49 protein-coding genes, 4 pseudogenes and 1 other annotated feature are annotated in these 57,671 nt (G+C 69.5%); of the genes and pseudogenes, 36 read left to right on the plus strand and 17 right to left on the minus strand.

The window, feature by feature from the left end:
• Positions 1 to 99: 99 nt before the first annotated feature.
• Positions 100 to 828: a GntR family transcriptional regulator gene (locus tag IL992_RS32960; protein WP_193207241.1), complete on the minus strand. Its 729-nt coding sequence runs from the start codon at positions 826 to 828 to the stop codon at positions 100 to 102.
• 441 nt (positions 829 to 1,269) lie between these two features.
• Here IL992_RS32960 and IL992_RS32965 point away from each other — a divergent pair, with 441 nt between their 5' ends.
• The 9 genes from IL992_RS32965 (at position 1,270) to IL992_RS33005 (ending at position 10,094) form a co-directional block, all read left to right on the plus strand.
• On the plus strand, positions 1,270 to 2,640 hold the full coding sequence (locus tag IL992_RS32965) for an extracellular solute-binding protein (protein ID WP_319018978.1): 1,371 nt from the start codon (positions 1,270 to 1,272) through the stop codon (positions 2,638 to 2,640).
• A gap of 80 nt (positions 2,641 to 2,720) precedes the next feature.
• Positions 2,721 to 3,587 (plus strand): carbohydrate ABC transporter permease, encoded by an 867-nt coding sequence (locus tag IL992_RS32970; RefSeq protein ID WP_226874198.1) that lies wholly within the window; start codon positions 2,721 to 2,723, stop codon positions 3,585 to 3,587.
• Complete coding sequence (locus IL992_RS32975) at positions 3,587 to 4,495, plus strand: carbohydrate ABC transporter permease (RefSeq protein ID WP_193207244.1); 909 nt, start codon at positions 3,587 to 3,589, stop codon at positions 4,493 to 4,495. The genes IL992_RS32970 and IL992_RS32975 overlap by 1 nt, the downstream gene beginning before the upstream one ends.
• Positions 4,495 to 5,562 (plus strand): ABC transporter ATP-binding protein, encoded by a 1,068-nt coding sequence (locus IL992_RS32980; RefSeq protein ID WP_193207245.1) that lies wholly within the window; start codon positions 4,495 to 4,497, stop codon positions 5,560 to 5,562. The genes IL992_RS32975 and IL992_RS32980 overlap by 1 nt, the downstream gene beginning before the upstream one ends.
• Positions 5,562 to 6,635: an ABC transporter ATP-binding protein gene (locus tag IL992_RS32985; RefSeq protein ID WP_193207246.1), complete on the plus strand. Its 1,074-nt coding sequence runs from the start codon at positions 5,562 to 5,564 to the stop codon at positions 6,633 to 6,635. Before IL992_RS32980 ends, IL992_RS32985 begins: the two co-directional genes overlap by 1 nt.
• A 35-nt stretch (positions 6,636 to 6,670) precedes the next feature.
• Positions 6,671 to 6,835, plus strand: coding sequence for an FAD-linked oxidase C-terminal domain-containing protein (locus IL992_RS32990; RefSeq protein ID WP_193207247.1), 165 nt, complete (start codon positions 6,671 to 6,673; stop codon positions 6,833 to 6,835).
• Between the two features lie 76 nt (positions 6,836 to 6,911).
• Positions 6,912 to 8,372 (plus strand): NAD-dependent succinate-semialdehyde dehydrogenase, encoded by a 1,461-nt coding sequence (locus IL992_RS32995; RefSeq protein WP_193207343.1) that lies wholly within the window; start codon positions 6,912 to 6,914, stop codon positions 8,370 to 8,372.
• A complete protein-coding gene (locus IL992_RS33000; RefSeq protein WP_319018979.1) occupies positions 8,369 to 8,857 on the plus strand; it encodes an Ldh family oxidoreductase in 489 nt (162 codons plus the stop codon). Before IL992_RS32995 ends, IL992_RS33000 begins: the two co-directional genes overlap by 4 nt.
• 1 nt (position 8,858) lies before the next feature.
• Positions 8,859 to 10,094: an iron-containing alcohol dehydrogenase gene (locus IL992_RS33005; protein ID WP_193207248.1), complete on the plus strand. Its 1,236-nt coding sequence runs from the start codon at positions 8,859 to 8,861 to the stop codon at positions 10,092 to 10,094.
• A gap of 63 nt (positions 10,095 to 10,157) precedes the next feature.
• Here the strand turns inward: IL992_RS33005 and IL992_RS47925 are convergent, their stop codons facing one another.
• Both IL992_RS47925 and IL992_RS33010 read right to left on the minus strand, forming a co-directional pair.
• Entirely contained in the window at positions 10,158 to 10,283 is a 126-nt protein-coding gene (locus IL992_RS47925) for a hypothetical protein (protein WP_264295149.1), read from the minus strand.
• Positions 10,209 to 10,322 (minus strand) — a sequence feature (AL1L pseudoknot). It overlaps the preceding gene by 75 nt.
• Before the next feature lie 54 nt (positions 10,323 to 10,376).
• Positions 10,377 to 10,943: a TetR/AcrR family transcriptional regulator gene (locus IL992_RS33010; protein WP_226874200.1), complete on the minus strand. Its 567-nt coding sequence runs from the start codon at positions 10,941 to 10,943 to the stop codon at positions 10,377 to 10,379.
• A 109-nt stretch (positions 10,944 to 11,052) separates the two neighbouring features.
• Here IL992_RS33010 and IL992_RS33015 point away from each other — a divergent pair, with 109 nt between their 5' ends.
• Positions 11,053 to 12,009 (plus strand): NADP-dependent oxidoreductase, encoded by a 957-nt coding sequence (locus tag IL992_RS33015; protein ID WP_193207250.1) that lies wholly within the window; start codon positions 11,053 to 11,055, stop codon positions 12,007 to 12,009.
• Here the strand turns inward: IL992_RS33015 and IL992_RS48595 are convergent.
• The 3 genes and pseudogenes from IL992_RS48595 to IL992_RS33030 all read right to left on the minus strand — a co-directional run bounded on the left by IL992_RS48595 (position 12,006) and on the right by IL992_RS33030 (position 14,740).
• Positions 12,006 to 12,245: a helix-turn-helix domain-containing protein gene (locus IL992_RS48595; protein ID WP_319018990.1), complete on the minus strand. Its 240-nt coding sequence runs from the start codon at positions 12,243 to 12,245 to the stop codon at positions 12,006 to 12,008. The two genes, IL992_RS33015 and IL992_RS48595, sit on opposite strands and share 4 nt — an antisense overlap.
• Before the next feature lie 774 nt (positions 12,246 to 13,019).
• A pseudogene (locus IL992_RS33025) lies at positions 13,020 to 13,910 on the minus strand (recombinase family protein).
• Between the two features lie 176 nt (positions 13,911 to 14,086).
• Positions 14,087 to 14,740 carry a TetR/AcrR family transcriptional regulator gene (locus IL992_RS33030; protein ID WP_193207251.1) on the minus strand — a complete coding sequence of 218 codons (654 nt, stop codon included), beginning with the start codon at positions 14,738 to 14,740 and terminating at the stop codon, positions 14,087 to 14,089.
• Positions 14,741 to 14,874: 134 nt separating this feature from the next.
• Here IL992_RS33030 and IL992_RS33035 point away from each other — a divergent pair, with 134 nt between their 5' ends.
• From IL992_RS33035 to IL992_RS33055, 6 genes are all read left to right on the plus strand, one after another.
• Positions 14,875 to 15,258, plus strand: coding sequence for a carboxymuconolactone decarboxylase family protein (locus IL992_RS33035; RefSeq protein ID WP_226874201.1), 384 nt, complete (start codon positions 14,875 to 14,877; stop codon positions 15,256 to 15,258).
• Between the two features lie 3 nt (positions 15,259 to 15,261).
• Positions 15,262 to 15,414: a hypothetical protein gene (locus IL992_RS46785; RefSeq protein WP_226874202.1), complete on the plus strand. Its 153-nt coding sequence runs from the start codon at positions 15,262 to 15,264 to the stop codon at positions 15,412 to 15,414.
• A gap of 111 nt (positions 15,415 to 15,525) precedes the next feature.
• On the plus strand, positions 15,526 to 16,251 hold the full coding sequence (locus tag IL992_RS33040; protein WP_226874203.1) for an isocitrate lyase/PEP mutase family protein: 726 nt from the start codon (positions 15,526 to 15,528) through the stop codon (positions 16,249 to 16,251).
• Between the two features lie 130 nt (positions 16,252 to 16,381).
• A complete protein-coding gene (locus tag IL992_RS33045; RefSeq protein WP_193207252.1) occupies positions 16,382 to 17,029 on the plus strand; it encodes a nitroreductase family protein in 648 nt (215 codons plus the stop codon).
• Positions 17,030 to 17,082: 53 nt separating this feature from the next.
• Positions 17,083 to 18,000, plus strand: coding sequence for an NADP-dependent oxidoreductase (locus tag IL992_RS33050; protein ID WP_193207253.1), 918 nt, complete (start codon positions 17,083 to 17,085; stop codon positions 17,998 to 18,000).
• A 126-nt stretch (positions 18,001 to 18,126) separates the two neighbouring features.
• A complete protein-coding gene (locus IL992_RS33055) occupies positions 18,127 to 18,510 on the plus strand; it encodes an MmcQ/YjbR family DNA-binding protein (protein ID WP_193207254.1) in 384 nt (127 codons plus the stop codon).
• Here IL992_RS33055 and IL992_RS33060 read toward each other — a convergent pair.
• Both IL992_RS33060 and IL992_RS33065 read right to left on the minus strand, forming a co-directional pair.
• The gene (locus IL992_RS33060) at positions 18,492 to 18,707 is read right to left on the minus strand and encodes a hypothetical protein (protein WP_193207255.1); all 216 of its coding nucleotides are present in this window, start codon (positions 18,705 to 18,707) and stop codon (positions 18,492 to 18,494) included. The two genes, IL992_RS33055 and IL992_RS33060, sit on opposite strands and share 19 nt — an antisense overlap.
• A gap of 172 nt (positions 18,708 to 18,879) precedes the next feature.
• Positions 18,880 to 21,696: an immunoglobulin-like domain-containing protein gene (locus tag IL992_RS33065; RefSeq protein WP_193207256.1), complete on the minus strand. Its 2,817-nt coding sequence runs from the start codon at positions 21,694 to 21,696 to the stop codon at positions 18,880 to 18,882.
• A gap of 909 nt (positions 21,697 to 22,605) precedes the next feature.
• Here IL992_RS33065 and IL992_RS33075 point away from each other — a divergent pair.
• The 10 genes and pseudogenes from IL992_RS33075 to IL992_RS49080 all read left to right on the plus strand — a co-directional run bounded on the left by IL992_RS33075 (position 22,606) and on the right by IL992_RS49080 (position 31,752).
• A pseudogene (locus IL992_RS33075) lies at positions 22,606 to 23,848 on the plus strand (IS256 family transposase).
• 376 nt (positions 23,849 to 24,224) lie between these two features.
• Complete coding sequence (locus tag IL992_RS33080; RefSeq protein ID WP_193207257.1) at positions 24,225 to 24,578, plus strand: hypothetical protein; 354 nt, start codon at positions 24,225 to 24,227, stop codon at positions 24,576 to 24,578.
• A 66-nt stretch (positions 24,579 to 24,644) separates the two neighbouring features.
• Positions 24,645 to 24,869, plus strand: a complete 225-nt coding sequence (locus IL992_RS48600; protein WP_319018980.1) for a DNA-3-methyladenine glycosylase I — start codon at positions 24,645 to 24,647, stop codon at positions 24,867 to 24,869.
• Positions 24,870 to 24,969: 100 nt separating this feature from the next.
• Entirely contained in the window at positions 24,970 to 25,296 is a 327-nt protein-coding gene (locus IL992_RS33090; protein ID WP_193207259.1) for a GH36 C-terminal domain-containing protein, read from the plus strand.
• Positions 25,297 to 25,695: 399 nt separating this feature from the next.
• Complete coding sequence (locus IL992_RS33095; RefSeq protein WP_226874204.1) at positions 25,696 to 26,820, plus strand: lytic polysaccharide monooxygenase auxiliary activity family 9 protein; 1,125 nt, start codon at positions 25,696 to 25,698, stop codon at positions 26,818 to 26,820.
• Between the two features lie 465 nt (positions 26,821 to 27,285).
• The gene (locus IL992_RS33100) at positions 27,286 to 27,735 is read left to right on the plus strand and encodes a hypothetical protein (protein ID WP_193207260.1); all 450 of its coding nucleotides are present in this window, start codon (positions 27,286 to 27,288) and stop codon (positions 27,733 to 27,735) included.
• Between the two features lie 433 nt (positions 27,736 to 28,168).
• Positions 28,169 to 29,227: a sensor histidine kinase gene (locus IL992_RS33105; protein ID WP_193207261.1), complete on the plus strand. Its 1,059-nt coding sequence runs from the start codon at positions 28,169 to 28,171 to the stop codon at positions 29,225 to 29,227.
• Positions 29,224 to 30,378 (plus strand): sensor histidine kinase, encoded by a 1,155-nt coding sequence (locus IL992_RS48605; protein WP_193207262.1) that lies wholly within the window; start codon positions 29,224 to 29,226, stop codon positions 30,376 to 30,378. Before IL992_RS33105 ends, IL992_RS48605 begins: the two co-directional genes overlap by 4 nt.
• Entirely contained in the window at positions 30,375 to 30,980 is a 606-nt protein-coding gene (locus tag IL992_RS33115; protein ID WP_193207263.1) for a response regulator transcription factor, read from the plus strand. Before IL992_RS48605 ends, IL992_RS33115 begins: the two co-directional genes overlap by 4 nt.
• A 259-nt stretch (positions 30,981 to 31,239) precedes the next feature.
• A complete protein-coding gene (locus IL992_RS49080; RefSeq protein WP_404804805.1) occupies positions 31,240 to 31,752 on the plus strand; it encodes an ATP-binding protein in 513 nt (170 codons plus the stop codon).
• A 257-nt stretch (positions 31,753 to 32,009) separates the two neighbouring features.
• On the opposite strand, the pseudogene IL992_RS33125 reads toward IL992_RS49080, so the two are convergent.
• Positions 32,010 to 32,144, minus strand: a pseudogene (locus tag IL992_RS33125) (cytochrome P450); the annotation flags it as partial.
• A 122-nt stretch (positions 32,145 to 32,266) separates the two neighbouring features.
• Here IL992_RS33125 and IL992_RS33130 point away from each other — a divergent pair.
• Together IL992_RS33130 and IL992_RS33135 are read left to right on the plus strand one after the other, a co-directional pair.
• On the plus strand, positions 32,267 to 32,674 hold the full coding sequence (locus IL992_RS33130; RefSeq protein WP_193207264.1) for a hypothetical protein: 408 nt from the start codon (positions 32,267 to 32,269) through the stop codon (positions 32,672 to 32,674).
• A 12-nt stretch (positions 32,675 to 32,686) separates the two neighbouring features.
• Positions 32,687 to 32,905 carry a helix-turn-helix transcriptional regulator gene (locus tag IL992_RS33135; protein WP_193207265.1) on the plus strand — a complete coding sequence of 73 codons (219 nt, stop codon included), beginning with the start codon at positions 32,687 to 32,689 and terminating at the stop codon, positions 32,903 to 32,905.
• Positions 32,906 to 32,907: 2 nt separating this feature from the next.
• Here the strand turns inward: IL992_RS33135 and IL992_RS46800 are convergent.
• Together IL992_RS46800 and IL992_RS33145 are read right to left on the minus strand one after the other, a co-directional pair.
• A pseudogene (locus tag IL992_RS46800) lies at positions 32,908 to 33,171 on the minus strand (transposase); the annotation flags it as partial.
• A gap of 540 nt (positions 33,172 to 33,711) precedes the next feature.
• The gene (locus IL992_RS33145) at positions 33,712 to 33,882 is read right to left on the minus strand and encodes a hypothetical protein (RefSeq protein ID WP_193207266.1); all 171 of its coding nucleotides are present in this window, start codon (positions 33,880 to 33,882) and stop codon (positions 33,712 to 33,714) included.
• A gap of 411 nt (positions 33,883 to 34,293) precedes the next feature.
• Between IL992_RS33145 and IL992_RS33150 the strand changes: the two genes are divergently transcribed.
• A complete protein-coding gene (locus IL992_RS33150) occupies positions 34,294 to 34,773 on the plus strand; it encodes a zinc-binding dehydrogenase (RefSeq protein WP_226874223.1) in 480 nt (159 codons plus the stop codon).
• A 269-nt stretch (positions 34,774 to 35,042) separates the two neighbouring features.
• Here the strand turns inward: IL992_RS33150 and IL992_RS33155 are convergent, their stop codons facing one another.
• The 6 genes from IL992_RS33155 to IL992_RS33180 all read right to left on the minus strand — a co-directional run bounded on the left by IL992_RS33155 (position 35,043) and on the right by IL992_RS33180 (position 40,085).
• Positions 35,043 to 35,783 (minus strand): TIGR03943 family putative permease subunit, encoded by a 741-nt coding sequence (locus IL992_RS33155; RefSeq protein WP_193207267.1) that lies wholly within the window; start codon positions 35,781 to 35,783, stop codon positions 35,043 to 35,045.
• Between the two features lie 5 nt (positions 35,784 to 35,788).
• Positions 35,789 to 36,811, minus strand: a complete 1,023-nt coding sequence (locus tag IL992_RS33160; RefSeq protein ID WP_193207268.1) for a permease — start codon at positions 36,809 to 36,811, stop codon at positions 35,789 to 35,791.
• An 87-nt stretch (positions 36,812 to 36,898) separates the two neighbouring features.
• A complete protein-coding gene (locus IL992_RS33165; RefSeq protein ID WP_193207269.1) occupies positions 36,899 to 37,777 on the minus strand; it encodes a metal ABC transporter permease in 879 nt (292 codons plus the stop codon).
• Positions 37,774 to 38,628 carry a metal ABC transporter ATP-binding protein gene (locus tag IL992_RS33170; protein WP_193207270.1) on the minus strand — a complete coding sequence of 285 codons (855 nt, stop codon included), beginning with the start codon at positions 38,626 to 38,628 and terminating at the stop codon, positions 37,774 to 37,776. Before IL992_RS33170 ends, IL992_RS33165 begins: the two co-directional genes overlap by 4 nt.
• The gene (locus tag IL992_RS33175; RefSeq protein ID WP_193207271.1) at positions 38,625 to 39,572 is read right to left on the minus strand and encodes a metal ABC transporter solute-binding protein, Zn/Mn family; all 948 of its coding nucleotides are present in this window, start codon (positions 39,570 to 39,572) and stop codon (positions 38,625 to 38,627) included. Before IL992_RS33175 ends, IL992_RS33170 begins: the two co-directional genes overlap by 4 nt.
• Before the next feature lie 90 nt (positions 39,573 to 39,662).
• Positions 39,663 to 40,085: a Fur family transcriptional regulator gene (locus tag IL992_RS33180; protein WP_193207272.1), complete on the minus strand. Its 423-nt coding sequence runs from the start codon at positions 40,083 to 40,085 to the stop codon at positions 39,663 to 39,665.
• Positions 40,086 to 40,346: 261 nt separating this feature from the next.
• Here IL992_RS33180 and IL992_RS33185 point away from each other — a divergent pair, with 261 nt between their 5' ends.
• The 7 genes from IL992_RS33185 to IL992_RS33215 all read left to right on the plus strand — a co-directional run bounded on the left by IL992_RS33185 (position 40,347) and on the right by IL992_RS33215 (position 57,424).
• Positions 40,347 to 44,297: a non-ribosomal peptide synthetase gene (locus IL992_RS33185; RefSeq protein ID WP_193207273.1), complete on the plus strand. Its 3,951-nt coding sequence runs from the start codon at positions 40,347 to 40,349 to the stop codon at positions 44,295 to 44,297.
• Positions 44,294 to 51,133: a type I polyketide synthase gene (locus IL992_RS33190; protein WP_193207274.1), complete on the plus strand. Its 6,840-nt coding sequence runs from the start codon at positions 44,294 to 44,296 to the stop codon at positions 51,131 to 51,133. The genes IL992_RS33185 and IL992_RS33190 overlap by 4 nt, the downstream gene beginning before the upstream one ends.
• Positions 51,134 to 51,173: 40 nt before the next feature.
• Entirely contained in the window at positions 51,174 to 52,754 is a 1,581-nt protein-coding gene (locus tag IL992_RS33195; RefSeq protein ID WP_193207275.1) for an ABC transporter substrate-binding protein, read from the plus strand.
• A gap of 3 nt (positions 52,755 to 52,757) precedes the next feature.
• Positions 52,758 to 53,720: an ABC transporter permease gene (locus IL992_RS33200; protein ID WP_193207276.1), complete on the plus strand. Its 963-nt coding sequence runs from the start codon at positions 52,758 to 52,760 to the stop codon at positions 53,718 to 53,720.
• A complete protein-coding gene (locus IL992_RS33205) occupies positions 53,717 to 54,529 on the plus strand; it encodes an ABC transporter permease subunit (RefSeq protein ID WP_193207277.1) in 813 nt (270 codons plus the stop codon). Before IL992_RS33200 ends, IL992_RS33205 begins: the two co-directional genes overlap by 4 nt.
• 65 nt (positions 54,530 to 54,594) lie before the next feature.
• Complete coding sequence (locus tag IL992_RS33210) at positions 54,595 to 56,025, plus strand: ABC transporter ATP-binding protein (protein WP_319018981.1); 1,431 nt, start codon at positions 54,595 to 54,597, stop codon at positions 56,023 to 56,025.
• Between the two features lie 22 nt (positions 56,026 to 56,047).
• Positions 56,048 to 57,424 carry a class I SAM-dependent methyltransferase gene (locus tag IL992_RS33215; RefSeq protein ID WP_319018982.1) on the plus strand — a complete coding sequence of 459 codons (1,377 nt, stop codon included), beginning with the start codon at positions 56,048 to 56,050 and terminating at the stop codon, positions 57,422 to 57,424.
• Positions 57,425 to 57,671: the final 247 nt, after the last annotated feature.

Consider the following 57,671-nt stretch of genomic DNA (forward strand, 5'->3'; position numbering starts at 1 on the left):
GCTTCTCCTCGCAACTGGGGCGGGTGAGGTGGATCCAATCGGATCCGATCCGATTGAGTCAGCATTCCTCGGCCCGGCCCGCCCGTCAAGCCTTTACCGCTATTCGTCCGCGTCCTTGACTTCGTCGAACAATCGCCGGAACCGCTCGCCGGACAGCAGGATGTGCCGGCGCATGGCGTAGGCGGCGGCGTCGGGGTCACGCGCGGCGATCGCGGCCACGACTTCTTCGTGCTCGGCCATGGCCAGGTGAGTGACCTGGGTGTCGTGGAGAAGCCGGAACAGGTGCACGTGCGTGTGCAGGCGAGCGAGCGCTTCGCGGATGACCTGGTTCTCCGCGCTCAGGGCGACGAGATCGTGAAAAGCGGCGTCGCGCAGCCCGAAGGCGCCATAGGCCATGATCCCGTTGCCCCCCTCCAGCTCCGCCATCTCCTCCAGCATTCGCCGCAGACCGGCCACCTGCTGCGGGGATGCGCGTTCGGCGGATCTGCGCGCCGCTGCCGGCTCGAGGAGCAGGCGGAGCTCAAGCATGTCCTCGAATCGTTGACGGGTGATTTGGGGGGGAATGCGATAGCCGGCATGGGGCACACGCACGACCAGGCCCTCGGCCTCCATGCGGTTGAGAGCGTCTCGGATCGGCGTCTGCGAGACCCCCAGCTCTCGCGCCAGGGCGTCGATCGTGACGCGGGAGCCAGGCTCGATCCGTAGCGACATCAGCTGTCCGAGCAGCGTGTCGTACACCTCGTCGGCAAGCCGGCCGCGAGATCTTCCCGGCGGCGTTCCGCCCGTCATGGCCCCACGGCGCCGCGCGATCACCGCTTCGTCGTCCATCGTTGACATGAGGTCCTTTCTTACGTCTTCGGGAACCTGTTGACATCGGTCGCAACGCTGCGGGATGTTGACGCCCCCACTCGGATCGTATAGGAAAGGTGGCGGATGCCAGCCATCCTCCATCCATCGCGGAACCGTCCGCCATCGCTCCGCTTCGATCAGTTGGGGCTCCCATGAGCATGCTCGACGTCCTACTCGGTTCGCCGCCGGGCCGCGCAAGGACCGAAGGACTTCTCGACTGCTTGAAGCCCCATTACGTCGCGGCGTACTCGTGACGCCGGTCTGCGGGTCAGCCCCTGCGACAGCCGGCAACACGCCTGAACAACCCCCCAACCGCTCGGCGAAGCACGCAGCAAGGCTCCAGAAGTCCCCACCCAGAAAGCAGGCAAGAGGATGCGGTATCCAACGCGAATAGGACGACTGTCCGTTCCCGGTCGAAAGGTGCGGCTGGCGACGGCGGCCATGTTGGCGGCCACGACCATGGCGGCTTGCGGCGGCGGCACGGAGGCGAGCGCCCCCAAGGCGCCGGCGACCATCCCGGAGCTCACCAAGGACCCGCTGACCCTCCGCTTCATCTGGTTCGACTGGCCCCCCGCCCACGCGCTGGAAGACTTCGCGAACGCGGAGTACACCAAGGAGCGGCCGAACGTGACCATCAAGGTCAACACCGTGCCGAACGCGAACTGGCACGACGCGATGTTCACCCAGTTCGCAGCGCACAAGACCGACTTCGACATCCCGATCCTGGACTCGCAACACATCGGCGAGGCCGTGACGAACGGCAACATCCTCGATATCACCGACTTCGTCAAGAAGAACATCGACGTCAAGGCCTACAACCCGTACCTCCTGGCGGCCTACGGCCAGTACCCCCAGGCGGAGACCGGCAAGCGCGACGAAAACGCCAGCATGTACGGACTGCCGCTGCTCGGCGACACCTGGACGATGATCTACCGCAAGGACCTGATCGGCGACAAGCCACCGCAGACGTGGGACGAGATGATCTCTGTCGCCGAGAAGTGCCAGGCGGACCACCCCGGCGTCAGCGGGCTGGCTTTCCATCAGGCCAACGGCTCCGACGCCGCGGCCGTAACCTACAACACGGTCAACGGCGTCTACGGCGGCAACCTCTGGGACCCCAAGACGCGCAAGATCGACGGCGTCCTCAACGACGCTGCGGGCCAGGAGGCGATGGACGTCCTGGTCAACAAGATGAAGCCGCTGACCGCCAAGGGCTCCGGCAACTGGTTCATCGACGAGGTGAACGCGGCGGTCGCCCAGGGCAAGGCATGCATCGCGTTCAACTGGATCGCCGCGAGCGGCGGCCTGCTCGACCCGAAGCAGTCGACGCTCGGCACCACGCGGGAGCAGATTCTCGAGAAGCTGGGTTTCGCCCCCCTGCCGAGCCAGAAGACGAACCTGGTGCCTCTCGGCGGCATGGGGATGCACGTGTCGGCCTACTCCCCGAAGACCAACCAGGCGGAGGCCCTGAACTTCATGAAGTGGTTCGAGCGGGCTGACATCCAGAAGAAGTGGGCCGCGGCCGGTGGCGTGCCATCGCGTACGGACGCCCTGGAGTCGCCCGAGTTCCTCAATGCCGGGCCGTTCAACAAGGTGTACGCCGACTCGGTCTCGCGGATGCGGGACATGTGGAACGTACCCGAGTATGCGCGCCTCGTCGACATTGAGAACACCAACGTGAACGCGGCTCTCAACGGCGCGAAAAAGCCGAAGGATGCGCTCGACGACATCGCCAAGCAGCAGCAGGGCGTGCTCGACTCCGGCAACCGCAAGGGCGGCGGCGGACTGTGAGTGACCCCGTCCCTCTGACGACCGACCACCCCGGGCAGGTGGCGTCCGCGACGCCGCCTGCACCGGGTCGGTCCCGCCGCTTGAGCGACCGCGGGCTCGCCACAGCCTTCATCTCCCCCGCGCTGCTGCTGTTGCTCGCAATGTCGGTGTTCCCGTTGCTGTGGGCGTTGTACCTGTCTTTCACCGACTACTCGGCCACCCGCGGGGGGCCGGCCCATTTCGTCTGGTTCGAGAACTACACGGCCATCCTGGCTTCGGCGCAGGTCCACCTGAGGGCCTTGACGACGTTGATCTACGTGGTCGGCGCGGTCGCCCTGCAGACCGTGCTCGGTTTCGCCATCGCCTACCTGATCTCACGGCGCACGCACGGGCGAGGACTGCTGACCACTCTGTTCCTGGTTCCGATGATGCTGTCGCCGGTCGTGGTCGGGCTGTTCTGGCGATTCATGCTCGACGCGCAATTCGGCGTGATCAACAGCATGCTCGGCTCGCTCGGCCTGGGGCAGGTGGAGTGGCTCACCCGGCAGCGAACGGCACTGATTTCCCTGATCGTGGTCGACACCTGGCAATGGACGCCGTTCATCATGCTCATCGCACTTGCGGGCCTTACCGCGGTTCCCAAGTACTTGTACGAGGCCGCCTCGATCGATCGGGCGTCCGAGTGGTTCCGGTTCCGCACCATCACTCTTCCGCTGGTGTGGCCGCTGCTCCTCATTGCCGTGTTGTTCAGGGCCATCGAGGCCTTCCGGCTGTTCGACCTCGTCTACATCCTCACCAACGGAGGTCCGGGGGTCTCCACCGAGACGTTGTCGTTCCACGTCTACAAGGTCGGGTTCCTGGGCTTCAACACCGGAACCGCCTCGGCGTACGGGATCCTCATGGTCCTCGTCGTCATCGTCCTTACGCAGCTCTACCTGCGCTACTTGAACAAGCTCAAGGAGGACTGATGGCCGTCTCCGTCGACGAGGCCGTGTCCACGGGTCCTGCCCGGGATCACACGCCCCCCGCGCGTCGTTTCGGCGGCCGGGGCCGCTCCGTGCTGGAGGTCGCGCTGCTGGCCGTGCTGGCCGTCGTGATGCTCTTCCCGGCGCTGTGGATGATCGAGACATCCATCAAGGAGAACCGGGACGTCTACGCGATCCCGGCCAAGTTCTTCGACTTCAAGGTCACTTTGGACCATTACAAGGACGTGTTCGTCGCCTCCGGCGGTCGCTCGGCCTTGTCCGTCTCGTTCCTCAACTCCGTCGTGGTCGCCGGGGTCTCCACGGCGCTGGCCACCGTGCTGGGGGTCCCGGCGGCCTGGGCCTACTCACGCTTCTCCGTGAAGGCCAAGAAGGACCAACTGTTCTTCATCCTGTCCACCCGCTTCATGCCGCCCGTGGTGGTCGTGATCCCGATCTTCCTCATGTACCGCCAGGTCGGACTCATCGACAGCAAGCTCGGCCTGATCCTCATCTACGCCGCGTTCAACGTCCCGTTCACGATCTGGATGATGAAGGGGTTCGTCGACGAGGTGCCCGCGGAGTACGAGGATGCCGCCATGCTCGACGGCTACACCCGCTTGCAGGCGTTCTGGAAATTCACCCTTCCCCTGCTCCTGCCCGGCATCGCCGCGACGGCGGTCTTCGCACTCATCTTCTCGTGGAACGAGTTCGTGTTCGCCATCTTCCTTACCTCCAGTGACAGCGTGCGGACGGCCCCGCCCGCCATCGCCGGCCTCATCGGTGGAACCACTGTGGACTGGGGTCTCGTGGCCGCCGCCTCCGTAGTGTTCGCCCTACCGGTGCTCGTCTTCGCCTACCTGGTGCGCAAGCACCTCGTCGCCGGTGTGACGCTCGGGGCGGTGCGACGCTGATGGCGGGCATCGAGGTGACCGCCCTGCACAAGCGCTACCCGGACGGGACGGTCGCAGTTGAGCACGTGGACCTGTCCATCGGCGACGGCGAGCTGTTCGTGATGCTCGGCCCTTCGGGTTGCGGCAAGACGACCACGCTGCGGGCCATAGCCGGCCTGGAGAGGCAGACGACGGGCGACATCCGCATCGGCGACACGCTGGTCAACGACCTGCCGCCCGCCGAGCGCGACATCGCCATGGTGTTCCAGTTCTACGCTCTCTACCCGCATCTGAGAACCCGCGACAACCTGGCGTTCCCACTGCGGGCCGAGGGACTGCCCAAGGCGGAGGTGCGGGAGCGGGTCGACGAGGCCGCTCGGCTGATGCGGCTCGGTCCGCTCCTGGACCGGCGACCGCACCGGCTGTCCGGCGGGGAGCAGCAGCGCGTCGCGCTTGCTCGCGCCCTGGTGCGACGACCGCGCGCATTCCTCATGGACGAACCTCTCACCAATCTGGACGCGGAGCTGAGGGCGGACATGCGCACGGAGATCAAGCACCTGCAGGGGGAGCTGGGGACGACGATGGTCTACGTCACCCACGACCAAGTCGAGGCGATGTCGCTCGGTCACAGAATCGCCATCCTCAACAAGGGCCGCGTCGAGCAGATCGGCACGCCGCTGGAAGTCTACGACCGTCCGGCGAGTCTTTTCTGCGCCGCGTTCATCGGCTCCCCGCCGATGAACCTGATCGAGGTGGAGGTGGCCGACGGGAAGCTGCGCAGTCAGGGCGGGCTGGTCCTCACGCCACCGCCAGGCCTACCGCGTGACCGTCGCCTGGTCGCAGGCGTCCGGCCGGAGGCGCTGGAGGTCACAGAACCAGGGGCGGAACGTTCGGTCCCGGCCCGCGTGGTCTCGGCGGAGTGGCTGGGCGACGAGATCATCTACGTGGTTGACCACGGCGGCCAGCGCGACGTACGGGTTCGGATGCCACCGACTGTCCGTTTCGCCGCTGACGCACCGGTCGGGCTGCGGCACACCGGCGGGCCCCCGCCGGTCTACGACGTGAGCACGGAAGAGCTGGTGGCCTGATGGGAACCGTGGCAGTGCACGGGCTGTGCAAGTCCTTCGGTAAGGTCCAGGCCCTGGACGGGGTGACGCTGGACGTGCCGGACGGCTCGTTCTTCGTCGTGCTCGGGCCCTCCGGGGCAGGCAAGACGACGACCCTGCGAGCGATCGCCGGCCTTGAGAAGCTTGACGCCGGGTCGGTGCATCTGGACGGGAGGGACGCGACCGGTGACGCCCCGGCCGCACGCGACCTGGCCATGGTCTTCCAGAGCTACGCCCTCTACCCGCGACTCACGGCGTACGAGAACATCGCTTCGCCGCTGCGGGCACGCCGCTGTTCTTCGAGCGAGATCGCCGCTGCCGTCGAGCGGATGTCGAGCCTGCTGCACATCGAACGTCTGCTGCAGCGTCGTCCGGCGCAGATGTCGGGCGGTGAGATGCAGCGTGTCGCCCTGGCCCGGGCGCTGGTCCGTCGCCCGCGCGCGTTTCTCATGGACGAGCCGCTGACGAACCTCGACCTCAAGCTCCGCGTCGAGATGCGCACCGAGCTCACCCGCATCCACCGGAGCCTCGGAGCAACCTTCGTCTACGTGACCAACGACCAGGTCGAGGCCCTGTCCATGGCCGACCAGGTCGCGGTCCTCAAGGAGGGGAAGGTGCAACAGGTCGGAACGCCGACCGAGGTGTACGAGCGTCCAGCCAACCAGTGGGTCGCAGGCTTCGTCGGGAGCCCGCCGATCAGCCTGCTCGCCTGCCACGCCGAGGGAGATCGTCTGGTCGGGGAAGGCTGGACGCTGCCGCGGCCCCGCTGGACCACGGCTGAGGACGGTCGTCCGCTGCTGCTGGGCGTGCGCGCAGAGGACCTGTCGGTCGAGCAGCGTGGGGACGCGTCGTTGTCGGGGGAACTCTACGGGCTTGAGCCGCTCGGTGACCGAACGGTGGTCGACGTCCGAGTGGGGACGGAGATCCTCAAGGTCAAGGCACGACCCACCGTCACCGGTACGCCGGGCGAGCGGCTGCATGTCACGGTCAACCTGGACCGTGCGCACCTGTTCGATGCGGGCACCGGGCTGGCGCTGTCCGAGGCCGGGAGGTAACCGCGCAGGGCGGCGACGTCAACATGCGCCCGCGCGTGGCAATCGAGCCTCGGTGGACCGTCACCGGTGAGCACGGCCTGACGACGCTGAAGCAGCCATGGCTCGAGAAGGGGATCGGTGGCGCGGGGCGTCGCCCTGCAGCCAGGGCCAAGGTCACGTTCGACCCGCTCGGCAAGCTCGACCCCGACCAGCTCGTGTGACCCGTTCGTCAACGCGCGTGGCGCGATCGCCGAGGTCACGCCGGACATCACCAAGAACATCACAGGAGGCGACGCAATGAGTGACCCGATGAACGTCCTGGCCCCCGAGCACCGGCGGCTCCGGATCGGCGACGCCTGGCGCGACGCCGCCGGCGGAGCCACTTTTGCCGTCGAGGACCCGGCCACCGGCAAGACCATCGCCGAGGTGGCGGACGCCGACGTCGTTGACGGGCTCGCCGCTCTGGACGCGGCGAGCAAGGCGATGGCGGAGTGGGCGGCGACCCCGCCGCGAAAACGGTCAGAGTTGTTGACCGCGACGTACCGGGCACTGACCGAGCGATCCGAGGAGGTCGCCCGGCTGATAACGCTCGAGATGGGCAAGCCGCTCGCCGAGGCTCGGGGAGAGGTGGCCTACGGCGCCGAGTTCTTCCGTTGGTTCGCCGAGGAGGCGGTGCGCGTCGAAGGGCGCTACAACACCGCTCCCGCTGGTGGATATCGCGTCCTCACCGTGCCGAAGCCGGTCGGACCGTGCGTCTTCGTGACGCCCTGGAACTTTCCGTTGGCCATGGGTGCCCGCAAGATCGCTCCTGCGCTGGCGGCGGGCTGCACGACGATCACCAAGCCGGCAGCCCAGACGCCGCTCACCATGCTGTTCCTGGCCCGCATCATGGAGGAGGTCGGCGTTCCCCCGGGCGTCGTCAACGTCGTGACAACCAAGCGTGCCGGCAAGGTGGTCTCAGCACTGCTGGCCGACCGCCGGACCCGCAAGCTTTCGTTCACCGGGTCGACCGAGGTCGGGCGCGTGCTGCTACGACAGGCGGCGGACAACGTGCTGCGCACCTCAATGGAACTGGGCGGCAACGCGGCCTTGATCGTGTGTGCCGACGCGGACCTGGACGTCGCGCTCGACGGTGCCATGGTGGCCAAGATGCGCAACATCGGGGAGTCCTGCATCGCGGCCAACCGAATCTACGTCGAGGAGCCGGTGCGCGAGGAGTTCACGGCGCGCTTCGTCAAGCGGATGGGCGCGCTCTCGGTGGGCCATGGTCTCGACGACGGCGTGGACGTCGGCGCGTTGATCGACGAGGCCTCGGTCACCAAGATCGACGAGCTCGTCGCCGACGCGGTCGATCGCGGCGCCCGTGTCTTGGTGGGCGGCGAGCGTCCGGATGGGCCGGGCCACTTCTACCCGCCTACGGTCCTCGTCGACGTGCCCGAAGACGCGCGGATACTGCAGGAGGAGATCTTCGGCCCGGTGGCGCCGATCATCTCGTTCACGTCCGACGACGAGGTGATCACGAAGGCCAACGACACCGAGCACGGCCTGGCCGGATACGTCTTCACCCGTGACCTCCAGCGGGCGCTCCGGTTCGCCGAGGGGCTGGAGACGGGGATGGTCGGCATCAACCGTGGTCTGATCTCGGACCCGTCAGCTCCGTTCGGAGGCGTGAAGCAGTCCGGGATCGGCAAGGAGGGGTCGCACGAGGGCGTCCTTGAGTACCTCGACGTCACCTACGCGGCGATCGACCTACCGTGACCGGCCTGCTGCTCCGGGTGCCCGCCGAGGATCACCGCGCCCTGTGCACACATGACCTGACCGGCCTCCACCCGTGGGGCGGGACCCGGGCCATGGTCGGCACGAATCCGCCGGCACCCGGGGACGCCGTCGACTCCGCCGGTGTGCGCGCCACAGACGCGGCCACGGCGATGGATGGGGCGATCAGCCCTTTCGGCGGTCCCAGAGGCTACGCCCTCAGGCTCATGATCGAGGTGCTGGTCGCGACCTTGACTCGTACCGCCCTTGGCGACGATGTCCGCGGGACCCTCGACCCGACTGACCCGCCCACCAAGGGCGACGTCTTCATCGCGATGGACCCGAGGGCGCCCGGGCACGACCGAGTCTGGGAGCCCGGCGCGCGCCCGCGCCACCCGGCAGCCAACCTTGCCGACGCCGTCCCGGTCTCGCAGGTGACCTGGACGTCCGCCCAGCAAATCACCGCCGACGTTCCAGAGAGGCACTGACATGCTTGAGACCGTCCGCGGACCACGCCAGCTGATAGTGGGCGAAGGGGTCGCGCAGAACATCCCACGAGTGGTGGCCGAGTGTGGCTCGCGAGTCCTCATCGTGACCGACCGGGTTCTTCTGGGGCAGCCGGGCGTGGCCGAGATCGTGGCCGCCGTTCGGGAGAAGGTCGCAGTCGTCGGGGTGTTTGCCGACGCGACTCCGGACGTGCCACTCGCCGATGTCGCCCTGGCCGTCTCGGTCGCCGCAGAGGTGGACGCCGACGTAATCCTCGCCATCGGGGGTGGCACGGTGATCGACCTCGCCAAAATCGTCGGCGTCATCCGGCGCCACGGTGGGACGCCGCGCGACTACTACGGCGAGTCGAAGGTGCCGGGGCCGACGATTCCTCTCGTCGCGGTCCCGACGACGTCAGGCACCGGCTCCGAGCTCACGCCCGTCTCGGTGTTGACCGACCCGGACCGCGAGCTGAAGGTGGGGGTCTCCAGCGTCCACATCGTGCCCGACTTCGCCATCGTCGACCCTGAGCTCACCTACACCTGCCCTGCGACCGTCACTGCCCACTCCGGCATCGACGCGTTTTGTCACGCGGTGGAGAGCTACACCGCGCGACCCCGGGCCCACGGACCGCGCGACCCGGTGGAGCAGGTCTTCCTCGGCCGCAACCCGATCACCGATCACTACGCGCTCCTGGCCGCGGAGCGGATCGCCCGCAGCTTGCCCCGTGTCGTCAGGGACGGAGGCGACAAGGACGCGCGCGCGGACATGTCCTATGGGTCCATGCTAGCCGGGCTCGCATTTTCCCACGCAGGCAACGCGGCTCCGCACGCCCTCCAGTACCCCATCGGTGCAGCCACCCACACGCCGCACGGCCTGGGCGTCGGGCTGCTGCTGCCCTACGCGCTGGACGCGGCCAGGGATGCCATCGGCGACCGGTTGGCCATCCTCGCCGGGGTGTGCGGGCTCGACGTGACCGATGCCTCGGATGCCGAGGCCGCAGATACGTTCCTCACCTGGCTCGACGGGCTCCTTGCCGACATCGGCATCCCTCCCACCTTGGCGGACATCGGCGTGGCACGCGCCGACCTCCCGCGCTTCGCGGAGATGGCCAGTGGCGTCACCCGCTTGATCCAGAACCATCCAGGCCCGACCGACACCGCCAGCCTGACCGCGATCCTCGAAGCGGCCTGGATCGGGGACCGGACCCGACACGTCCTGACTCCGGAGCAGAGATAGTGACGGGCCGTTCACATGACGACGAGTCCCCCGCCCCACCCTGGGTATCGGACCTTGAGCTGCTCATCGCGGACGGCGCGGGCCGACGGCGGCGCGGGAGGCGTAGTAGGTCGACGGGGCCGCCTGCAGGACCCGGCAGATCGAATCGACACCGAACCGGTCCCGGTGGGCGTCGATGAAGGCGTTCATCTCGGCGGGCGAGGGTCGAGTTCCCTGGCGAAAAAAGCCGACTTAGATTCAGACGATCAACGCAACGCTGTTTATAGCCGCCTCGATCCGGGCTCAGGCCGGCCGGGCGGCGGCCCGGAGGCCGTCCATCAGGAGATCCAGCAGGCGACCGGCCTTGGCTTCATGCTCGCGCCGGGGGGCCACGGTGAAGATGCCGATGAGGGAGGCGGCGATGTCTTCGGCGGTGACGTCGGAGCGGAGGTCGCCCGCCGCGCGACCGGCGTCGAGAATCGTGGTGATGGCCGCCAGTAGCTCGCTCCGGGTTTGTGCATGGGCGATCTCGCCGGACTCGATCATCGCAAGCAGCGTGTCGAGCATGCCGTTCTTGGTCGCGATCCAGTCCCCGAACAAGTCCATCCAGCGCCGCATCGCCGCAGCCGGGGGCAGCTGGCCGAGCAGCTCGCGGGCGCCGGTCGTCAGCCGCACGACCTGGCCCCGGTAGACAGCATCGACCAGCGACTCGCGGGTCGGGAAGTGCCGGTAGAGCGTGGCGATGCCGACTCCGGCCTCGCGGGCGATCGCACGCATCGACGGCTCGGCGTCAGCCGACGCGAACACGCGGGTCGCCACCGCGAGCAACTGGTCGCGGTTACGGGTTGCGTCCGCCCGTGGCGCGCGCATCTCTGCCTCAGTCAAACGGATCACGCTCCGGTTGTGTTAGGGTCATCCATTGAAACGGAGCATAGTCCGTTTCAAGGCGTTCCCTCGGCCCCCAAGGAGACAGGCGTACATGCAGGAACAAAGCGATCATCCGCCGGCGGGCAGGAGCAGGGCGGTCCGGCTCGATTCATTCGGCGGCCCCGAAGTCCTGGACATCCGTGAGGTTCCCGCCCCGCAGGCCGGCCCGGGACAGATCCGCGTGCGGGTCACCGCGGCCGGTCTGAACCCGATGGACTGGATCATGACCGCCGACGCGGACACCGCCGCCCGGTTCGGCTTGAGCCTCCCGGCCGGGTTCGGGACCGACTACGCGGGACTGGTCGACCAGGTCGGTGACGGGGTGACCGGCTTCGCGCCCGGCGACCGGGTGTTCGGGGGCGCCCTATCCCGCGCGGTCGCCGACTTCGTGGTGATCGACCCGGCCGGGGGGATCGCGGCGAACGAGGCCCATCACACTCCCGACGGCGTCGACGACCGCACCGCCGCCACCCTCACGATCGCCGGCCGCACGGCATCCGCCGCCCTCGCCGTGGCCGACCCCGGCCCGGACGACACAGTGCTGATCGGCGGCGCGGCGGGCGGGGTCGGGGTGTTCGCTGTCCAGCTGGCCCGGATCGCAGGAGCGCGCGTGATCGGGACGGGATCGGCGACATCATCCGATTTCCTGCGCGATCTCGGAGCCGAGCCGGTCGCCTACGGCGACGGCCTGGCCGACCGGGTCCGAGCCCTCGCTCCCGGCGGTGTCACCGCCGCCATCGACCTGCACGGGACGGAGACAGTGCACGCCGCAAGGGAACTCGGCGTCCCGGACGGCCGCATCTGCACCATCGCCGCGCAAGTCGACGGCGTGCCGACGGCCAACGGCGCGAACGCCGCCCCCGGCGCCCTGGAAGAGGTCGCCCGCCTGGTCGCGGCGGGCCGACTCCGGGTGCCTATCGCGGCGAGCTTCCCGGTCGAGCAGATCCGCCGCGCGGCCGAGCTCCAGGCCGGCCGGCACGTGCACGGCAAGGTCGTCATCGACCTCTAGATCAAGGCCGTCGTGACGATGAACGCGATGTCGTCGTCACTGATCAGGCGGGGACGGCCTCCCGCCCACTGAGGGCCCAGGGCGGCCAGGCCCTTCTCGTTGAAGGCGTGGACCACATCGCGCACGGTGTCCTCGTCCGTGGCAAGCAGCCGGGCGATCGCCGACACCGGCGTCCCTGACGAGGAAGCCAGGAGAAGATCGTCGCCCTGCAGGGCCGGACCCGGTTGGCGCGACAGCGTCTGACCAGCTGCGTTAGCCGTAGGCCTTCATGGTCGGTCAACCGGCGCGCTTTGACGGGCTCGGCCACCGATCCCCACCTCCTCGATCCCAACGTACTGACAGGATCGAGGGTCGAAGCACTCCCAGGTCAGCCGCAGGAGCCCGAGCGGCGTCTCGCCAAAGCGGTGAACCTCAGTGGACAACGCACTAGCTGCCAGGACTGGTGGGAGGCGGTGAGCCACTCCTCGGCTTTCTCCCGAGAAGTGACGTGGTGCGTATGCCAGCGTTGCATGGACGGGTCTTGGAGGGCGCGTTGCAGGACGGGGCATCGTCCGCTTCCCAGGGCCGCAACAGCCCCCTCTCCGCCACGCAACGGCAGGGACGGTCGGGCGGAAGAGGAGAGGGCCCAGCCGGGACGGCGGGCGTAGTCGCGAAGGTCATGGACGGCATCACCTCTCACGACTCGGCACAGCCCAGCGGAGCACTCCAACTCGGCCAGTCGATCTGACCGTGAGCCCACCGTCCGGGCCGGTGCCGGTGGTACGGCGGGGAGCTTGCCCCGCCGTGCCGGCTGCGACAGCCTGACCCACTGCACCTGCCCCGATTGCCCGTTGCCGTTTGCCGACCTAGCCACGAGCCGTACCCCCAAGGAGAACTGACTGCAGCAGGTGCAGATCGACCACACGCAGGTCGATCTGGAGGTGGTCGATGAGCGCGGTGCAACTGGCCGCGGAAGGGACGATCATGCCCTGCGGCACGCTCGGCCCGGCGCTGCAGCGCGTGGGGGCGGTTCAGCCCGGGGCAGGCGCCGCTGCCGCGTTGGCGTCGTGTTCGCGCAGCATCCGCAGCACGGTGGCCGGGGACGGGTGCCGGCCCTTCTTCTTGCCCTTGGTGATGACGAGCCGGGCGGCGATGTCGCGCAGGCTGAGGTTCTGCTCGCGCAGGTGCAGGGCCATGGACAGCATGGCGTCGTCGGTGACGGCGGCGCCGCCGATGGTCTTGCCTCGGCTGCGGGCGGATTCGTGGCCTTCCAGGGTGCGGTCGCGGATGTACTCGCGCTCCATCCCTGAGAGGGCGGCGAGCACGGTGAACAGCACGCCGGAGGGGTCGTGGGAGCCCTGCAGCTCGCCGGTAAGGAACTCCAGGCCGATGCCGGATGCGCGCAGCTACTCGGCCAGGGCGGCCAGTTCGAGGCCGCGGCCGAGCCGTTTGTGCTCGTGCACCACGAGCGTGACCGCGACGCCTGCCGATCGGAGCTCGCGGGCCAGGGCGACGGCCTTGTCGAGTTCGGGGTGGGTGGTGGCGCGGGTGGAGATCTTCTCGGAGAAGACGCGGGTGACGCCGGCGGCCCGGAGTGCGTAGAGCTGGGTGTCCAGGGACTGGCGGACGGTGGAGGCGCGGGCGTACCCGATGCGTACGTGCCCCGCCGGTTCGGCGCCCGCCGTGGCCGGGCGGGGCAGCTCGATCCAGGCCGTGCCCGGCTTGCGGACGGCCGGGGTCGCCACAGTGAGCGACTTGGCGAGCGCGGGCACGAGCCGGAAGCGGGCGGTGTGGTACTGGACGGCCACCTTGCCCTTGCCGGTGCGGTTTGGGGGTGTCTTGCCACTTCCTGAGGCCGTTTGGGTTGCGGTTGGGCGCGCCTCGCGGCTCTTCGATGATCTTCGTTTTATACCTTCTGTCACCTAGGTCCGGGTGACTCTGCCCGACACCTCGCGCCCGGCGCCATTCGCGACCTCCACGACCCGGACACCACGAAGAGGAGTCTGGCACTCGGGTTGGGGCGCGATCGTTTACCGGCGGAGTACTCCGCAGCGTCGCATAATGCCAAGCTCCGCTGACCCCATACATGTGGAAGCGGCTACCGAGCTTGGAGTACGCCGGCGTCGAGAGACGTCGCGAAGGTCTGCACGTAGTCGATGGCTGTCTGCAACGCGTCTTTCAGTGGAGCGATGTCCCGCGCGACCTGGGCGAGGAGCATGCCGCCCTGGAAGGCGGCAAGGAGCAGATTGGCCAGCTGCGTGGGATCTGCCTCAGTGCTGATGCGGCCGAGTCGCTGCATGCGCTCGATTCCATCGCGGAAGATGTCCCTCCACTGGTCGAACGCACTTGCGAGCTCGTCGTGCACGTCAAGGTCCGTCTTGATGATCTCGCTCGCCAGGGAGCCGAGGCTGCAGCCTTCCTGATAGGCGCGCTCGTAGCGGACGTAGAAATCCGCCCACGCCCGAAACGCGTCGAGGTTGTCGAAGCAGGCGAAGCGCTCGCCGCGGTGGAACGTGAGAACGCGCTCGGCCTGCCAGGCGATCACGGCCAAGACGAGACTCTCCTTCGTCGGGAAGTAGTGGTTGAGCTGCGATCCGCTGACGCCGGCGGCGCGGCGGAGCTGTTCGTTGTTCGTCCCGTGGACCCCCTTGGTGTAGATGAGCTCCGCGGCGTGCTCCAGGATGCGCGCCCGCGTTGCCTGTCCCTTGTCGGTGAGCTTGTGGGGCTCCCGAGCTCCTGTGGTGGGTTTCATGCTTCAGACGATACCTGGATTGGGCTTGACAGCCCAGTCTCGAGCGGTGTTCACTCAAGAAATGGGCTGACAAGCCCAAAAATCTCAAGCGCAACCCGGGCTGACGACGACCACTCACCGGAGGCTGATTCGCCATGTCACGACTGAACGTTCCCTTTCCTGGCGACGTCCCCGACGGGGTGGAAGGCATCCTCGACAACGTCGGCGCACAGTTCGGCTTCGTCCCGAACATGTTCGGGACTCTCGCGTCGAACCCGACAGTCCTCGACGTCGGCATGACACTGCAGGGCACCTTGAGCCGGGTTCTGGACGCGAAGACGCGGCACACCATCGCGCTCGCCGTGTCGCAAGCAAACGGTTGCGATTACCGCCTGGCGATGCACACGTACGTATCGTCCGAACCCGGTGGCATGTCGAGCGATGACATCGACTTGGCCCGGGCCGGGAGCTCGATCGATCCCAAGCGCGCCGCGGTCGCTCGTTTCGCTCAGCAGGTGTGGAGAGCCGCGGTCAGGTGAGCGATGCCGATCTGGCGGCTGTGCGAGGTGCTGGGTCCGCAGATCCTGGCGATCGTCAGGGTGGCGGTGGAGGTCCTGCTGACCAACTTCATCAACAACGTCAACCGGACCGACATCGACATCCCCGCCGTCAGCTCGGTCGGTACGCCGGGATGAGCGTCGGCGTCCTCGTCGAGGCGGCGTACCTAGCCGCTCGACCCGTCACTGTCTCCACCGATCATTCGGGAAAGGTCCGGTATGCCGGTCTCCGAACCCTATGAGAGATTCATGGCACTGCACACCCGCGACGGTGGCCTCGTCATGCCGAACGCATGGGACGGCCTCTCGGCGCTGATGCTGGCCGATGTCGGCTTCGAGGCGATCGCGACATCGTCATCGGCGCTCGCTGCCACGCTCGGCCGGTCCGACGGGCGTCACGAAGTCACCCGTGGCGAGCACCTCGAGCATGCGCGGCTGTTCGGTCGGCTCACCGGGCTGCCCGTCAACGGAGACTTCGAGGACGGCTACGGCGACACGCCTGAAGACGTCGCTGCGACCGTGGAAGCCGCCGTGGCGTCTGGCCTGGCCGGTATCGGGATCGAAGACACCTCGGGCAATCCCGATCAACCGATCCGCGACTTCGACGATGCTGTCAACCGCATGCGTAGTGCCGTCAACGCGGCCAAGGGACGCATCGTCGTCACCGGCCGCACCGACAACTTCATCCAGGGGCGGCCCGATCTCGACGACACCATCCGGCGTCTGACGGCCTTCGCCGAGGTCGGCGCGGATGTGCTCTACGCCCCTTGCCCACCCGACCTCGACGCACTCGTCGCGATCGTCACCGCCGTCGCGCCGACACCGGTCAACGTCCTCATCTCGCCGGCGGACAAGGTACTGACCGTCGCAGAACTACAGAAAGGCCGGGGTCAAGCGCATCAGCGTGGGTCCAGCGCTCTACACCCACGCAATGGAGGCACTCGAACGGGCTGCCAAGGCTCTCGTCGCGGGTGACCTCACCGCCGTGACGACAGGAATCAGCTTCGAGCGCATCAGCGACCTACTTGCCCACGGCACGAACTAGCTCAAACCGCGCTAAACCACCGCTCCTCACCCACTTATTGCAAGAAGAAGGCAGATCGACATGAATCTTGACAAGCTCATGAACAAGCACCTCACCAGGTATTTCGACCCCAGCAAGACCATTCCGGAGGAAACCCTTCAGCAGCTGCTGAGGTTCCTGCGCTCCACGCCGTCATCGGTGAACGTGCAGCCCAACCACTTCTACGTCCTCGCCACGCCCGAAGGCAAAGAGCGGCTCGCCAACAACCTGGGCGAACGATTCCAGGACAACGGCGAGAAAATCCTGAACGCGTCGCACACCATCATCCTCACCACCCGGGCAGATGTGCCTGACAGCCACCTCGAGGCGGTGTTCGCGAAGGAGAGGGCCGACGGCCGGTTCCCTGACCCGTCAAAGCAGGAGCTGTGGGAATCAATGACTCGAGACTTCCTCAACCTGCGCAACTACGGCTACAAGGACCTGAACCACTGGATGGAGAAACAGACCTACATGGCGGTGGGCCTGACCATGATGGCGGCCGCTGAGCTCGGCGTCGAGGCCACGCCGCTGGAAGGGTTCGACCCGACCAGTGTCGACAAGGCGTTCAAGATCCGCGAGACCGGACACAGCACGACGGTGCTGCTGGCCCTCGGCTACCCCGACCCGGAGAGGGTGTACACCAACCCGATCTCGCGATTCGACGCCGACCAGCTGTTCACCTTCATCTAAACACCCACCCGGAAACCAAAACCACAACACAAACGAGGAAGGGGACAATCTCAATGAAAGCCATTGTGGTGACCGACCAGGCCGCGGGAACGGCCGGGATGACGCTGACGGAGCGGCCTGAGCCGCCCGCAGCGATCAACGACGTCATCGTTCAGATTCATGCATCGGGCTTCGTCCCGACTGAGATGGAGTGGCCATCGACCTGGACCGATCGCGCCGGCCGCGACAGGACACCATCGATCCCCGGCCACGAACTGGCCGGAGTGGTCACGGCCCTCGGCTACGGCACGACGGGGCTGTCGGTCGGGCAGCGGGTGTTCGGCCTCGCCGACTGGCACCGCGACGGCACCCTTGCGGAGTACGTGGCGATCGAAGCACGCAACCTCGCACCGCTGCCCGGCGACGTCGACTTCACGGTAGGCGCGTCCCTGCCAATCTCAGGTCTGACCGCGTGGCAGGGGCTGTTCCAGCACGGCCGCCTTCAGGCTGGCCAGACCGTCCTCGCCCATGGCGCAGCCGGGGCAGTCGGGACGATGGTGACCCAGCTCGCACGTGAGGCCGGCGCTTACGTCATCGGCACCGGACGCGCCGCCGACCGTGAGAAGGCACTCGACTTCGGCGCGCATGAGTTCGTCGACCTCGAGAACGACGCGCTGAAAGACGTCGGGGGCGTCGATCTGGTCTTCGATGTCATCGGCGGCGACGTTCAGAAGCGGTCCGCTGCCCTGATCAAGGCCGGAGGAACGCTGGTGTCCATCGTCGGCCCGGTCGAGGCGCGGCCCACTGACGGCCTGGCGGTGGATTTCGTTGTCGAGGCCGATCGTGCCGAACTGGGTGAGATCGTGCAGCGGGTGCGGGACGGACGGCTGCGGACAAACATCGGTGACGTCGCGAGCTTCGATGATGCCATTAGTGCCCTTAACCCGACCACGCGACGCAGCGGGAAGACAGTCATCCGCGTACGCCCGTAGGGAGCGGATGGCCGCAGTCCGACTGGCGGGTCATGGGCCGCCGTTCGTGGCGGCCATGCGGAAGACGCCACCTTGGTCCTTGGCCGGGCGGTCAGGGCACTCGGATCGATAGAGGAGTTGATCACGTTGGACGGACAGGAGCTGCAGAAGATCGCGGGCGACTGCACTGTGGGACTGCCCGGCGCCGACTTGGAGCATCGTTTCGGCCCCGACTGGCACCTCTACAAGGTGCGCGGCAAGGTCTTCATGCTCATGACCGACATGCCAGGGCGCCCGGTCGTGATCCTGAAAGCTGATCCGGACGACGCCGCAGCCCTGCGTGAGCAGTACGCAGACATTACCCCCGGCTATCACATGAACAAGAGGCACTGGATCACGGTGGAAGGCGGGGGCACCATCGACGAGAAGCTGATGAAGGAGCTCGTGATCGACTCCTACCGTCTCGTGGTCGGCGGGCTTCCCAAGTCGGAGCAGCCCGTGGATCCGCGCACCTACGGCCGCCGCGCCTGACCTTCGTCATACCCATCAGCGGCGAGAAACTCCACGACAGAGTGCGCGACAGGGCACTGGCGCTGCCGGCCCCAGGTGCCTGGGTTGACCGTGCCGTCGGGCCAGATCTGGAGGGCTTCGGCGGCACCGAAGTTCTGGAACAGCGCGGACGCCAGCTCTGCGGCGGCCGCCGTGAGCGGCCGGCCATAGGCGGTCAAGTCCTCGAGGATGGCTGCCGACTCCGCGTAGGCAGGGCGCCGTCGAGGCGCTGCGCCAGATCGAGGGCGACGACCGGGCCCGCGCCTGGCTCGAAGGTATACAGGCCCGACCCGCCCAGGCCGCTCGTGGCGGGCCGGACGAGGATGAGCTCGCCGGCCCGCCACCTGCCGGCTACCGCACCGTTAACTTCTGGTAGTCGGCGGCGTGGGGCTGGTAGGTCGGGTTGCCGGAGTAGGCAACGTGGACCGTGTACGCCCCGGGCTGCAGATCGGCAGTCTGCAGTGTGACGACGGCCTCGCCGTCCGCCAGTGGCACGACCTGCACGGTGCCGCCGAAGGTGACGGTGACCTCGCCGGTCGGGGTCGGAGCGTTCTGCTTCTGCCCGCCCGCTGGCCCAACAGTCACGTCCAGCTTGAACGTGTCCCCGCGGACAACCGACGCCGGCGCGGTTTTCGCATGGACCTTGACGGCGTCCGGGCCGTAGGGCACCTCGAACGACGCCGTACCTTCCGACGCCTCCAGGTAGTCGAAGCCGAGGTACTCGGCCTTGACCGTCCGGGTACCCGCAGGCAGACCCGTCGGCAGCGTGACCGTGGCCGCGCCGTCCTTCAGGTAGGCGAGCTTCGACCACGAGCCGATGCTGAACCGCACCTGACCGCCGGTCTCGAACTCATCAGCTGCCTTGACTGTGGCGGTGGCCGTGGTTGTCTGGGCCGCGCTCGCGTACGGCTCGACAGCCACCTCAGTGGTAGTCGTGACGTCGCTGTTCGGGATCCCGCGGATGTTGTTCCACTCGCGGAGGGTGATCGGGATCACGGTGCCGTGACGCGGACGGGCGACGCCCGCGTTGGTCATCGCGATCGCCTTGGCGTTCCAGGTGGGAGCCTCGATGTTGTCGTGGCACGCGGCCTGGTATCCACCACCGTTCGTGTACCGGTCACCCCAGAGGTAGAACTGACCGGGGCAGGAGGTGTCACCAGGGTTGGCCTTGAAGATGATCGGCCCCTCGTACCCCTGGTTGGCGACCCACGTTGTGCGCCCCAGAGCCGGAGCAACCAACGTCCAGTTGTCGATGTTGCTGTCCAGGAAGTCGGTGTGCTTCTCCGAGAAGATGTCCGAGCCCTGGTTGCCGGCCTCGTTCTTGGTCACGCGGTAGTAGTAGTCACCGACCCGGATCGCGGTCGTGTCGATCCGCGACAGAGGGGCCGGATTCTGCCAGACCTTGGGGCCGGAGAACGTCTGGAAGTCGCGCGTCGTGGTGTACCACATCTGCGCGTTCCCTTGACCGGTGCGGTTCACGGGGTCGTTCCACAGCGACTGTGCCCAGAAGACGGCGTAGGCGCCGATCTTCTCGACCCACAGCGATTCGGGTGCGAAGGCGTTGCCCGCGTTGTCGGGCGCGACTTTCACGTGTCGCTGAGGAGTCCAATGCACGAGGTCGTGCGACTCGAACACCTCGATGTACTGGGTGTCGTTGATGGCGTATCCGCCCTGGTCGTACCAGTTCAGGTCGGTGGCGATCATGTAGAACGTGTCGCCGTCGGGTGAGCGGACGATGTGCGGGTCACGAAGGCCCTGGTCGCCCAGCTGGGAGATGAGCGACGGCCGGCCTCCGGTCAGACCGGTCCAGTCCAGAGCGGTGTTTCCGTTGGACGTTGCGAACATGATCTGCTCGCCGTCGGCGATCCCCTCGCCCTTGAAGTACCCCATGAAGTACCGCTCGTACTCCTCGGAACGGGGCATGGCGGTGATGGTCACCGGGAACGACTTCGTCTTCGAGGCCGAACCCTTGGTGATGGTCGCCGTCAGGACGGCGTCGACATCCGCACGGCCGAAGGCCGGGCGGGTCACCTTACCCGTCGGGGTGACGAGGTCGGTGGTCGACTTCCAGGTGATCGTGGATCCGAACTCGCCGGTGGCAGGGAGGTTGATGTTTCCGCGTACGTCGTCGGTGGCGTGCAGGGTCAGGTCGAACGTGTCACGGTCGACCGCCTGCGCGGCGTCGAACTCGGCCTTCACCACAATGGGGATCTCCCGTGTGGTGACTTCTTGGGCGCCCTTGCGGACAGTCGCCGTGAGCGTGGCTGTAGCGTCGGGCTGCCCCTGCGCGGGTCGGGTGATCTTGCCGGTCACCGCAACCTTGCGTGCGCTGGGGAGGGCCGGCGGGGTGTAGACCTCGACGACCGACGGGTCCGAACTCGTCCACGTGATGGTTGAGCCCGCCACGGAGCCCACCTTGGGCAGAACGATGTCGCGTACGATCGCACTGGTCAGGCCGAGGTCGATGGCGTCGGCGTCGGCGTGAACGCCATTGGAGACGGTCCTTTTCGCCAGGGCGAGTGTCTCGTCGAGGCTCACTGCCCGGTCGTAGACCCGGAAGTCCCGGATCGTTCCGCGAAATGAGTAGTGGCCGGACGTCTGCGAGCGAGCGAGGAAGTTGCAGTTGGTCCCCGCAGCGTTCACCGACGGCGGCGTGGTCAGGTTCGTTGACGTCGCGTGCAGCACGCCGTCGAGGTAAAGCCTGCCGGTCCAGCTCGTACCGTTCGCGTTCAGTGACTGGGTGTAGGTGACGTGCGTCCACGCTCCCTCGGGCATGCGGACCCGGGTCTGTTGGAGGTTCGCCGGACCCACCGCGATGCGGAACCGCTGGGTGTTCGACGCGAAGATGGAGCCCCGAGCGCCGGTGTCGAGGTCGCACGAGCCGGACTTCGCGCCGAAGCCCCACATCTGGTGCTCGCCGACGTTCGCCGGGTCGATCCACACGTCATAGTCGACGGTGAGGTTCGACATGCCGGCGGTGATGTTGTTCGGCAGCGCCACGTACGCACCGTCGAGGGCGCTCTCGTAGGAGTCGGGGTTGAACCTGACTCCATCGCCGGTCAAGGTCGCCTTCTCCGGATTCACGAGCCTGGCGTTCGCCGCCGATCCCGCGCTACCCGAGTTGACCAGTGTCGTCCCACTGGTCTCGTTGAGGGCGAAATGGTGCACCAGACCCTCGTTGAGCTTCTCCTCGGCAGCGTGCGAGGGCGTCGCTGCGAACGAGACCGAGAGAAGCGCACCCAGTATCAGGCCCGCGACACCTCTACTCTTGCGACTCAGCCCGTGACGTGACCTTTGCCGTCGCACTCTCAATCGATCCTCCTTGGTCCGGTCGCTGTGGACACGTGGGGCACGGCCCCGTTTGGGGCGGGGACGACCGCACGGGCGGGAGAGGCGAAGCCCGAAAGGGTGGTCAGCGTGCCGGCGAGGTCCAGCGTGATCAGGCCTCGTTGAGCGCTCGGACGAGACGAGGGCAGCACGGACAAAGGTTCACCTCGCTGTGAGATGCGGGGGGGGCGGCGTGAACTGGGGGGATGGGGCTATATGTCGCAGGTGTCCGGGTCTTGAATGCAGACACTAACCTCCAGCCCTAGCGAAAGATAGGTTCACTGGAAGCAAACTTTGTGGGTGAACGGATGAAAGCTACGCGAGGCCTGGATAAAGGCCTCATCCTTGTCAGCACTCGGCAAGCACCTCGCGTCCGGACCGCGAAGTACGCCTGGCCCGGGGGACCTGGAACGTTTTTTGTCAACGACGCTCGAAAACGGGCTCTGGCACAGATGCCGTGCGTTGACCCGCCTTCATCGGGCGAGGAGGACACGCTTGCGCAGGAGGTCGGGGTTGACCTGGCCGTACATCTGCCGCTTGAGCATCTTGACGCGGTTGACGTGCCCTTCGACCTTTCAGCCCGGTGACGAAGGAGTGCAGCTCCGGCAGGTCGTCGGCCTGAACCCGCTGGTGACGTCCCCTCGGGTGGTGTAACTCCAAGCTGTTGGTGGAAGCCCCGGACATGGGGCGAGCCATCGTGTGACGGTCAGCGAGTTCCCGACCAAAGGTTCTCGCGGAGGACATCACACGATGGCTCTGGATCAGTCTGCCCTGCTCGACCTGCTGGAGTCTTTGAAAGCCGCCGACGCCGACGACGTCATCCGCCAAGCGCTGCAAGCCGTCCTGCAAGCGCTCATCGAGGCGGAGACGACCGCGGTCATCGGCGCCGCCCCACACCAGCGCACCGAAGCCCGGACCGCGCAGCGCAACGGCTACCGCGACCGGCTGCTGACGACCGCCGGCGATCTGGAACTGAAGATCCCCAAGCTGCGGTCCGGGTCGTTCTTCCCCTCCCTGCTGGAACGCCGCCGCCGCATCGACCAGGTGCTGTTCGCCGTGGTGATGGAGGCCTACCTGCAGGGGGTGTCCACCCGCAGTGTTGACGACCTGGTCAAAGCCCTCGGCGCCGACAGCGGGATCTCCAAAAGCGAGGTCTCGCGCATCTGCGCCGACCTGGACAGTGAGGTGGCCGCCTTCCCTGACAGGCCCCTGGGCCACACCACCCTTCCCTTACGTGTTCCTCGACGCCACCTACTGTCTGCAAGGCGCGGGTGAACCACCGGGTCGTCTCCCAGGCCGTCGTCATCGCCACCGGCGTCAGCATCGACGGACGGCGGGAGATCCTCGGATTTGCCGTCGGCGACTCCGAGGACGGCGCGTTCTGGACGGCGTTCCTGCGCTCGCTGAAGGCCCGCGGCCTGACGGGGGTGCAGCTGGCGATCTCCGACGCCCACGCCGGCCTGGCCGGCGCGCTGCGGGCGGTCTACCTCGGCGCCTCCTGGCAAAGGTGTCGCGTTCACTTCATGCGCAACGTGCTCGCGCGCGGACCCAAGGGCTCGGCGGAGATGGTCGCCGCGGCGATCCGCACCGATCTTCGCCCGGCCCACCGCGCAGACGGTTCCGCGCCCAGCTGACCACCATCGCCACCATGCTCGGCCGTCAATTCCCGGTCGTGGAGCAGATGCTCCTCGATGCCGCCGACGAGGTCACCGCGTTCGCCGACTTCCCCCAGCAGCACTGGAAGAAGATCTGGTCGACCAACCCTCTGGAACGGCTGAATCGGGAGATCAAACGCCGCCCCGATGTCGTGGGCGTTTTCCCCATCCCCACCGCTCTGGGCCGCCTGGCCGGCGCCGTGCTGGCCGAGCACCACGACGAGTGGCAGGTCAGCGACCGCCGCTACCTGTCGGAGGGCTCCATGGCCCAACTCACCGCCCCGCCCGCAGACGATCTGGCCGAACCCCTGGCACACATCGCCCTGGCCGCGTCATAGTCACACCAACCCATAACTCGCCGACCCCACACGATCAGCAGCGAGTTACACCACCCGGCGGGACATCACCCGACATATACATACATAGGCCAGGCCGCGCAGCAGGTCACGAAGTTCGAGGTCCGGCTCGTTCTCCTTCTCCTCATGCTTGAACCGGCCGTCCCGCTGCCTGACGAACTCGCTGGGGATGAGCCGGCCGCCGAGCGAGATCTGCGCTCTTGGACGACAGATCCACGACGAGACGAGACTTGTGTGCCCTCGACTGCCCAGCTGCGGAACGCACTTTACGTCCCCTCAGCCATTCGTTACTGTCGCCCCGTAATCGTCTGTAAATGGACGAGTTAGGCGTTCCGCGCCACGGATAATAGGGGAGCTCATGCACCGGACGGCCATCACTGCCTTGGCCATCGCAACCGCCGTGGCGACGGCGCCCCTCACCGCCACCCCGGCGAGCGCGGCCACGAAACCGAACCTCCGCGCCTGTTATGACGGGAAGTGCACGATCACAATCACGAAGCCGGTCAGCTTCCGTGTCTCCAGCCGCTACCACTTGTCCAGAGTGCGCGTCGCCAAGGTGTACAGCCACATTTACAACAGAGACATGGTCCACGTGTCGGGGCCCGGTGTCAGCGTGACACTCGGCGAAGGCGCACGCGGCAGCCTGAACAGCCTGTCGGTGCGCGTTCTGTCGATCACAAGCCGAGGGGCGAAGGTCCGCTTCTTGGGGTGACGGCCCCAGTCCGGGAACGTGGCGGCGCGCCGCACTGGAGGTGCCGGACGGGTTCTCGGCGCTGGTGTGGAGGCACGCCGAGGAGCTCGACAGGGTCCCGGCCACTCCCCGGCCCGCACCGCTGGTTCCACGGCGCTCGCCAAGGAGCTCAGGAAGCACGGGTTCAGCTTCGTCGGCCCGACCACGGCCTACGCCCTGATGCAGGCCATCGGCTTGGTCAACGACCACGTGGCCGACTGGCACGTCCGCGAGGCCGTCACCGCCCAGGTCAGCGCCCTGCGCCGCGTTTGATGGCTTCGAAGCGCCTATCGGCCTTCGCTGTGTTCGATGGCTTCGAGGCGCCTATCGGCCCTCGAAGCGGGGGCGCCCACTGCTGCATACCGGCGAGGTGGTGCGGGCCGATCACCTCGACCCTGCCGAGTGGGTCCACGGCATCGTGGCCCTCGACCGGAGCCGGGCCGTGTTCGCCTACGTGCAGCTGGAGACCACCGTCGTAGAGCGGACAGCGCCGATGCGACTGCCCGGGCTCGATTCCGACGCCGAGTACGTCGTCGAGGCCATCCCCGGCGAGGTGTCCGGACCGCCCGACCGTCATCCCGACTGGGCGTCGAGCCAGGTGCGGCTCACCGGCCGCGCCCTCGCCGCCATCGGCCTGCCCGCCCCACGGTTCGCCGACAGACCAGGCACCGCCTTCCTGCTTCTTTGCCTCCGGGTCTGAGCGGTGGGGCCGGGCCGGATCTGGAGAGCGGACGGGGGGGTTGCAAGCCGAGTCCGTTCTCACTCGACCAGCAGTGAATGGCGCGAAATACAGCACGGTCCAGCGCCATGGCGCCCAATACATGGAAGCGCCGATGAAGCATCCGCCGATCGCTGCGGTCAACGGGCGGAAAGGGGATGACGAACGGCAGAGCCCAGCATGAATATTTCAGCCGAAATGAATCTTTCACGCTCTTGCCGCTGTTTGCCCAGCTCGGAGTGCCTGTGCGCGGCGGCTATGGTGCAGTCGTTGTTCTCACCCGAAAGTTGGCGGGACGGTAGAACTCCTGGCGCGTAAGAGTCGTCCCCCATCGGCCGCCGCCAGGTTCCCTTCACCTCAGTCTCAAGGGAGATAATGCACATGCGGTTACCTACGCTCAACCTTCTGCGTCGCCTGGCCACCATGTCCACTGGGGGCGGCTTGATCCGGCGTCTGTCCGTCGCGGTGGCGGCCGCGCTTCTGGTCAGCCCTGTGCTGGCGTCACCCGCCTCGGCGCACGGTGCGGTCAGCGACCCGCCCGCCCGTCAGTACGGCTGCTACACCCGTTGGGGCAGTGAATGGCAGTCGCCACGGATGGCGACGGAAGATCCGATGTGCTACAAGGCCTGGCAGGCCGACCCGTCCGCGATGTGGAACTGGAACGGGCTGCTGCGCGACGGCGTCGGCGGCAACTACCAGACCGCCGTCCCCGACGGGCAGCTGTGCAGCGGTGGCCTGACCTTCAACGGCCGATACGCCGCGATGGACGAACCGGGTCCGTGGAAGACGGTGGACAAGCCGAACCGGTTCACCCTCAATCTGCTGGACGGATCGTCCCACGGCGCCGACTTCATCCGTGTGTACGTGACCAAGCAGGGGTTCGACCCACTGACTCAGCGGCTGAAGTGGAGCGACCTGGAACTGGTCACTGAGACGGGCAGAATGCCTACCGGCACCACGACGCCGGTGGAGGTGTACGCGCCCGGCCGCACCGGCCACCACATCGTCTTCACGCTCTGGCAGGCCAGTCACCTCGACCAGTCGTACTACTTCTGCAGTGACGTCAACTTTACCGGCGGTGGGAACCCCTCGCCCAGCCCTTCCCCCAGCCCGTCGGCGAGCCCCAGCCCGTCGGCGAACCCCAGTCCATCGGCGAGCCCCAGCCCATCGCCGACGCCGTCCCCCAGCCCGTCCCCGACCGGTGACCCTTCGCTCGGCTGCTCGGCCACCTACCGAGTCGTCTCGCAATGGTCCGGCGGCTTCCAGGCGGAGGTGCGTGTGGTGGCCGGCTCCAGGGCGATCAACGGGTGGAAGGTCGACTGGACCTTCACCGGAAACGAGAACGTCAGCTCGGCGTGGAACACCACCCTGACGACGAGCGGATCCACGGTCAGCGCCCGTAACCTCGGCTACAACGGCGCGCTCGGCGCGGGAACCGGCACCACCTTCGGTTTCCTCGGCACCGGTACCAGCGGCACACCCACCCTCACCTGCACCGCATCCTGATCCATACTCGACGGTCCCCCGAGCCCGCCGCCGCTTCGGCAGCGGCGGGCGTGTGTCGGGTGGGCCCGATACGAACGACAACAGGATGCCGTCCCAGCAGACAGAGAAGGGACAATCAGATACCGCGGCTGGCCGCGTCGGTGCCCAGAGATTCCGTTCGTGTCTTGAGAGTGGCTTTCAGCGTGTTGGCCGCCGCGGCGTCCGCGCCGGCGTTCACCTTTTCTGTAGCACAGTCTTCTTCGCCAAGCTCACAGTCGTCACTGCGGCAGGAAGCCCTGCGGATGGTGAGACGTCGGCTGAGTTTCGTGCCTGCAGGACGAGCGCAGCATGCGGGGCGGCGCATAGCGCCGCCTCACGACGCGCGAACGGGCGTGCGCCTGGGGGCCGGCATCTCGGGCCGCGCCCAGCATCCGTCCCCCAGGCACTCCGCCGGCGACCCCCTCCAAACCGCCCCATAATGCCAGCGTGGAACTGCGAATCGATCCAGACAGGAACATCCGAACCGGCGTCTGCGACTGTTGCCAAACCCCCTTCGATCGCGTGACCGGGTTCATCAACAACGACGACGGCGCCTATGCGATCTACTACGCATCCTGTTACCACCACAACGGAATCCACGAAGCCTGGATCGACGTCATCATCGACGACGCCTGGGCTCCGAACGAGCCCGTCAGCCGCCCTGGCCCCAACCGCGTCACCTTCGGATGTCGTGTCGGCCCCGTCGAAGGGCAGCCCACCCCCGCCTGCTCTCTGGTCAAAGGCGCCGCAGTCGCACCCGATGAGCCGTTCTACGGCCGCAAGCTGACTCGGGAGGAAGCCCTCGGCCATCCCTGGCTGCCCGAGTATTGGGAGACCATCGATCACATCCTGGAGAACGACGCCACAGTCCGTCAGCATCTCTACGGCTGGCTGTAGCCGAGGAGCCAGCCATAAATAGAGCCTTCGGCGGTGGCTCTCCGGCTCCGAGGTGATCTCCGCTCGTCGCTATCGGCCCGGAAATGGCTGAGGTAGAGGCTTTGATCACCCCGCCCGCCATCGACACGGGACAAGCCGAGCTCGTGACGCCGTGAGGGGAGCGGCAGATGCCGAGGTGGACGATCGCCGGAGATGTTCGCCATTGCCGGGGCATGTCGTCGGAGAAAACTCCTGGCGGGCCTGTGACATTTGAATCTGTTCCGCGGCGGCCTGCCAGTGCAGGGTGGAGATCGCCCCGTCCACGCCTCCGGCGACAGGAAGGCGAGACCCGCGCATGACCCTTTCGCTCGCACCGACCAGGCGGCCGCCGGCGGCCGGTACCGCCGCGCGGCCAGGACGTCTACCCTGGTCAGCCGGTACCGAAGAGCGGGTGGTGGGCGGATTGGCGGAGTTCCGGCGCTCCCAGCGCATGCTTCTGCTGGCCCCGCTGGGGGCGGTCGGCTGCAGCGCCGCGCTGCCGTTGGTGCAGGTGGCGCTGGCGTTCGGCTATCGCGGCAGCGATCTGCGGACCGGGCTGTGGAGCCTGGCGGCGACCACGGTGTACCTCCCGCTGCACCTGCGGCACGTCTGGTACGCCGCGCGCGGGGTCCGGCCGCCGTCCGGCCGCTGGACGCTGGCGGGGATGGCCGTCGTCATCCTCGTCGCCACGCCCTTGGCCGGGGCCATGTGGGTGCGGTCTTACACGGCTCTCATCGTGTCGGCGATGCTGGTGCTGCCCGGCCCGTGGTCCTACGTCGTCTATGGGGCGGTAATGCTAGCGGTGCCCCCGGTGAGCCACACGCTGGGGACGCCCTGGGACACCGCGCCGTGGCTGGTGTTCTCGGTGATGTGCGGCAGCATGGCGTTGCTGCTGCTGGTCTGGCTCCCCGCGGCGCTGGCCCGATTGCGTACGGCCAGGGAGGCGCTGGCCCAGCAGGCGGTCGCGCAGGAGCGCCGCAGGATAGACGCCGAGCTGCGCCGCACGGTCGGCGCCGCGCTGGAGTCCATCGCCGACCGTGGCCATCGGCTCGGCAGCCGCCTCGCCCAGAGTGGGCCACCAGCAGCCGCAGAGCCGAGAGAACCCGCGAAGTCGACAGAACACGCCGAGTTGGCGGACGAGCTGGCCGGGCTGTCCGCCGACTCCAGGCGCGCGCTCGCCGAGACGAGGCGGCGCGTGCGTGGTTACCGGCAGCCGTCGCTGCGCGCCGAACTGGAGACCGCCGCCGCGCTACTGTCCGCGGCGGGCATCGCCACGCGCCTGGACCTTCCACGGAGCGGCGTGCCCGACACCATCGCCCAGCCGTCAAGGGCCGCCCTGCGTGCGGCCATCACGCGCCTGCTGCGCGACCACGCGGCGCGGGCCTGCACGATCACGGTGACCTCCCTGGGTGGCCGGGTGCGGCTAGAACTACGCGCGGACGAGGCCGCCGAGATCGTCGAGGTGGCGTCATGACCCCGTCCATGACCCGGTCGACGACCCCGTCGATCCTGCCCGCGTGGGTGCTGCGGCGCCCGCGCTGGCCGCTGGTCGCGCTGCACGTGCCGCTGACAGTGCAGGCGCCGGTCTACTCGATCATCGGCATGGAGGGCCGGCCCTCCGCCCCGCTCATCATGATCCCGGCGGCCGCCATGCTGGGCGCGCTCCAGCTGCGGCACAGCCTCGCCGCCGCCCGGGGCGAGCGTCCTGCGGGTTGGCGCTGGAGCTACGCGGCGTTGCTGCTGCTCGCGTACGTGCCGGTGATCTGGATCGGCGCGAGCTGGGGGGCCATGGGCATCTTGGCCCTCGCCTCGACAGTGATGTTGCTGCGCCCGCGGACGGCGTTGCCGGTGTGCGCCGCGCAGGTGCTGGTCCCGGTGACGCTCGAGCTCAAGTCGGTCATGGGATCCTCGCTCCTGGAGATCGTCACCATGATGGTCTACGCCGTGGTCGTCCCGCCCCTGTTCGCCGCCGCGCTGGTCGGCGGCGCCCGGCTGGTCCGGCTGGTGAACGAGCTGTACGCCACTCGCACCGAGCTGGCCGCCACGGCGGTCGTCGAGGAGCGCGTCCGGGTCTCGCGCGACCTGCACGACCTGCTCGGGCAGAGCCTGTCGGCGATCTCGCTCAAGGGTGACCTGGCGCTGCGGCTGCTGGCCAAGGACGCCGCCGCCGCCCGCGGCGAGGTCGAGAGCCTGACCGGGGTGGCGCGTGAGGCGCTGCAGGGCGTACGTGCGATCGCCCGCGACGAGCACGCCGTTTCGCTGCGCACCGAGATCGAGGGTGCCGCGGCCCTGCTCGGCGCGGCCGGGGTAAACACCGAGTTCGACGTGGCCGACCTGCCGCCGTTGCCCGGCCCCGCGCAGAACGCGCTGGCCTGGGCGATCCGCGAGGGCACCACTAACCTGCTGCGCCACAGCGAGGCCCAGACCTGCTCCATCACCCTGTCCCGGCACAACGGGACGGTACGGTTGGAGATCGTCAACGACGGCGTGCGGGGCGTCGCGCCTCCCGGCTCGGGGCTCGCGGGGGTGGGCGAGCGGGCCCGCGCCGTGTCCGGCACCTCCGCCACCGCCGTCCGCAACGGTCGCTTCCAGCTGTCGGTCGAAGTCCCCGAGGAAGCACTGTGATCCGCGTACTCATCGCCGAGGACATGCACATGATCAGGTCCGCCCTGGTCGCGTTGCTGTCGCTGGAGGACGACATGGAGGTCGTCGCCGAGATCGAGCGCGGCGACGAGGTGCTGGCCGCCGCCCTGCGGGTACGCCCCGACGTCGCGGTGCTCGACATCGACATGCCCGGCCTGGACGGGCTGTCGGCCGCCGAGCAGCTCTCCGAGCGCCTGCCCGGCTGTCGTACTCTCGTGCTCACCGGGCTCAGCCAGCCCGGCAACCTGCTGCGCGCGCTGAAGGTCCACGTGAAGGGGTTTATCGTCAAGGACGCCCCGGCCCAGACCCTCACCGACGGGATCCGCCGCATCGCCCGCGGCGAGCGGGTGATCGACCCCGAGCTCGTCGCTGCCGCGATCGAGACCGGCAGCAGCCCGCTCACCGCCAGGGAGACCGACGTGCTGCGCGCCGCCGGTACGGGTATCAGCACCGCCGAGATCGCCGTCCACCTGTCGCTGTCGCAGGCCACTGTGCGCAACTACCTGTCCAACGCGATCGGCAAGGTCGGCGGGCGCAACCGCATCGACGCCATCCGCATCTCCCGCGACGCGGGCTGGCTCTGACCGCTCTGACCCAGAACGTGCACGGTGAGTGAGCTCCTGACGGCCCGGATCCCGGACCACCGCGGCCCGGCTGTAGCTGCCGCACCTTGCCGCCAACCTGGTCGGCCATCTCGCCCGGGCCGACGCCGGCCAGATGGGCTATCTGGAGATTCTGGACCTGGTGCTGGAGGAGGAGCACGCGGTCAAGGACAGAGCGTCGTATCCGGCACCCGCTGAGGGTGTCGAAGATGCCACACCACAAGACGCTGGACGACTATGAATTCTCCCACCAGCCCACCCTCGGCCCCAAAAGGTCAAGGACATGGCCAGCCTCGCGTGCGCCGAGGCCAAGTCCAACGCCGCTCTTCTGGGACCGCCCGGGGCCGGCAAAACGCACATCGCGGTGGCGCTGGCAGTCGCGGCCTGCTGGGCCGGGCTACTCGATCTACTTCACCACCCTGGACGACATGGTTCGCCGGCTCGAACCCGCCGATGTGATCGGCCGCCTGATCCCCAAGATGCGCGCCTACGTGTGCCCGCACGCGCTCGTCCTGGACGAGGTCGGCTACCAGCCACTGGCCCGCGAGGAGGCCAACCTGGTCTTCCAGATGATCAGCGAGAGATACGAGAAAGGCTCGATCCTTCTGCCGAGCAACAAATCCGGATGCATGGGGAAGCGTGTTCGGAGACGAGGTCCTGGCCGGCCAACCGGCGGGCATCGCGTTCTCCGTTTTCGTGGTGCGGAGCCCGCGCGAACAGCAGCTTTGGCATGGCGCAAACCCTCCTGCCATGACAATCCGCCTGCTCAAGACTTCTGGCCAGAGGCCAGTTCCACGTGCTTTGCGGAACGCAGCACCAGGCCGGGCCGCCGCACCACCTACCGGCACCACCGGCGATCCCGAAGGGCCGCGGACCCTTTGGCGAAATTCATCACCCGTCGTGTGACATTTAGATCTGTTTGCTTCGAGGTCTCAAGTGAAGGATCGGGCTCACGTAATCCCGCCTCGTCAAAAGGGAGCATTCATGACCATCTCACCCGTGGCCAAGACCATCCTCGTACGGCACGCCCAGCAGCTGGCAGATCACGATGGCGGGGATGGGCTTGGCGAAGGCGGTCACCAGGTCGGCCTTCGGGCCGGCCTTCTCCATGGCGTCCAGGTGGTCGGCGGTGATCTGCTCGACGCGTACCGAGCAGCGTTCGACGGGTCAGGAGTCGCGTCTCGTTCAACATCGCCACAATGTAAGGCATCCCTTCCATGAAGTCATGGACGCTTTACTTCTTGGAAGGGATGCTTTACCTTCATTGCATGGACAAGCAGGTACAGCAGGACCAGGTGACGCGTGCGGCCCGCCGCGCTGTGCTCATCGACGGCATACCCGTGTCTACTTTGGGCGTGATAGCCCTGGCGCTCGGCAGCAACCCCGATCAGAGCACGGCCCAGAAGGCCTGGTGGATCGCGACCACCACCGTGTTCACCCTCGCGGTGGCCTGGGTGCTGCTGCGGGCATTCCGGCGCGCGGACGAATACCTGCGCAGGATTCAGTTGGAGAGCATGGCCATCGCGTTCGCCGCAGTCCTCGTGGGGCTGCAAGTGGCTACCCTGCTCGATGCCGCAGGCATCATCCAGCTCCATCAGCTCGCGCAGTTGATCCTCCTCGGTGGCGTGGCAATCTGGCTGCTGATCGCGGACCTGCGCACCCGCTTCCACCGCTGAAGAGGATCATCTGTGAAGAACCGGCTACGCGAACTGCGTGCGGCTCGCCGGTGGAGCCAGGCCGACCTGGCCGACCGGTGCCGCGTCTCCCGGCAGGCCATCAACGCCATCGAGACCGAGCGGTACGATCCCAGCCTGCCTCTGGCGTTCACCATCGCCGACGTCTTCGGCCTGACCATCGAGGAAATCTTCCGTCCTGACCGGACGGAAGACACGAGCAACCCGGCCTGACATTAAGGGCCGCGTCCAAGATCGTGGTGTATGAGAATGAGACCACTCTGCGATCTGTACTTCCTTTTCTCGGAGGCCTTGCGGCATTCGGCCGGCACTTCCAGCCCGAGGTAGCGACGGCCCTCGGTCCGCTCATCGTGCTGCTCGGCCAGCACCGCACCGACCAAGGGGATGATCGCCTCCCGATGAGGGAAGGTCCCGACGACGTCGGTGCGGCGGCGGATCTCCTTGTTCAGCCGCTCCTGCGGGTTGTTGGACCAGATCTGACGCTGTTGGCGAATCGTTCGGGTCAGGCCGTTGCTGCTGCCTGAAGCCGTTCGAGGTGATGGCGACGGGTTCCGGCCAGTGGAGTGGCGGTGAGCGAGCTACCAGGGCCCCTCCCGAGAACTTCCCGGCGGCGGCCAGTTCCTTCAGATATTCATGAAAGGCACGCCAGTCTTCTGGTGCGGGGACAGCGGCCGCCTGCGCGACCGGCCGTCCGTGGCAACGAGCGCCATCAGCAGCGCTCCGCCGGCAAAGGCCCTACGGCTGACAAGCATGGAGATATCCCTTTCACGAGTGCATGGACAGGGGACTGCATCGCGCTGTTGCCGCCGAGGCCCCGTCTACCGGGCGGCTGCAGGCAGGGACAGGGCTTCGGCCATCGCCGGGTCGCGGCGTCGGCCGAGGAGAAGGTGACGGAACTGATTCCCGGGCAGGCCGCCCGAGGCCGAGGAGACCGTTCCGCCGCACAAGCGAGGACGCCGTCTCTCTCGAAGGCCGGCTCCACGACGAACTGCGCGAGCGGCGCGTCGACAAGGTCACGCTCACCGTGAGTTCTTGATGTCACCTGCCGTCTGCAGGGCTGTCATCAACCGGTCGAGCCGTACGCTGTCCAGGCCCGCTCTGCGCACTTCGGCTCGGGCCGCCTTCATGACTCGGCCGAGGAGTTGTGCCTGGCGTGCCACGACGTCCAGCACGGCGTGCCGGACGCCCATGTCCTCGATCGCGTTCGCCCAGTCTGACCGTGGGTTGTAGTGCGTCTTCAGCAGGTCATGGCCGGTGCCGAGGGCGAGCGCGGCGCCGGCGACATGGACCGGGACGGGATGCGTGGCGTTGCGACCCCCGGCCGGCGAGTTGCCGGTCGAGGTCGCGCAGGATCACGTCGGCTTCCTGCAGCAGGACCGCGGATGGTTCACCCGGTCCTAGAGATGGGACAGCCGCTCGTGCGCGGGAGCCGCGTTCGGGGTGCGAGGTAGGACTTCGTCGTCCGCGTCCCCGACGCGCCCGACCCGGCCGCGGCCGCGCCGCTGCTGTGCGCGGGCATCACCACCTACGCACCGCTGAAGCGCTGGGACGCCGGCCCCGGCGGCAAGGTCGCGGTCCTCGGGCTGGACGAGTTCGGCCACCTGGGGGTCAAAATCGCCAAAGCAATGGGCGCCGAGGTCACCGTGCTGTCGCGGTCCGAGGCCAAGCGCGAGGCCGCGATAGCGCTGGGCGCCGACCACTACCACGCCACCTCCGATGTGGAGACGTTCAAGACCCTGGCCAACACCTTCGACGCCATTCTCAATACCATCAGCCCCCTCATCGACCTGAACGCCTACCTGGCCCTGCTCGGACTGCGCAGCACCCCCGTGACCGTAGGCGCAACCGCGGAGCCGATGCCGCTCAACGTGTTCTCGTTGTTCGGCAACGAGCGCAACGTCACCGGCTCACAGTTCGGCAGCATCCGCCAGACACAGGAAATGCTCGACTTCTGCGCCGAGCATCAGGTCACCGCAGAGGTAGAAGTGATCGGCGCCGACCAGATCAACGACGTCTACGAGCGCGTGCTGACCTCTGATGTTCGCTACAGGTTCGTCATCGACACCGCCACCCTGGCATGAGCGTGCGGAAGGCGGCAGGGATTTCCGCAACCTGATCGGATTGCTCGACCAGTCGCTCGCCGCGCTGGGGGAGCGTGGATACGTTGAGCCGGTGCGGCACTGCGTCGCCCGCGCCGCACACCAGGATCGGACCCTGAGCGACGACGAGTGGACCCAGGCGCAGACATCATGACCCGCACCGGCCTCGCGCCGGCCGACGATGAAAACGGCGTGCTTGGATTAGGCCCGGCGGCCAGCGAGGCGGAGGAGAGTTGGGGCGTGGTGTCGGCTTACTCGTACGGCTCGCTCGGTTCTGGGATTTCCGTCACCTGGATGGCGGTCATCTCGGGTGGCACGGTTCCGTTCGGGATCTTGCGGGACCTTGGCGGGACCCAGGTGCCGGTCACCTCGACCCAGGTGTCGTCGGGCGGAGGAGCGGCGCCGAGCACAGCCACCTTGAGGGCGATGGCGTCGGCCGCGCAGCAGCTCATCTGCATGCGGGTGACGTACCAGCGGTCTTTCTTCTTCGACCGTACGACGAAGCCGGTCAGCCGGACCTTTTTGCCGGTGAGCGTGCGCTTGCGGAAGTCCCAGGCCCGGCCGATGAACTCGCCCACGGCCATCGGGGTGATCTTCTCCGTGGAGAGCGGGACGTAGGAGCCGGTCGTCGCCGGCGGCCGGATGGGCGCGTCCTCGTTACGAGCGGCGAAGGCGCCCAGCGCGGGGGGCGCGATCAGGACGATCGCGAAGACGGGCAGGGACAGCAGCCAGCCCACCTTCGGCGCCCGTGAATGGTCATGACCCTCGGCCTGCCTCCCCGGCCCTTCGTGGACGCGTTCGTCGTGAGCGTTCGCGTACGGACGCCGCCACTCCTGGACGAGGCCGATGATCCCGAGGGTGAGGACAACTACGCCTGCGGCGAGCAGGAAGGGGCGGAAGCCGGGTTTCACGTAGTTGAGGTATGACGTCGTCAGGACGGTTATCCAGACCACGACGCCGCCGAGCAGGGTCAGCACGAGACTTTGGGACATGCGGCTCACAGGAGGACTCCTCCGATCGCCGAGCCGACCACGACCGCGAGCAGGAACGTCAGTGGGACGAACCGCATCGCGAAGGCCCGGCCGAAGGTCCCCGCCTGCAGGGCGATGAGCTTCAGGTCGACCATCGGCCCGACGACCAGGAACGCCAGCTTCGCCGTGGGGGAGAACGCGGTGAGTGAGGCCGCGACGAACGCGTCGGCCTCCGAGCAGATCGAGAGTACGACCGCGAGAAGCGCGAGCACGACCGCCGACAGCACCGGGACGTCCGCCACCGAGGTCAGCCACGTGCGGGGCACCACCACGTTCAGCGTGGCCGCCGTGATCCCGCCGATCACCAGGAATCCACCCGCGTGGAGGAGGTCGTGCCGCATGGCGTCGCGGAACTCTGCCCACCTCGAACCGCCGGGGGCGGTACGGGACGGCACCCGCAGCCAGGACGACCGGCCGAAGCGCAGCCACAGCCAACCGGCCGCGACCGCCACCAGGAGCGAGGCGGCGAACCGGGCCACGGCCATCATCGGCTGTCCGGGGAACGCCACGGCCGTGGCGACCACGACCACGGGGTTGATGGCGGGCGACGACAGCAGGAACGCCAGCGCGGCCGCAGGGGTGACCCCACGCGACATCAGGCCCGAGGCCACCGGGACCGAGGCGCACTCGCAGCCCGGCAGCACCGCTCCGGCCGCCCCCGCTATGGGGACCGCGGCGTAGGGGTTGCGGGGCAGGGCCTTCGTCCAGAACGACGGGGGGACGAAGGCCGCGATGGCCGCCGACAGCAGCACGCCGAAGACGAGGAAGGGCAACGCCTGAACGCAGATCGCCACGAAAACGGTCGCCCAGGTCTGCAGCGCCGGGGCCGTGAGCAGGGGGGTCAGCACCAGGCGGCCGATGACGAGAAGCGCGGCGAGGAGCGCGAACAGCCAGGGCGTCGCCGGAGGTGCGGCCGATCTACGGCCCCATTCCGGGGGCGGTATCTCTGTCGAGGACTCCACCACGACCCGGTCCGACATGCGCCTCATCCTGGCAGAACTTTCCGCCCGGCCCCGTCGAAGTTCCGTGTGGCAGTCCCGCGAACCGGGCGGGGAGGAGCGGAGCCCACCATCGCCTCAACCGGCGACCACAGCCGTGGGTCTGCGCGCCCAGCCGCTACGGGTGCGTACGGCGCCGACGGCGCGGCAGGCCAGGTAGATGGCGAAGGCGATGGTGGTGACGTACGGGCTGATCGGGATGCTGCTGCCCAACGCGATGAGGATGCCGCCGACCACGGACGTGACGGCGAACAGGACGCTGAGCAGGGGGATCAGGCGAGGGGAGGCCGTCACCCGGGTGGCGGCGGCCGCAGGGGTGACCACCAGGGCGAGCACCAGCAGAGCGCCGACGATCTGGATGGTCGTGGCCACGGCGAGTCCCAGCACCAGGGTGAAGACGGGGGACAGAGCCCGGACGGGCACGCCGCGGGCGGCGGCGACGTCGGGATCGAGGCTGGCGAAGGTCAGCGGACGCCAGATGACCGCCAGGACGAGCAGGACGACGACCGACACGCCGATCAGCCAGGCCGTCTGCGGGGTGTCCACGGCCACGATCTGACCGGTGAGCAGACCGAACTTGTTGGCGGCGCGACCTTTGTACAGCGACAGGAACAGCACGCCCAGCCCCAGTCCGAACGGCATCAGAACGCCGATGGCGGAGTTGCGGTCCCGGACGCGCACCCCCATGGCACCGATGACCGCGGCGGCCAGGACCGATCCGGCCAAAGATCCCGCCACCACGTTCACCCCGAGCAGGAGCGCGGCCGCCGCGCCGGCGAAGGACAGCTCGGCGATCCCGTGTACGGCGAAGGCCAGATCCCGCATCATCACGAACGTGCTGATCAGGCCGCCGACCACGCCGAGCACGGCCGCGGCGATGATCGAGTTGGCGACGAGGGCCAGCAGTTGGCCGTAGTCGTCGTAGTTGAAGATCTGGTGCCAGATGTCGGTGCTCATGACTGGACGCCTTCAGTGGGATCGGGGTGGTGCGGGATGGGGGCGCCGGCGATCAGGTAGCGGCCGTGGGCCCGGATCACCTCGACCGGGCCGCCGTACAGGTCGGACAGAACGGAAGACGTCATCACCTCGTCGGGCGTGCCGACGCGGAATCGGCCCCCGGCCAGGTACAGCACCCGGTCGACCAGCGGCAGGACCGGGTTGAGCTCGTGGGTGACGAAGAGTACTGCGGTGCCATGAGCGCGCCGCCGCCGGTCGAGCAGGTCGACGATCGCGTGCTGGTGGTGCGGGTCGAGCGAGAGGAGCGGCTCGTCGCACAGCAGAAGCGCGGGATCGGTGGCCAGGGCCTGCGCGATGCGCACCCGCTGCTGCTCGCCGCCGGACAGCAGGCCGAGGGGCACGTCCGCGTACGCGTGCGCGCCCACCTCGGTCAGCAGCGCGTCGATGCGACGCCGCAGCCCTCTGCTGCCGACGAGGGGCAGACCCCAGCGGTGGCCGTCGACACCGAGCCGCACGAGGTCGCGGGCACGCAGCGGCGTGTGCGGGGCGACGGCGCGCTGCTGGGGGATGTAGCCGATCAGGTCACCGCCCCGCCGGGGCGGGCGGCCGTCGATCAGCAGGGTCCCGGCGGAGAGAGGCAACTGGCCCAGGATGGCGCGCAGCAGACTGGTCTTGCCCGATCCGTTGGGCCCCAGCACGGCGATGAACTCGCCGCGGCGCAGCTCCAGATCCAGCCCGGACCACAGCACGCGCTCACCACGGCGCAGTTCCGCATCGGTCAGGCTGAGGACGACGGGTGTTCCCCCGGCGGGGGCGGCCTGCGGTGCGATGGTGCCCGACTGCTCGGTCATCGGCCCAGGGCCTTGCCGAGCGCGTCGAGGTTGGCGGTCATCCAGCCGATGTAGTCCTCACCGGAGGGCAGGGTCTCGGTGACCGGGACGACGGGGATGCCGTTGCCGGTCGCCGCCTCGCGGACCTTCTCGGTCTCCGGGCCGGCGGTCTGGGAGTTGTAGACGAGGGCCTGGACCTTCTTGCCGGTGAACAGGGCGAGGGTGTCCCGCAGGACGCGGGGGGAGACGTCGTTGCCTTCCTCGATGGCCTCGCTGAACTCCTCGGGGGCGGCGTTGGTCAGACCGCACGCCTCGATCATGTACAGCGGGACCGGCTCGGTGATCGCCACGGCGGTGCCCTTCGCGGTCTGCGCGATGGCCGCCTCCTGCTCCTCCAGCGGCTTGAGCTTCTGCTTGAAGGTCTCGGCTCCGGCGGTGAAGGCGGCGGCTCCGGAGGGGTCGGCCTTGCCCAGCGCGGCGGCGATCGAGTCGGCCAGCCGCGCGACGGACGGGAAGTCGTACCAGACGTGCTCGTTGAGCTCCTCACCGTCCGCCGCGGTCTTCCCGGAGATCTCGACCGCGTTCAGCACCTGGGCCGAGGTGTTGCCGGCGGCGTCGCGCATCGTGTCCATGAAGTCGTCGTAGCCGCCACCGTTCTCGATGATCACCTTGGCCTTGGACAGCGCCAGCTGGTTCTGCGGATTGGCCTCGAAGGAGTGCGGGTCCTGGTCAGGGCTGGCGATAAACGAGGTCACCATGACCTTGTCGCCGCCGATCTGCCGGACGATGTCGCCGTACACGTTGGTGGAGGTCACCACGGCGACCATGCCCGCGCCGGTGGACGCGCGCACGGCCGGCTCGGGAGATGCCGCGGGAGAAGACGAGCCGCCGCAGCCGGTCAGCAGCACAGAAGCCAGGCCTGCGAGGACGAGCAGGGAGGGACGACGCAGGAGGGAGGTGTTCATGTCGATCCTTGTCGGCAATGACAACGGTTTTCATTTTTAACCTAGCATTGCCACCTGGATCGGCTGCAACGGGACAGGAGGCACAGAAGGTCACCGCATGGCCGTCGAGGGCTCCGTCTCGTCCGTCCAGCACGACGTGCACACGCCGTAGATCTCCTCGACATGGAAGCCGATCGCAGCGGGAAGCCGATGAAGGGCGCGGTCGAGGTCACCGGCCTCGATGACCAGCCCACATCTGCGACACACGAGGTGACGATGATTCCCCTCACCGCAGAGCCGATAGACGGTCTCGCCGCCGCGCTCGAAGGTGTGCACGAGCTTCGCCTCGGACAGCGTGATCAACGTCCGGTAGACGGTCGTCAATCCCAGCTTGCCGCCGGCGTTCTGCACGTCGGCGTAGATCTCTCCGGCGCTGCGGGCGCGGTCCTGCTGGCGGAGGGAGCGCAAGACCAGCAGGCGGGGCGCCGTCGCGGCGAGGCCTAAACCATGGAGCGTCCGCCTGTCCGGATCCATGCGCAGGACTCTACCCGATGACGACAATGATTGTCGTTTTCATCCTTTCCGCCCGGATGCTCCATGGCGATCGCCTGGCCCGAGCCTGCGGACGTGAGGCCTCCTTGCCTGGTCAACACCCCGACTGTCGCCGCTCCAGCCGGGTCGGCCGTATCCGCCCGGGCCGGCCGTGTACGCCCACTCGGCGTCGAGCCGAGCGAAATTGGCATTGATAATCATTTTCATCACTGCTAGACATGATCTCGGTCGTTCTGTCCGCTGATGCTCCCGTTTGCTCGTGGAGGCTCTGTGACTCCTCTCTCGCTGATCGATGCGTCCCGCCCGCTTGCGGACGAGGTCGTGTCATGCGTCGCTCAGGTCCTTGGAATCGACGAGGCGGAGGTGGATCGCGACGCCAGGCTGACGGAGCTGGGGCTCGAGTCGTTCACCGCGGTCCGCCTGCGCCGCCGGTTGCGTGAACGGACGGGGGTGGACCTCCCCATCGCCTCCTTCCTCGGGGACGCCTCCGTACGGGCGATCGCGGAGCGGATCACCGAGAACGGCCCGGCCGAGACACAGGGCGAGCCTTTTCCGCTCACTCCTGTGCAGTCGGCGTACTGGGTAGGCCGAGACCCGGCGTTCCCGCTGGGCGGAGTCGCGACGTTCTTCTACTTCGAGTACGACCGGCTGCCGGAGGAGGGCGACCAGGAGGAGGATCTGGCGCGTCTCGAGAGGGCCTGGAACGTCCTGGTCGACCACCATCCGATGCTGCGGATGGTGGTGGGCGACGACGGCATGCAGCGCGTCCTCAGCGCGCCCGGCCCTTACCGTTTCGGCCGTACGGACCTGCGGGCGTCCTCCGCCGACGAGACTCGCGCCGTGCTGGACCGGCTGCGCGCGGAACGCTCGCACCAGCTCCGGCCCACGGACGCGTGGCCGCTGTACGACGTCCACGCCGCCTTGCTGGCCGGCGGCAGGACCCGGCTGTTCGTCGGCATGGACATCCTCGCCCTGGACATGGCGAGCTGGCTGCTGATCATGCGCCAGTGGGGCGAGCTCGTCGCCGATCCCACCGCCCGGCCCGCCCCCTGTGCGACGGACTTTCCGACGCTGGTCCGGGAACGAGCTGCCGACCCGGAGGAGCGTGCGCGCCTGGCCAAGGCCCGTGCCTACTGGTCGGAACGGGCGGAGACCCTCCCGCCGGGGCCGGTTGTCCCCCTCGGCGAAGCGATCGCGAACCTGGGCGTGCCCAGGTTCGTCCGGCACGAAGACGGGCTCACCGCGACGGAGTGGACGCGGGTGCGGACCCGCGCCGCCGAGCACGGGCTCAGCCCGACCGGTCTGCTGCTCGCCGCCTTCGCTCTCACCCTCCATCGCCGAGGTGCGACCCAGCCCTTCTGTCTCAACGTGACGCTCTTCGACCGCCCCGACCGCCCTGGGCTGCGGAACGTGGCCGGGGACTTCACCACCACGGCTCTGGTGGCCGTACCCGTGCCGGACCTGGCGCGGCGGTGGACCTTCGCGGAATGGGCGGCCGAAGTGAACCGCGGATTCTGGGCGGATCTGGAGCACCGAGCGGTATCCGGGGTCGAGGTCCTGCGCGCCGCGGGCCGCACGGGCAGTACGCCTGTTCACCCGGTCGTGTTCACCAGCGGCGTCGGGCTCACCGAGGGGAAGCCGGCGACCGGCTGGTTGGGCGAGGAGGTCTTCGGCGTCTCGCAGACCCCGCAGGTGCTCCTCGACCACATCGTGCGCGACGACGGCGGGCCGCTCAGGATCGCCTGGGACGCCGTGGACGCGCTCCCCGCGGACTGGGTCCGAGGGTGTCTCGACGCTGAGGTGCGACTGCTGCGCCGGCTGATCGATTCGGCGGAGTGGTCCTCCACGACGCTGGCGGCCGACCCCGGCTTCCACCCGGATGAGGCGCTCGACTGCGACGCCTTTCCCGGTGCCGGGCCGCTGCTCGACGATCCGTGGATCCAGGCGGCGCGGCGCGAGCCCGCGTCGCCGGCCCTGCTCGGGCCGGGGAATTCCCAGATGTCCCACGGCGAGCTGGCGGAGGCGGCCGGGCGGCTGGCGGCGCGGCTCGCGGCGCAAGGTGTCACGGCTGGGACGCCGGTGGCCGTCGCTCTCGACAAGGGGTTCGACCAGATCACCGCGGTCCTGGCGGTCGCCGCCCTGGGTGCCTGGTACGTCCCGGTGGAACCGGCCTGGCCCGCGGCCCGCGTCTCCTCGGTGTGCGAGCGCGCCGGAATCGGGCACGCGATAGCGACCGACGACGATCCGCTGCGCCGGCCCGGCGACGTCGTGGTCCATTCACCCGTGGCCGCCGAGGGTGCAGGTGAGGAATGGGCCGGTGAGCGGCCCTCCGGCGGCGACCTGGCGTACGCCATCTTCACCTCCGGCTCGACCGGAACACCCAAGGGCGTCGCCGTCGAGCATCGCGCGGCCCGCACGACCGTGGACGACATCGTCGACCGGTTCTCGATCGGCTCCCGGGATCGGGTGCTCGGGCTGTCGGCGCTCAGCTTCGACCTGTCCGTGTTCGACGTGTTCGGCGTGCTCGGCGCCGGGGGTGCGCTCGTGCTCCCGGAGGCCGCCCGGCAACGTGATCCCGAGCACTGGCTGGATCTGATCGAACGGCACGCGGTGACGGTGTGGAACACCGCCCCCGCACTGCTGGAGATGCTCGTGGAGTACGCCGAGCTCGACCCCGTCGCGGCGCGCCGCCAGCTGCGGTCGCTGCGTTTGGTGATGCTGTCCGGTGACTGGATTCCCGTCACCCTCCCGGAGCGGCTGCGCGCGCTCGCGCCGCAGGCGGAGTTCTTCAGCCTGGGCGGCGCCACCGAGGCGTCCATCTGGTCGATCTGCTTTCCGGTGCGGGAGGTGGATCCGGCATGGCGCAGCATCCCGTACGGCCGGGCCCTACGGGGTCAGTGGTTCCGAATCCTCGATGAGAGGGGCGTCCCGGTGCCGTTGGGCGAGACGGGCGAGCTGTACATCGGCGGCGACGGCCTGGCCCGTGGTTATGTCGGGGACGCCGAGCAGACCGCCGAGCGGTTCGCGACGCATCCAGTCCTCGGAGAGCGGCTGTACCGCACGGGAGACCTCGGCCGCTGGCGCCCGGACGGGACGATCGAATTCCTGGGGCGGGTGGACCGGCAGGTCAAGATTCGTGGACATCGCATCGAACTCGGCGAGATTGAGACCGTCCTCGCACGCGAGCCCGGGGTGCGGGCGTGCGTCGCCGCCGCCGTACCCGGTTCCGACGGCCGGCCGAGGCTGGCCGCCTACATCGTGCCGAAGGAGGGGGAGACGGCGCCGTCCGAGGACCGGTTGACCGCCAGGCTGCGGGAAAGGCTGCCGTCCTACATGGTGCCCGCACGGCTGGTCGTCCTCGACCGGTTGCCGGTGACGGCGAACGGCAAGGTGGACCACGCCGCACTCCCCAACCCGTACACACGCGCGACGCGAGAAACGACGGCCACGGCCGAGCCGCAGGCCGACGAGGCCGCGGACACCTCGTTCCCGCCGGACGTCGCCGGATGGGCGGGAGAGGTGCTGCGGGCCGCCGCGGAACACGGCCTGGAGGTGGCGCTGACGGTGCGTCCGGGATCGCTCGGCCCCGTCGAGGCGCTGACGGCCGCGGCCGAGCTCAGCCGCACCGCCGCCAAGGCGGCCAAGGCGGCCAATCTGCCGATACGCCAGGATTTGGCGACGGGAGCCCTGATAGAACTACGCGCCGCTCAGCCCCTCATGCCCGCTCCCGGCCAGGCTCCCCGGCTCACGATGTCCTCTGAAGACACGGCGTCAGCCGAAGACCGTGAGCTCACCTCTCTGAAGGGGACGTCGGGCGAGCAGACCGACTCGGCGGTGCTCGCCGCGGTGACCACGGTCCTGGAAGACCTGCTCGACCAGCCGGTCGACCCGCAGACGCCCTTCTTCCAGCTTGGGGCGACCTCGTTGACCCTGGTGCTCGCCCACCGCAGGCTGCGGCGGGAGGTCGCCCCGCATCTGTCGGTCCTGGACCTGTTCGAGCGGCCCACGGCACGGGCGCTGGCGGCACACATCTTCAGGACCTCCCCCAAGGCCGACGAACCCGGCGGCTCCAGGCGGAGCCTCACTGCACCGGAGGCGTCCGGTGCCTCCACGGCCCCGTCACCGCCGACCGGACGTACGCCGGGAGGCTCCCGGCTGCGGGCCCGTGCCCATGCCGAGGAGGTGGCCCGTTGAGCACCCCGCAGCACGCCGTCGCGATCGTCGGCCTGGCCTGTCGCTTCCCCGGCGCGCCCGACGCGGAGTCCTTCTGGCGCCTGCTCGTCGAGGGCAGGCAGGGACTCGTCCGGTTCTCCACGGATGAGCTCCTCGCCCGGGGAGTGGATCCGTCCCTGCTCCGGCGGGACGGATACGTTCCCGTCGGCGGCCTCATCGACGGCCAGGACCTCTTCGATCCCGACGTGTTCGGCATGACCGAGGCGGAGGGGGCACTCGCCGATCCGCAGCAACGGCTCTTCCTGGAGTGCTGCTTGCGGGCGCTCGAAGACGCCGGCCATGGGGGCGGCGCGGGAGCGGGCACGGTCGGTATGTACGCCGGAGCCGCCCACAGCGCCTATCTCATGGCCAACCTCCACGACCGGTACGACCCCACGGGCGGCGGCGCCGACCCGGTCGGCAGCCTGCAGACGGCGATGGCCACCGTCGCCGACTACCTCCCGCTCCAGGCTGCCTACAGGCTCGGGCTCACTGGACCCGCGGTCGCCGTGAACACCACCTGTTCGACCTCACTGGTCGCCGTGCACATGGCCGCCCAGGCGCTGCTCCACGGCGAGTGCGACACCGCGCTCGCCGGCGGGGTCTCGCTCACCGTGCCCCAAGGGCTCGGCTACCTGCACGTGCCCGACGCGATGTTCTCCGTGGACGGCCGGGTGCGTCCGTTCTCTGCGGCCGGTAGCGGCATCGTCTTCACCCAGGGCGTGGGCGTCGTCGTCCTGCGCCGCCTGGAGGATGCGCTCGCCGACGGCGACCGGGTGCTGGCCGTCCTGCTCGGCTCCGCGACGAACAACGACGGCGCCGAGAAGGTCGGCTTCACCGCGCCGTCGGTGCGTGGGCAGGCGCGCGTCGTGGCCGAAGCGCTCGCCGTCGCGGGGGTCGACCCACGCCGCGTCGGCTACGTGGAGGCCCACGGCACCGCCACCCCGCTCGGGGACGCCGTCGAGGTCGCCGCCCTCCGCAAGGTCTTCGGCGGGGCCGGTCCCGCCTGGTGCGCCCTCGGGTCGGTAAAGGGCAACATCGGCCACGCCAACTCCGCCGCCGGAATCGCGGGCCTCATCAAGGCCGTTCTCGCCGTCCATCATGGCGTCATCCCGGCGTCGCTCGGCGCCGAACCACTCAACCCGGCCCTGGAACTCGGCGACTCGCCGTTCGAGGTGGCCCTCACCACCCGGTCGTGGGAAGGGCCACGTCACGCGGGGGTCAGCGCCTTCGGCATCGGCGGCACGAACTGCCACGTGGTCCTCGGCGAGCCTCCGCAGCGACCTCCCGTCGCCGCCGACGATCGCCCGCAACTGATGCTCCTGTCCGCTCACAGCGCCCCGGCTCTCACCGAATCCACCGACCGGCTCGCCGACTTCCTGTCCGCCGTCACACCGGATCTCGCGGACGCCGCCTTCACCCTGCAGGTCGGCCGGCCCGCGCTGCGGCACCGGCTCGCCGCCGCCGTGACCGGTCCCGGCGACGCGGCACGGATGCTGCGTTCGGCGGTGCCCGCAACCGTGCCCGGCACTGCTCCCCGAGTGGTGTTCGCCTTCCCCGGCGGGGGAGCCCAGTACCCGGGGATGGGGTCCGGCCTGTACGCGGAAGAGCCGGTCTTCGCAGAGTCCGTCGACCGGTGCGCCAAACTGCTCGCACCGCTGCTGGGCGTGGACGTGCGTGACCTGATCCTCGCCGAACGCCACGATCCGGCGGCTCGGACGGTTGCGCGCGACCCCCGGATCGGACTGCCCGCGCTCTTCACGGTCAGTGTGGCGACGGCCGGCCTTTTCGCGTCCTGGGGCATCGTCCCCGACGCCGTCCTGGGCCACAGCCTCGGCGAATACGCCGCAGCCGTCGCCGCCGGCGCGCTGTCGGCCGCCGATGCGGCGTCCCTTGTGTCCGTCCGCTCGGCCGGAATGGCGGATGCCGCCGACGGAGCGATGCTCGCGGTGCCCCTGTCGGAGCAGGCCGCGTGCGATCTGCTCCGTGAGCACCCGGAGCTGGACCTGGCGGTGGTCAACGCCCCCGACGCCTGCGTGCTGTCCGGCCCCGCCGACGCCGTCGATCGCGTCGACGGGGAGCTGCGTACGCGAGGGGTCGAGGCCACCCGCCTTCACCTGGACGCGGCGGCGCATTCCCGGCTGGTCGAGCCGGTCATGCCCGCACTGCGGGATGCCGCCCGGGCACTGACCCCGCGCAATCCCCGCGTGCCGCTGGTCACGACACTCACCGGCGACTGGGCGGGCGCCGAGCTGGCGGATCCCGAGCACTGGGTGCGGCATCTGCGCTCGACCGTGCGCTTTTCCCGCGCCGTGCGCACCGCGGTCGGGGACACTCCCACGGTGCTGGTCCAGGTCGGACCCGGCAGCGGGCTGGTCACCGCGGCCCGTCGGCACGGCCTGCCCGCGCTGAGAGCCGCCTTCGCGAGCTTTCCGGCATCCGGTGAGGATCTGCCCGAACGGGCCGCCGCCCTGGCGACCGCCGGCCACCTCTGGACGCACGGCGTGCCACTCGACGCCGCGGCCCTGCACCGGCCCGGCCGTCGCCGCCTCGCCCTGCCCGGACACCCGTTCCGGCGCCGGCGGCTGTGGATCGATCCTCCGGGCGGCGTCGCAGCCTCGGATGCGCCGCCGGACCCCGGCGAGCCCTTCCAGGTGCCCGTCTGGCACCGTGCCGTCCCGGCCCCGGCACCCCGGCTTCCGGCCGAGCGGTGGCTGGTGACCGGAAGCGCCACAGCCCCGGCCGACAGTGTGGACGCCGTGCGCGCCGCCCTCGCCGAGGCCGGCGCCGAGCCGGTCGCTCCCGCCCAACTGGCGGAAGTGGGGGAGGACTGCGCCGGCGCCGTCTACGTTCTGGCCCCTCCGGCAAGACCGTACGACGAGCACGAGTCGGGCCTGGACGGGCGCGTCGCCGACGCGGTCGCGGACGTCGCCCGCTTCGCCGCGCTGCTCGCCGCGCAGGAGCGCCCTCCGCTCCGGCTCCTGCTGGTGACCGCCGGCGGCGAACGCGTGGAAAGCCCCGACCAGGTCGATCCCGTCGCGGCGGCGGTAAGGGCGCTGCCCCGGGTGCTCGCCCAGGAGACGCCCGGCCTGCGCTGGCGATCGGTCGACTTCCCGGCCGGAGGCGTCGACGCCCGGGCGGTGGCGGCGGAGGTGGCCGACCTCGTGGCGGCCGAGACCCGGACGTCCGGCGGCGCCGCCGAGCCCGGCCCCGCCGCGGCAGAGATCGCAGTCCGCGGCGGCCTGCGCTGGCTGCGTTCCTTCGCGCCCTGGCGACCGCCGGCCCCGCCAGTCTCAGGCTTGCCGGCAGCGGGGAGGCCGGCCGTCGCGGTCATCCTGGGCGGCCTGGGCGACGTCGGCTTCACCATGGCCGAGCACCTGGCCGGTCAGGGAACGCAGGTCGTGCTGACGTCCCGCACCGGGGTCCCCGAGCACTCCGCGCCCGGCGGCCGGGACGCCGAGCGCCGGGCCTGGCTCGACCGCCTGGCCGGCCGCGGCCTGACCGTGGAGATCATGGTCGCGGACGCCGCCGACGCCCGGGCGACGAGCGCCCTGCTCCGTGCGGTCGCGGAACGTCATGGGCGGCTGGACCTGGTGGTCCACGGTGCCGGCGTCGTGGCGTCCGCCGGCATAGCGCCACTGCGCGAGGCGGAGCACGGCATCGCCGCCGCGCACGCCCGCGCCAAGGTCGGCACGGCCGTCGTCCTTCGTGAGGCGATCGAGACACTGCCGGTCGCACTCCGGCCCGCGACCGTACTGCTGATGTCGTCCGCCACCGCCACGGTCGGCGGTCTCGGTCTCGGTGCCTACGCGGCCGCCAACCGGGCTTTGGACGCGATCGCCGAACAGCGGAGCCGGTCCGGCGAGACGGGCACCCGTTGGGTCAGCATCGCGTGGGACGGCTGGCGGGTCGGCCCGGCCGGTCGCGAACGCACCGTCGCCTCGGCGCATTCGATCGGCGCAGAGGACGGCATGCGCGCACTCGACCGGCTTCTCGCCGTGGCGGCCGACGGGAGCCTGCCGCCGACGGTGGCGGTCTCGCCCACCGACCTGGCCGCACGCCTCGCCCACGACGCGTCGGCGCCGGCACGCGCCTCCGCGGTGACCCCCGCGGGACAGCGGTCCGGCACAGGCGAGAAGAGCGAGTGGAGCCCGGCCGAACGCGCCGTGGCCGCGCTGTGGACGGACCTGCTCGGATTCGCCGTGGACGACCGGGATGCCGACTTCTTCGCGCTCGGCGGACACTCGCTGCTCGCCACCCGGATGCTGGCCCGGCTCGCGGACGATCACGACGTCACACTGCGGCTGAGCGACCTGCTCTCCCGGCCGACCGTCGCCGCCCTGGCCGCCCTCCTCACCCCCGAAGACGCGGGAACTCCCGAAGACACTGAAACTCCAGGAGACACCGGGGCTCCTGGCCAGGCGCCCACGGCCTCCACGAACACGGCCCCGGCGACCACGCCCGGCGGTGTCCCCTACAGCGCTCCACTCGGCGGCTCGGCCCTCACCACCCCACTGCCGGCCCCTGCCGGTCCCGTCGCGGACTTCCCGCTGACACGTGTTCAGCACGCCTACTGGATCGGTGGTGGCGGCGGCTACCGCAACGGTGACACCGCCTGCCATTTCTTCCTGGAGTACGACTGTCCCGGTCTCGACGTCGAGCGCTACCAGCGCGCCTGGAACAAGGTGATCGCCCGTCACCCGATGCTCCGCGCGGTGATCAGCCCAGAGGGGCGCAACCGCATCCTGCACAGGGTGCCCACCTACCGGATCCGGGTGAACGACCTGCGCGAGCTGGAAGAGGAGCAGCGGGACGCACGCCTGGCGGCCCTGCGTGAACAACTGTCCCATCGCACGCCCCGCCCGGATCGGTGGCCGTTGGTGGAGATACGCGCCGCCCGTCTGCCCGGCGACGTGGTGCGCCTGTTCATCGGAGTGGACGTGCTGGTCTGTGACACGGCCAGCTACCTGCTGCTCGACCGTGAACTGCGGTTCTTCTACGAGCACGAGGACGCCGAGCTCCCGCCACTGGGCACGGACTTCGCCGCGTGCGTCCACGCGATGGAGGAGCGGCGTAGGGGCCCAGCATGGGAGGAGGCCGCCGCCCACTGGCGCGCGCGGATGGACGACCTGCCCGGGCCGCCGGCCCTGCCGGTACGGGACGACGACCGGCCACCCCGCTTCGCCCGGCGCAGCGCCTTCCTTCCCCCGGACGCCTGGGGACGACTGCGGCACGAGTCCGCCCGCCGTGGCCTCACCCCCACCGCCGTTCTCCTCGCCGCGTACGGTGACGCCTTGCACGTCTGGTCGGGCAGCGAGCGTTTCTCTGTCAACCTGACCCTGTTCGACCGGCCGCGGATCCACCCCGACGTCGGCGGCGTCGTCGGCGATTTCACGTCGCTGCTGCTCCACGAGGTGGACCGCACGGGCCCGCCTGCCCCGTTCGCCGTCCGTGCGCGCACCGCTCAGCGGCGGTTGTTCCACGACCTCGACCACCGTGACTTCTCGGCGCTCGACGTGCTGGCCGAGAAGTCGGCGCGGACCGGCCACCTCGCGCAGGCACCGATCGTGTTCACCAGCGCGCTGGGCCTCGACGACATGCTCGGCGACGGCCACGACCTCGACTGGGTCGGCACACCCGTGTACGGGGTCAGCCAGACCCCGCAGGTATGGCTGGATCACCAGGCCTTCGTCCAGCACGACGGCCTGCTCCTGCAGTGGGACGTGGCCGAGACCGTCCTGCCGCCGCAGGAAGCGGACGAGGCCTTCGCCGCCTACGTGGCGGCGGTGCGCCGGCTGGCCGACGACTTTTCGGCCTGGGGGGACGGCGAGACCGAGGAGGCGCGGCGCGGCCGGACGACCGAGGGCGCCGGCGAAGCGGCCGGGGGCAGTCCCCGGCCGACCCCGCCCGCCTACTCCACCGCCGACCTGATGCTTCTGCTGCGTGAAGGCGCCCACCCGCGGCCGCTGTTCCTCATCCACCCCTCCGGCGGGGACGTGCTCTGCTACACCGAGCTGTCGCGGCTGCTCACCACGGACCGCCCCGTCGTCGGGCTGACCGATCCCGGCTTCGCCGGGCTGCGCCCACCGGACGACATCGAAGGACTCGCCGGCCTGTACGTCCAGGCCGTGCGGGAGTGGCAGCGGTCAGGTCCGTACGCACTCGGCGGTTGGTCGATGGGCGGCACCCTCGCCCAGCTCATGGCCTGCCGCCTGGAGGAGGCAGGGGAGGAGGTGGAACTGCTGGCGATGCTCGACTCCAATGTGCCCGACCGCATCCGGCCGCTGCCCGGCGAGAACCCGGACGAGGAACAGGCGCACGCCGCCGTTCGCTTCCTCCGCTCGCTGGAGGCGTTCCTCGATCTTGATTTCGACGGCCTTGATTTCGACGATCTGGACCTCGACGTGTCCGCGCCCGACCTGGCGGAGCAGCTGGCCGCCCTGCCCGCCGAGCGGCGCCTCGACGTCGTCTCCGGCCTGCTGCGGCGGGCCGGACTGCTGGGAGCGCACGACTCGGCGGCGGAACGGATCGACGTCTTCACCCGGCACCTGCGGATCCTGGGCCGCCACTATGCCCGCAGGTTCGGCGGACGGACCACCCGCACCGTCCTTGTGCGCGCCGCCCGGCCCTCACCGCGTAACGCCGGAGTCGGCATGGGCGTCGACGACGTCACCGGCATCGACGACCTCGGCTGGGGCCCGTTCCTGGCCGCGCCGATCCGGATCGAGCCGGTCGACGCCCACCACTACGCCCTGCTCCGCGGGCCCGCCGTGCACCGGATCGCCGCGCTGCTCGACGAGGCACTCGCTCCGCGCTGAACCCAGCGACTCACCTGTCTGGCTCAGATTCCGAGGAAACATGCCCATACATCGCCCCAGGACGGGCGCCGGCGGCCCGCTGCGCCGCACCGTGCCCGTCGCGCTGATCGCCGCCGCGGCACTTCTCGCCGGCTGCTCCACAACGGCTGAACGTCCGTCGGCCTCCGCCGGCACCGGGACCGCCGCGCAGGACGGCGGCACCCTGCGTTATGTGATCGCCGGCAGCCCGGCCACCGCCGGCAACGACCCCCACGGCGGGCTCGCGAACGAGTCCGACGCCCTGCGCTTCGCCCTGCTCTACGACGTGCTGACCGTCCCCGGCGACGACGGCCGCGCCAAGCCCCGCCTCGCCGAATCCTGGCAACCGGACTCCACGCTCACCCGCTGGACGCTGCGGCTGCGCACGGGAGCCACGTTCACCGACGGGCGGCCGGTCCGCGCCGCGGACGTGCTCTACTCGCTGCGCCGCATCGAGCGCAAGGCGGCCGAAAACTACGGACGTCTGGCCCAGTTCGACACCCAGGCGTCCACCGCGCCCGACGACCACACCGTCGTGCTCGTCAGCCGGGCCCCCAACGCCCTCGTTCCCGAGGCGCTGGAGTCGGTGACCTTCGTCGTGCCCGAAGGCAGCGACGACTTCACCAAGCCGGTGCCCGGCTCGGGTCCGTACCTGCTGGACAGCATGGACGGGCAGACCGCCGTGGTGAAGCGCAATCCCGGCTGGTGGGGTGAACGCCCGCGCCTCGACGCGATCGAGATCAGGGCGGTCGCCGATCCGCAGGCCCGCGCGGCGGCGGTGGCCGCGGGCCAGGCCGACGTCGCGGGCAGTGTCAACCCCGCGGCTGCGAAGTCCAGCGGAGCCGGCGTACGGGTCGTGCGCAGGCCGGCGGTCACCGAATACCCCTTCGTGATGCGGCTGGACCGCAAGCCCTTCGACGACCCGCGCGTACGAGAGGCCTTCAAACTGGCCACCGACCGCCAGGCACTGGTCGACACGGTATTCCTCGGCTTCGGCCGGATCGCCAACGACCTGCCCACCCCCTACGATCCCTCGTACCCCAAGGACCTGGCACAGCGGCCCCGGGACCTCGACCGAGCCAAGAAGCTGCTGGCCGAGGCCGGGCACGCGGACGGCCTGCGCGTGACCCTGCACACCACCACCTCGTACCCAGGCATGGACACGGCAGCCGCCCTTTACGCGCGGCAGCTCGCCGACATCGGCGTCACCGTCACCGTCAGCAACGATCCGCCGGACACCTACTTCACCACCGTGTGGGGCAAGGCCGACTTCTACACCGGCTACTTCGGCGGCATCCCCTTCACCGACGTGGCCCGGGTGGCTTTGATGTCGGCGTCTCCCACCAACGAGACCGCCTGGAAACGCCCCGCATGGGACGCGGCCTTCACCGAGGCGCTCGCCGTCGGCGACGACGCGACGCGGAACGAGCGGCTCGGTGCACTGCAGAAGGAGCTGTGGAAAGACGGCGGATACGTCGTCTGGGGCCTCGGCGACGGCCTCGACCTGACCTCCCCGTCGGTCCGCGGGCTGCCGACAGGACCGGGATTCCAGCGCCTGTTCCTCGACACCGTGCGGCTCGCCGCTCCAGGCGCGACGGGGTGACCGATGCGGCTGCCTGGCCTGGTCCGCGCCGTCGCGCGGGCCGCCGTCCTCCTCACCGCCGCCTCCGCCCTGGTGGTCGCCGTCACCGAGCTCCTGCCCGGTGACGCCGCCGACGCCCTGGGCGGGGGGCGGGTCTCGGCCGCGCAGCTCGCCGCGCTGCGAGCGGAGCAGGGACTGGACAGGCCCGCCTGGCAGCGCTGGGCGGTCTGGGTGTGGGGACTGCTCCACGGTGACGCCGGCAGGTCCCTGCTCACCGGCCGCCCCGTGGCGGACCTGGTCGGGCAGCGGCTGCCGGCCACCCTGGTGCTGATGACCGCTGCGCTCGCCGCGACGGTTCCGCTCATCCTGCTGGGCTGCGCGGTCGTGGGGCGCCGGGTGCTGCGCCGTCCCGGGACCTCGCCCGGCGGTTTGGCGGCCGGGCTGACCGCGATACCGCAGGTGGTGGTGGCGGCCGGGCTGGCGGCGCTGCTCAGCGGGGTCCTGGGCTGGGTGCCGCCGGTATCCCTGCTGCCGGCCGGCGGCAATCCGTTGATGGAACCCGCGATCCTCGTCCTCCCCGTACTGACGCTGGCGCTGCCGTCGGCGGCCTTCGCCGTCGCGCTGCTGGGCGGGGTCGTCGCCGACGCGCTGCGAGCACCCCACGTGGCCGACGCCCGGATCCGCGGCGTCCCCACGATCCGCATCCTCGTCCGGCAGGTGGTGCCCATCCTGGCGGCTCCCGTGTGGCGTGTGCTCGCCGTCGTGGTCGGCGGACTCACCGCGGGCACCGCCCTGGTCGAGACCGTCTTCGGCTATGCGGGGGTCGGCGAGCTGCTCGTCGGCTCCATCGCTTCCCGCGACACTCCCGTCGTCCAGCTGATCGGCGTGGGCTCCGGCGCGGCCGTGCTCGCCCTACTGCTCGTCGCCGACCTCGCCGCACCGCCACACGGCTCCGGCCTTCGATGGAAAGAGGCGATGCGGTCATGAGACGCACGCTCAGCCGAGTCGCCGTCGTGGCGGGCGTTCTCCTCGTCACGGCTATCCTGCTCGGACCCGCTCTGGCGCCGTACGATCCGGCCGCCCCGGTGGCCGGCCCGTGGACGAAGGGCGGCTCCGATCACCTTCTGGGCACCGACGTGCTCGGCCGCGACGTCCTGTCCCGCGCGATGGCCGGGGGAAGCCACCTGCTGGCTGTCTCGCTTCTGGCCGCCATCGCCGCCTCGCTCGCCGGCGCTCTGGCGGGCCTCGCCGCCGGATGGGCAGGCTCCCGGACGCTGAACGCGGCGGCCGACCTGATGATCGCCGTACCGGTGCTCCTGCCCGCCCTTCTGCTCGCGGTGTCCCTGCCCGGCGACATCGCCGTTGTCACGGGCACCGTGCTGGCCGGTGCGCCGTTGACGCTGCGCGTCGTCCAGGACGCGACCGCGAGCATCCGGGGCTCCGGGTACGTCCGAGCCGCACGGCTGCGCGGCGAACGCGGCGGTGCGGTGCTCCTGCGGGAGGTGATGCCCGCCATGGCCGGGCTGCTCGCGGCCGACGTCGGGCTCCGCTTCGTCACCGCGCTCCAGCTGGCGTCCGCACTCGCCGTCCTGGGCTTCGGCACCGTCTCAGCCGCCGGGGCTGTGTCATCAGCCGGAAGCTGGGCCGTGATGCTCAGGGAGAACCTGCCGGGGGCGGCACTCAACCCCGCCGCCCTCGTCGTTCCCGCCCTGCTTCTCGCCGTGCTCGCCCTGACCGTCGCCGCCGCGGCGCACACCGGGGTCCGCCACGCCTTCGGAACAGGAGAGACATGGTGAGGGCGCCCATCGGAGAAAGTGGGCTTCGTGCCCGGCGCCTACGTGTCGTCGACCTCGCGGAACGCGTGATCGTCGACGGTCTCGACACGCATGCCGCCCCCGGCCGGGTCCTCGCCCTGACCGGTCCCTCGGGCAGCGGTAAGACCACGGCCCTGCGGGCCATGCTCGGCTGCCTGCCTCCCGGCCTGCGGATCGCGTCCGGAACGGTGCGATGGCAGGGTAGCCCCGTACCTGCCGGACGCGCCGGGCGCCGCTGGCGCCTCGCCGAGGTCGGCTGGCTCGGACAGGATCCCGCCTCGGCCCTCGACCCACGGCGGTCCGTGCTCCGACAGGTCGCCGAAGCTCTGTCCGACCGGGCGTCCCCTCTGCCGGCAGACCGCGAAGCGGCCGCTCTTATGGAACGGCTCGGGCTCGCTCCGGAGCTCCACGGCAGGCCACCCGGCCGATTGTCCGGCGGTCAGGCACAACGGGCGGCACTGGCACGCGCCCTCGTCGGAGACCCGCCGCTGCTGGTGCTCGACGAGCCGACCAGCGGCCTGGACGCGGAGTGCGTCCGGCTCGTCGTCCAGGCCGTTCGCCGCCGCGGCGGCGACTCCGCCTGCGTCACGGTCCTGGTCACCCACAACCTTGAGCTGGTGGCGGAACTGGCCGACGACGTGGTCGAGTTCGCCTGCTCGCCACCACCCGCCGCGGACCGTCCCGTCCCTCTCCGCCGACACGGCGTCGCAGGGCCCCCCGTCCTCGACGTGCGCGGGCTGCGGCTCGACCATCCGGCGGGCGGGCCGCCACTCCTCGCCGCGGCCGACCTGACGCTGCATCCGGGGGAGTCGGTCGCGCTGCTCGGTCCTTCCGGCAGCGGCAAGAGCACCCTCCTGCATGCCCTGGCCGGCCTTCATCCGCCCGCCGCCGGAACCGTGGTCCTGACGCCGCCCGGCAACGGCGGCGAGCCGACCGTGCTGCCGCCGCACGCCGCCCACCGCGACCGCGTCCAACTGCGCCGTGTGCAACTCGTCGGCCAGAACCCGCAGGACGAGCTGAACCCCGCGCACCGCGCCGTCACCGCGGTGGCCCGCCCCCTGCGTACCCTCGCGGGACTGAATCGGGCGCCCGCGCGCCGGGAGGCGCTGCGCCTCCTGACCGAGGTGGGGCTGGACACCGCGCACGCCCGCCTCCGCCCAGGACGGCTCTCCGGCGGCCAGCGTCAACGGGTCTGCCTGGCCCGGGCCCTGGCTCCCGGCGCGGCCGTGCTCCTCGCCGACGAGATCACCTCGGCGCTGGACGCCGGCACCGCCGCGGGCGTGCTCGACCTTCTGGACGTGCTCCGCGCGGAGGGACTGGCCGTACTGATGGCCACGCATGACCGCACCGTCGCCGGCCGCGCGGACCGCGTCCTCTCCCTGGGCGCCGGAGCCCTGCACGACCTGACGGGCGCCGCACCCGTCGCCGTCCCGTCCCTCAGCCCGCACGCCGATCCGACGGAGGACCCCCGTGCGTAATGAACACGTCCGTGATGAACGCGTGACCGATGAAACGACCTTCGACCCGCTGCTCGGTGCATTGCTCGGTGCGTTGCTCACCCATCCGTGGGTGGACGGCGCCCGTCGCGGCCCCGACGGAATCGTGGTGACCCCCGCTCCGGAGACCCTCGCCGTACGTCCTGTTCCCGGTGCCCTGCTGCGCGAGTTCCTGGAGCACTGGAGCGACGTCTACGACTGGGTGTACGAGAGCGCGGAGGGACGTCACTCGGCGGGGCTCGACCTGTCCGGCTGGCGGGCGTCCGACACCGGCCTCCCGTTGCCGACCGCGCACATGACCGATTGGCTGCGCCGCACCACCGACCTGGTGCTGAGCTGTCATCCGGTCCGTGTGCTCGAACTCGGCTGCGGAAGCGGGCTGCTGCTGCACGCGCTGCGCGACCATCTCACGGCATACGTCGGCACGGACGTCTCCGCCGCCGCCGTCGAACGTCTCTCGGCCGTGCGCACACCGGGAACCGCCGTCGTGCTCGCCGCCGCCCACGAAGCCCGCTCCGAGCAGGTTACCCACGCCCTGACCCAGACCATGGGGCGCGGCGTGCGGCCGGACTGCGTGCTGCTGAACTCGGTCACCCAGTGTTTCCCCGACCTGGGCTATCTGCGAGCTGTGCTGCTCGACGCCATCGATCTCGTCGCCCCCGGCGGGACCGTCATCGTGGGCGATGTCCGCCATGCGGGCCTCCTCACCCATTACTGCCGCTGGGTCGAGCGCGCCAAGGAACCGTCGGCCGCTCCTGAGGAGGTCGAGCGGCGAGCGGTGCGCCGCGCCGCGCTGGAAGAGGAGATGCTGATCGACCCCCGGTTGATCGCGCGTATCGCCACCGAAGCGGGCCGCCGCGTATCACTGGCGGTCCATGCCCGCACCATGGCGCAGGACACCGAACTCACCCGCTACCGCTATGACCTGGTGCTCCATGTCGACCCCGCGGAGTCCCCGTCCGCCACATGGCCGCTCTCGCCACATGCACCGGACCGCGGCCTCCTCGGGACCCAAGGGCTGCAGACCGGCATCCGCAACGCCCTCCTGGACGACGCAGCGGATGCGATCACGCCACACGCCCTCGCCGAGTCCCTCGCGAACAGGGCGGACGGCATCGGTCCTGGGGCGGTTCTCCTCGACCCGGCCGACCCCGCCCGCCTCGCCGTCGCACTGCCCGCCTCGGCCGGCCGAGTCGCGGCCGAAAGCGTCGCCGCGCTGGCTGACGGCGCCGACCCTCGCTCGCTCATCCACGAACCGCTGCCCGTCTTCGTGGCACGCCGCCTCCCCGAAGTGCTGCACGACCACCTGCGGTCGGCTCTTCCCAGCGCGCGTCTCCCGCAGATCAGCCTGGAAACGGAGGTGACCGCGGGTGTCCGCTGATTCCCGCACGCCTGCCGTCCCCTTCACAACCGAGGATTTGGTACGCATCCGCAGCGCGCTGGAAGCGCTGCCGGAGGTGGCCGAAGCACAGGTCTTTCTCATCACAGAGGGTGGGCAAGTGGCTCCGGCGGCGCTGGTCTGCGGGGTTGGGGCGGCGTCCACGAACGGCGGCACAGCCCCCCCGGTAAGCCCTCTGCCTCCGGAAAGCCCTCTGCCCGCGGAAGCGGTTGCCAGGACGCGTCCCCTC

Origin of the sequence: Microbispora sitophila (genome assembly GCF_014892245.1) — a bacterium.
Classification (GTDB): domain Bacteria; phylum Actinomycetota; class Actinomycetes; order Streptosporangiales; family Streptosporangiaceae; genus Microbispora; species Microbispora siamensis.

Bases quoted from the DNA above. Each gene is read 5' to 3' on its own strand.
- IL992_RS32960 (WP_193207241.1), bottom strand. From the start codon at position 828: ATGGACGACGAAGCGGTGATCGCGCGGCGCCGTGGGGCCATGACGGGC.
- IL992_RS32975 (WP_193207244.1), top strand. From the start codon at position 3,587: ATGGCCGTCTCCGTCGACGAGGCCGTGTCCACGGGTCCTGCCCGGGAT.
- IL992_RS32980 (WP_193207245.1), top strand. From the start codon at position 4,495: ATGGCGGGCATCGAGGTGACCGCCCTGCACAAGCGCTACCCGGACGGG.
- IL992_RS32985 (WP_193207246.1), top strand. From the start codon at position 5,562: ATGGGAACCGTGGCAGTGCACGGGCTGTGCAAGTCCTTCGGTAAGGTC.
- IL992_RS32995 (WP_193207343.1), top strand. From the start codon at position 6,912: ATGAGTGACCCGATGAACGTCCTGGCCCCCGAGCACCGGCGGCTCCGG.
- IL992_RS33005 (WP_193207248.1), top strand. From the start codon at position 8,859: ATGCTTGAGACCGTCCGCGGACCACGCCAGCTGATAGTGGGCGAAGGG.
- IL992_RS47925 (WP_264295149.1), bottom strand. From the start codon at position 10,283: ATGAACGCCTTCATCGACGCCCACCGGGACCGGTTCGGTGTCGATTCG.
- IL992_RS33010 (WP_226874200.1), bottom strand. From the start codon at position 10,943: ATGCGCGCGCCACGGGCGGACGCAACCCGTAACCGCGACCAGTTGCTC.
- IL992_RS33015 (WP_193207250.1), top strand. From the start codon at position 11,053: ATGCAGGAACAAAGCGATCATCCGCCGGCGGGCAGGAGCAGGGCGGTC.
- IL992_RS33030 (WP_193207251.1), bottom strand. From the start codon at position 14,740: ATGAAACCCACCACAGGAGCTCGGGAGCCCCACAAGCTCACCGACAAG.
- IL992_RS33035 (WP_226874201.1), top strand. From the start codon at position 14,875: ATGTCACGACTGAACGTTCCCTTTCCTGGCGACGTCCCCGACGGGGTG.
- IL992_RS46785 (WP_226874202.1), top strand. From the start codon at position 15,262: ATGCCGATCTGGCGGCTGTGCGAGGTGCTGGGTCCGCAGATCCTGGCG.
- IL992_RS33040 (WP_226874203.1), top strand. From the start codon at position 15,526: ATGGCACTGCACACCCGCGACGGTGGCCTCGTCATGCCGAACGCATGG.
- IL992_RS33045 (WP_193207252.1), top strand. From the start codon at position 16,382: ATGAATCTTGACAAGCTCATGAACAAGCACCTCACCAGGTATTTCGAC.
- IL992_RS33050 (WP_193207253.1), top strand. From the start codon at position 17,083: ATGAAAGCCATTGTGGTGACCGACCAGGCCGCGGGAACGGCCGGGATG.
- IL992_RS33080 (WP_193207257.1), top strand. From the start codon at position 24,225: ATGCACCGGACGGCCATCACTGCCTTGGCCATCGCAACCGCCGTGGCG.
- IL992_RS33095 (WP_226874204.1), top strand. From the start codon at position 25,696: ATGCGGTTACCTACGCTCAACCTTCTGCGTCGCCTGGCCACCATGTCC.
- IL992_RS48605 (WP_193207262.1), top strand. From the start codon at position 29,224: ATGACCCCGTCCATGACCCGGTCGACGACCCCGTCGATCCTGCCCGCG.
- IL992_RS33130 (WP_193207264.1), top strand. From the start codon at position 32,267: ATGGACAAGCAGGTACAGCAGGACCAGGTGACGCGTGCGGCCCGCCGC.
- IL992_RS33145 (WP_193207266.1), bottom strand. From the start codon at position 33,882: ATGGGCGTCCGGCACGCCGTGCTGGACGTCGTGGCACGCCAGGCACAA.
- IL992_RS33155 (WP_193207267.1), bottom strand. From the start codon at position 35,783: ATGTCCCAAAGTCTCGTGCTGACCCTGCTCGGCGGCGTCGTGGTCTGG.
- IL992_RS33160 (WP_193207268.1), bottom strand. From the start codon at position 36,811: ATGAGGCGCATGTCGGACCGGGTCGTGGTGGAGTCCTCGACAGAGATA.
- IL992_RS33165 (WP_193207269.1), bottom strand. From the start codon at position 37,777: ATGAGCACCGACATCTGGCACCAGATCTTCAACTACGACGACTACGGC.
- IL992_RS33170 (WP_193207270.1), bottom strand. From the start codon at position 38,628: ATGACCGAGCAGTCGGGCACCATCGCACCGCAGGCCGCCCCCGCCGGG.
- IL992_RS33175 (WP_193207271.1), bottom strand. From the start codon at position 39,572: ATGAACACCTCCCTCCTGCGTCGTCCCTCCCTGCTCGTCCTCGCAGGC.
- IL992_RS33180 (WP_193207272.1), bottom strand. From the start codon at position 40,085: ATGGATCCGGACAGGCGGACGCTCCATGGTTTAGGCCTCGCCGCGACG.
- IL992_RS33185 (WP_193207273.1), top strand. From the start codon at position 40,347: ATGCTCCCGTTTGCTCGTGGAGGCTCTGTGACTCCTCTCTCGCTGATC.
- IL992_RS33195 (WP_193207275.1), top strand. From the start codon at position 51,174: ATGCCCATACATCGCCCCAGGACGGGCGCCGGCGGCCCGCTGCGCCGC.
- IL992_RS33200 (WP_193207276.1), top strand. From the start codon at position 52,758: ATGCGGCTGCCTGGCCTGGTCCGCGCCGTCGCGCGGGCCGCCGTCCTC.
- IL992_RS33205 (WP_193207277.1), top strand. From the start codon at position 53,717: ATGAGACGCACGCTCAGCCGAGTCGCCGTCGTGGCGGGCGTTCTCCTC.